Genomic DNA, 54,438 nt, shown 5'->3' with positions numbered 1-54,438 from the left:
CACGGGTTTCACGACCCGCACTGGACATCAGTGGGCCAAGTGGCTACACTGACCCTTTGCGCTGCCTGTTAGCTGTCCCCTGCCCGTCACCAGGGGTCTGCCCTCGCCCGAGCATCGACGACAAGATCCGTTGACCTGGCCTCATCGCCGGACCGACGCAGCTTGTCTCCGTGTACGGGAGAGGGGCCGGTACGCGCGTAGTGAGTCCGAGCCCTCGGAAGGACCCCCTCTTGGCCGCCTCGCGCAACGCCTCGACCGCGAATACGAACAACGCCGCCAGCACTGCCCCGCTGCGCATCTCTTTTGCAAAGATCAAGGAGCCTCTTGAGGTTCCGAACCTGCTCGCGCTGCAGACCGAGAGCTTCGACTGGCTGCTCGGCAACACCGCCTGGCAGAGTCGGGTCGAGGAGGCTCTCGAGAACGGTCAGGACGTCCCCACCAAGTCCGGGCTCGAGGAGATCTTCGAGGAGATCTCCCCGATCGAGGACTTCAGCGGGTCGATGTCGCTGACCTTCCGCGACCACCGCTTCGAGCCGCCGAAGAACTCCATCGACGAGTGCAAGGACCGTGACTTCACGTACGCGGCCCCGCTCTTCGTCACCGCCGAGTTCACGAACAACGAGACCGGCGAGATCAAGTCCCAGACGGTCTTCATGGGCGACTTCCCGCTCATGACGAACAAGGGCACCTTCGTCATCAACGGCACCGAGCGTGTCGTGGTGTCGCAGCTCGTCCGTTCGCCCGGTGTCTACTTCGACTCCTCCATCGACAAGACGTCCGACAAGGACATCTTCTCCGCCAAGATCATCCCGTCCCGGGGTGCCTGGCTGGAGATGGAGATCGACAAGCGCGACATGGTCGGTGTCCGCATCGACCGCAAGCGCAAGCAGTCCGTCACCGTCCTGCTCAAGGCGCTCGGCTGGACCACCGAGCAGATCCTCGAGGAGTTCGGCGAGTACGAGTCGATGCGCGCCACCCTGGAGAAGGACCACACCCAGGGCCAGGACGACGCGCTGCTCGACATCTACCGCAAGCTGCGTCCGGGCGAGCCCCCCACGCGTGAGGCCGCGCAGACGCTGCTCGAGAACCTCTACTTCAACCCCAAGCGCTACGACCTGGCCAAGGTCGGCCGCTACAAGGTCAACAAGAAGCTGGGTGCGGACGCTCCGCTGGACGCGGGCATCCTGACCGTCGAGGACATCATCTCGACGATCAAGTACCTGGTGAAGCTGCACGCGGGCGAGACCGAGACGGTCGGCGACAGCGGTACGAACATCGTCGTCGAGACCGACGACATCGACCACTTCGGCAACCGCCGCCTGCGCAGCGTCGGCGAGCTCATCCAGAACCAGGTCCGTACGGGTCTGGCGCGTATGGAGCGTGTCGTCCGCGAGCGGATGACGACCCAGGACGTCGAGGCGATCACGCCGCAGACCCTGATCAACATCCGGCCGGTCGTCGCCTCCATCAAGGAGTTCTTCGGCACCAGCCAGCTGTCGCAGTTCATGGACCAGAACAACCCGCTGTCGGGTCTCACCCACAAGCGCCGTCTGTCGGCTCTTGGCCCGGGTGGTCTGTCCCGTGAGCGGGCCGGCTTCGAGGTCCGTGACGTGCACCCCTCGCACTACGGCCGCATGTGCCCGATCGAGACGCCCGAAGGCCCGAACATCGGTCTGATCGGCTCGCTCGCCTCCTACGGCCGGGTCAACGCGTTCGGTTTCGTGGAGACCCCGTACCGCAAGGTGTTCGAGGGCCAGGTCACCGACGAGGTCGACTACCTGACCGCCGACGAGGAGGACCGCTTCGTCATCGCGCAGGCCAACGCGCAGCTGACGGACGACCTCCGCTTCGCCGAGGCCCGGGTGCTGGTCCGCCGTAAGGGCGGCGAGGTCGACTACGTCACCGGCGAGGACGTCGACTACATGGACGTCTCGCCGCGCCAGATGGTGTCGGTCGCGACCGCCATGATCCCGTTCCTCGAGCACGACGACGCCAACCGTGCCCTCATGGGCGCGAACATGATGCGTCAGGCCGTGCCGCTGATTAAGTCCGAGTCCCCGCTCGTCGGCACCGGCATGGAGTACCGCTCCGCGGTCGACGCCGGCGACGTGGTCAAGGCCGAGAAGCCCGGTGTGGTCCAGGAGGTCTCCGCGGACTACATCACCACCGCCAACGACGACGGCACGTACATCACGTACCGCCTGGCCAAGTTCGCCCGCTCCAACCAGGGCACCTCGGTCAACCAGAAGGTCATCGTCAACGAGGGCGACCGGATCATCGAGGGCCAGGTCCTGGCCGACGGTCCGGCCACCCAGAACGGCGAGATGGCGCTGGGCAAGAACCTGCTCGTGGCGTTCATGCCGTGGGAGGGTCACAACTACGAGGACGCGATCATCCTGTCGCAGCGCCTCGTGCAGGACGACGTCCTCTCCTCGATCCACATCGAGGAGCACGAGGTCGACGCCCGTGACACCAAGCTCGGCCCCGAGGAGATCACCCGGGACATCCCGAACGTCTCCGAGGAGGTCCTCGCCGACCTCGACGAGCGCGGCATCATCCGTATCGGTGCCGAGGTCGTCGCCGGCGACATCCTCGTCGGCAAGGTCACGCCCAAGGGTGAGACCGAGCTGACGCCCGAGGAGCGCCTGCTCCGCGCGATCTTCGGTGAGAAGGCGCGCGAGGTGCGCGACACCTCGCTGAAGGTGCCGCACGGCGAGATCGGCAAGGTCATCGGCGTCCGCGTCTTCGACCGCGAGGAGGGCGACGAGCTTCCCCCCGGTGTGAACCAGCTGGTGCGCGTCTACGTCGCGCAGAAGCGCAAGATCACCGACGGTGACAAGCTCGCCGGCCGTCACGGCAACAAGGGCGTCATCTCGAAGATCCTGCCGATCGAGGACATGCCGTTCCTGGAGGACGGCACCCCGGTCGACATCATCCTCAACCCGCTCGGTGTGCCGTCCCGAATGAACCCGGGACAGGTCCTGGAGATCCACCTCGGCTGGCTCGCCAGCCGCGGCTGGGACGTCTCCGGTCTCGCGGACGACTGGGCGCAGCGCCTGCAGGCCATCGAGGCCGACCAGGTCGCCCCGGGCACCAACGTCGCCACCCCCGTCTTCGATGGTGCGCGTGAGGACGAGCTGGCCGGTCTGCTGAACCACACCATCCCGAACCGCGACGGCGAGCGCATGGTGCTCCCGACCGGTAAGGCGCCGCTGTTCGACGGCCGCTCCGGCGAGCCGTTCCCGGAGCCGATCTCGGTCGGCTACATGTACATCCTCAAGCTGCACCACCTGGTCGACGACAAGCTGCACGCCCGGTCGACCGGTCCGTACTCGATGATCACCCAGCAGCCGCTGGGTGGTAAGGCCCAGTTCGGTGGCCAGCGCTTCGGTGAGATGGAGGTGTGGGCGCTGGAGGCTTACGGCGCCGCGTACGCCCTCCAGGAGCTGCTGACCATCAAGTCCGACGACGTGACCGGCCGCGTGAAGGTCTACGAGGCCATCGTCAAGGGCGAGAACATCCCCGAGCCCGGCATCCCCGAGTCCTTCAAGGTGCTCATCAAGGAGATGCAGTCCCTGTGCCTCAACGTGGAGGTGCTGTCCTCGGACGGCATGTCCATCGAGATGCGCGACACCGACGAGGACGTCTTCCGCGCTGCGGAGGAGCTTGGCATCGACCTGTCCCGGCGCGAGCCGAGCAGCGTCGAAGAGGTCTGACGGGAGTTTCGGCGGACCTTGAGCGATCAAGGTCCGCCGGCCCCAGGACCCCCGTATCAGACCCCATGACTTACAACCCTGAGAGGGATTGACGCATAGTGCTCGACGTCAACTTCTTCGACGAGCTCCGGATCGGTCTGGCTACCGCTGACGACATCCGTCAGTGGAGCCACGGCGAGGTCAAGAAGCCCGAGACGATCAACTACCGCACGCTCAAGCCCGAAAAGGACGGACTCTTCTGCGAGAAGATCTTCGGTCCGACCCGGGACTGGGAGTGCTACTGCGGCAAGTACAAGCGTGTCCGCTTCAAGGGCATCATCTGTGAGCGGTGTGGCGTCGAGGTCACCCGCGCCAAGGTGCGCCGTGAGCGGATGGGCCACATCGAGCTGGCCGCCCCGGTCACGCACATCTGGTACTTCAAGGGCGTCCCGTCGCGCCTGGGCTACCTGCTCGACCTGGCCCCCAAGGACCTCGAGAAGGTCATCTACTTCGCGGCGTACATGATCACGTACGTCGACGAGGAGCGCCGTACGCGCGACCTGCCCTCGCTGGAGGCCCACGTCTCCGTCGAGCGCCAGCAGATCGAGCAGCGCCGCGACGCCGACCTGGAGGCCCGCGCCAAGAAGCTCGAGACCGACCTGGCCGAGCTGGAGGCCGAGGGCGCCAAGGCCGACGTGCGCCGCAAGGTGCGCGAGGGTGCCGAGCGCGAGATGAAGCAGCTGCGCGACCGTGCGCAGCGCGAGATCGACCGCCTCGACGAGGTGTGGAACCGCTTCAAGAACCTCAAGGTCCAGGACCTCGAGGGCGACGAGCTGCTCTACCGCGAGCTGCGTGACCGCTTCGGCACGTACTTCGACGGCTCGATGGGTGCCGCGGCGCTGCAGAAGCGCCTGGAGTCCTTCGACCTCGACGAGGAGGCCGAGCGCCTCCGCGAGATCATCCGTACCGGCAAGGGCCAGAAGAAGACCCGTGCGCTCAAGCGCCTCAAGGTCGTCTCCGCGTTCCTGCAGACCAGCAACAGCCCCAAGGGCATGGTGCTCGACTGCGTGCCGGTCATCCCGCCGGACCTTCGCCCGATGGTGCAGCTGGACGGTGGCCGCTTCGCGACCTCCGACCTGAACGACCTGTACCGCCGTGTGATCAACCGGAACAACCGCCTGAAGCGCCTTCTCGACCTCGGTGCGCCCGAGATCATCGTGAACAACGAGAAGCGCATGCTCCAGGAGGCCGTCGACGCGCTGTTCGACAACGGCCGCCGTGGCCGTCCGGTCACCGGTCCCGGTAACCGCCCGCTGAAGTCCCTCAGCGACATGCTGAAGGGCAAGCAGGGCCGCTTCCGTCAGAACCTGCTCGGTAAGCGTGTGGACTACTCCGCGCGTTCCGTGATCGTCGTCGGTCCGCAGCTGAAGCTGCACCAGTGCGGTCTGCCGAAGGCGATGGCGCTGGAGCTCTTCAAGCCGTTCGTGATGAAGCGTCTGGTCGACCTGAACCACGCGCAGAACATCAAGAGCGCCAAGCGCATGGTCGAGCGCGGCCGCACGGTCGTGTACGACGTGCTGGAAGAGGTCATCGCGGAGCACCCGGTTCTGCTGAACCGTGCGCCCACGCTGCACCGCCTCGGCATCCAGGCCTTCGAGCCGCAGCTGGTCGAGGGCAAGGCCATCCAGATCCACCCGCTCGTCTGCACCGCGTTCAACGCGGACTTCGACGGTGACCAGATGGCCGTCCACCTGCCGCTCTCCGCGGAGGCGCAGGCCGAGGCCCGCATCCTGATGCTGTCCTCGAACAACATCCTCAAGCCGGCCGACGGCCGCCCGGTGACGATGCCGACCCAGGACATGGTCCTCGGTCTGTTCTTCCTCACCACCGACGGCGAGATGCGCGACCTCAAGGGCGAGGGCCGTTCCTTCGCCTCGGTCGCCGAGGCGATCATGGCCTTCGACGCGGGCGAGCTCTCGCTCCAGTCGAAGATCGACGTCCGCTTCCCGGTCGGCACCATCCCGCCGCGTGGCTGGACCCCGCCGGCGCGCGAGGAGGGCGAGCCCGAGTGGCAGCAGGGTGACAGCTTCCGGCTGAACACCACCCTGGGCCGTGCGCTCTTCAACGAGCTGCTGCCCGAGGACTACCCGTTCGTCGACTACGAGGTCGGCAAGAAGCAGCTCTCCGAGATCGTCAACGACCTCGCCGAGCGCTACCCCAAGGTCATCGTGGCGGCGACGCTCGACAACCTGAAGGCGTCCGGCTTCTTCTGGGCGACCCGCTCCGGCGTGACCGTGGCCATCTCCGACGTCGTCGTTCCCGAGGCGAAGAAGGAGATCGTCAAGGGCTACGAGGCGCAGGACGAGAAGGTCCAGAAGCAGTACGAGCGCGGTCTGATCACCAAGGACGAGCGCACGCAGGAGCTCATCGCGATCTGGACCAAGGCGACCAACGAGGTCGCCGAGGCGATGAACGACAACTTCCCGAAGACCAACCCGATCTTCATGATGGTGAACTCGGGTGCACGAGGCAACATGATGCAGATGCGTCAGATCGCCGGTATGCGTGGTCTGGTGTCGAACGCGAAGAACGAGACGATCCCGCGTCCGATCAAGGCGTCCTTCCGTGAGGGCCTGTCCGTGCTGGAGTACTTCATCTCCACGCACGGTGCCCGTAAGGGTCTGGCGGACACCGCTCTGCGTACCGCCGACTCGGGTTACCTCACGCGTCGTCTGGTCGACGTCTCCCAGGACGTCATCATTCGCGAGGAGGACTGCGGCACCGAGCGCGGTCTGCGTCTGAAGATCGCCGACCGGAACGCCGAGGGCGCGCTGATCAAGACGGAGGACGTCGAGACCTCCGTGTACGCGCGCTGCCTCGCCGAGGACATCGTGGTCGAGGGACAGGTGCTGGCCCCGGCCGGCACCGACCTGGGCGACGTCCTCATCGAGGAGCTCGTGCGGCGCGGCGTCGAGGAGGTCAAGACCCGCTCGGTCCTGACCTGCGAGTCCGCCGTCGGCACCTGCGCGATGTGCTACGGCCGTTCGCTGGCCACCGGCAAGCTGGTCGACATCGGTGAGGCGGTCGGCATCATCGCCGCCCAGTCCATCGGTGAGCCCGGTACCCAGCTGACGATGCGTACCTTCCACACCGGTGGTGTGGCCGGTGACGACATCACCCAGGGTCTGCCGCGTGTCGTCGAGCTCTTCGAGGCCCGTACCCCGAAGGGTGTCGCCCCGATCTCCGAGGCCCAGGGCCGCGTGCGGATCGAGGAGACCGAGAAGACCAAGAAGATCGTCGTCACCCCGGACGACGGCAGCGACGAGACGGCGTTCCCGATCTCGAAGCGTGCCCGTCTCCTGGTCAGCGAGGGCGAGCACGTCGAGGTGGGCCAGAAGCTCACCGTGGGTGCCACCAACCCGCACGACGTGCTGCGCATCCTGGGTCAGCGTGCCGTCCAGGTCCACCTGGTCGGCGAGGTCCAGAAGGTCTACAACTCGCAGGGTGTGTCGATCCACGACAAGCACATCGAGATCATCATCCGGCAGATGCTCCGCCGCGTGACGATCATCGAGTCCGGCGACGCCGAGCTGCTGCCCGGTGAGCTGGTCGAGCGCTCGAAGTTCGAGACCGAGAACCGTCGTGTGGTCCAGGAGGGCGGTCACCCGGCCTCCGGTCGTCCGCAGCTGATGGGTATCACCAAGGCCTCGCTGGCGACGGAATCCTGGCTGTCGGCCGCCTCCTTCCAGGAGACGACCCGAGTCCTGACGGACGCGGCGATCAACGCCAAGTCCGACAGCCTCATCGGCCTCAAGGAGAACGTCATCATCGGTAAGCTCATCCCGGCCGGTACGGGTCTGTCCCGCTACCGCAACATCCGGGTCGAGCCGACCGAGGAGGCCAAGGCCGCGATGTACTCGGCCGTCGGCTACGACGACATCGACTACTCGCCGTTCGGCACGGGCTCCGGCCAGGCCGTTCCGCTGGAGGACTACGACTACGGTCCGTACAACCAGTAAGCGAGTCGCTTGAGCCGAAGGGCGGTCATCCTGCGGGGTGGCCGCCCTTCGGCGTTCCCGGGGCCCGCGTCCCGGGTGGGTCCGGCCCGCACGCCGTTCCGGCGGGCCTTCAGCGCCTCCCGGCGTACGCAGGTGAGGGCCGGTGTGTGTGCCCGCCCCGGAGCGCGTCTGTCGGCTGTCTGGCCGACATGCGACGCCTCGTCGTGGACGCACCGGTGCCGGAACCCTCGCTTCGGCGCATCATGGAAGGACTCCGGCACCCGGGGAGGTGCTCCGTGTCGCAATCGCACTATCCGTCCTGGCAGCCCTGGCAGGGTCCCGGTGCTTCCTCGATGCTCGCGTCGCACGCCGATCGGGAGCGGGCCGTGGACGTGCTCAGAGCCGGGTACGGCGAGGGGCGGATGGAGCGGGACGAGTTCGAGAAGCGGGTCGGGCGGGCGTACGCGGCGCGGACCGTGGGGGAGCTGGCGCTGCTCGTCGCCGATCTGCCGCAGGGGCCGCTGCCGCAGCCGGCCTCGGTCGTGCCCATGCCGACGACGTTCATGCCGGTGCCGCGGGCGCGGACCAACGGGAAGGCCGTCGCGGCCGGGGTGTGCGGGCTGCTGTGCGTGCCGACGATGGGGCTCACCGGAATCCCGGCGGTCGTGCTGGGGCATGTGGCCCGGGCGGAGATCCGCAGCCGGGGCGAGCTGGGGGACGGGCTCGCGCTGACCGGTCTGGTGCTCGGGTGGTTGTCCACGGCCGGCTGGGCACTCGTTCTGGTGTTGCTCACGGTGGTGTCCGTCGTAGCATCGTGAAGGTGTGCATATCGGACACGAGTTGCCGAATCGAAGATCGACAACGGCTCGGGGGCTTGACATGTCCCGCATGGCGATGCGGGCGGTGTCCATTTGTTTTGACCGCAGCGAATGCGATAGGTACGCTCAGACCTTGTGCCTGGGGTGTGCCCTGGCTCGCGTGTGTGCCATGAACCGCACGGCGAGTTGACACCGGCCACCGTAATCTGCGCAGTTTCTGCCTCGCGGCGGGAGTCCGCGGGTTCGACACACCCGACCGCGTGGGTCGGCGACGTTCCAGGTTAGCTTCACCATTCGGCACACAGAAACCGGAGAAGTAGTGCCTACGATCCAGCAGCTGGTCCGGAAGGGCCGGCAGGACAAGGTCGAGAAGAACAAGACGCCCGCACTCGAGGGTTCCCCTCAGCGCCGGGGCGTCTGCACGCGTGTGTTCACGACCACCCCGAAGAAGCCGAACTCGGCCCTGCGTAAGGTCGCGCGTGTGCGTCTGACCAGCGGGATCGAGGTCACCGCTTACATTCCGGGTGAGGGACACAACCTGCAGGAGCACTCCATCGTGCTCGTGCGCGGCGGCCGTGTGAAGGACCTGCCGGGTGTTCGCTACAAGATCATCCGTGGCTCCCTCGACACCCAGGGTGTCAAGAACCGCAAGCAGGCCCGTTCCCGCTACGGCGCCAAGAAGGAGAAGTAAGAATGCCTCGTAAGGGCCCCGCCCCGAAGCGCCCGGTCATCATCGACCCGGTCTACGGTTCTCCTCTGGTGACGTCGCTCATCAACAAGGTGCTGCTGAACGGCAAGCGCTCCACCGCCGAGCGCATCGTCTACGGTGCCATGGAGGGTCTGCGTGAGAAGACGGGCAACGACCCGATCATCACGCTGAAGCGCGCGCTGGAGAACATCAAGCCGACCCTCGAGGTCAAGTCCCGCCGTGTCGGTGGTGCGACGTACCAGGTTCCGATCGAGGTCAAGCCCGGTCGCGCCAACACGCTCGCGCTGCGCTGGCTGGTCGGTTACTCCCGCGCCCGCCGCGAGAAGACCATGACCGAGCGTCTGCTCAACGAACTTCTCGACGCGTCCAACGGCCTCGGCGCCGCTGTGAAGAAGCGCGAGGACACCCACAAGATGGCCGAGTCCAACAAGGCCTTCGCGCACTACCGCTGGTAGTCGCTACCCACATCGAGACCGAGAGAAGACTGAAGCCTTATGGCTACCACTTCACTTGACCTGGCCAAGGTCCGCAACATCGGGATCATGGCCCACATCGACGCGGGCAAGACGACCACCACCGAGCGGATCCTGTTCTACACCGGTGTGTCTTACAAGATCGGTGAGGTCCACGACGGCGCTGCCACCATGGACTGGATGGAGCAGGAGCAGGAGCGTGGCATCACGATCACGTCTGCTGCGACCACCTGTCACTGGCCGCTCGAGGACAACGACTACACCATCAACATCATCGACACCCCGGGTCACGTCGACTTCACCGTCGAGGTGGAGCGCTCCCTGCGTGTGCTCGACGGTGCCGTGACGGTGTTCGACGGTGTCGCCGGTGTCGAGCCGCAGTCCGAGACGGTGTGGCGTCAGGCCGACCGCTACGGCGTGCCGCGTATCTGCTTCGTCAACAAGCTGGACCGCACCGGCGCCGAGTTCCACCGCTGCGTGGACATGATCTCGGACCGCCTGGGCGCTCAGCCGCTGGTCATGCAGCTGCCGATCGGTGCCGAGGCGGACTTCAAGGGCGTCATCGACCTCGTGACGATGAAGGCCCTGGTCTGGTCGGCCGAGGCGACCAAGGGCGAGATGTACGACACCGTCGACATCCCGGACACCCACGCCGAGGCTGCCGAGGAGTACCGCGGCAAGCTGCTCGAGGCCGTCGCCGAGAACGACGAAGAGCTGATGGAGCTGTACCTGGAGGGCACCGAGCCCACCGTGGAGCAGCTCTACGCCGCGATCCGTCGTATCACCATCGCGTCCGGCAAGAGCGGCGGCACCACCGTCACTCCCGTGTTCTGCGGCACCGCGTTCAAGAACAAGGGCGTTCAGCCCCTGCTCGACGCGGTCGTGCGCTACCTGCCCACCCCGCTCGACGTCGAGGCCATCGAGGGCCACGACGTCAAGGACCCGGAGCAGGTCATCGCGCGCAAGCCGTCTGAGGACGAGCCCCTCGCGGCGCTGGCGTTCAAGATCATGAGCGACCCGCACCTCGGCAAGCTCACCTTCGTCCGCGTGTACTCCGGCCGCCTCCTGTCCGGCACCGCCGTGCTGAACTCGGTGAAGGGCAAGAAGGAGCGCATCGGCAAGATCTACCGCATGCACGCGAACAAGCGTGAGGAGATCGAGTCGGTGGGCGCCGGTGACATCGTCGCCGTGATGGGTCTGAAGCAGACCACCACCGGTGAGACGCTGTCCGACGACAAGAACCCGGTCATCCTGGAGTCCATGGACTTCCCGGCGCCGGTCATCCAGGTCGCCATCGAGCCCAAGTCGAAGGGCGACCAGGAGAAGCTGGGCGTCGCGATCCAGCGCCTGGCCGAGGAGGACCCGTCGTTCCAGGTCCACTCGGACGAGGAGACGGGCCAGACCATCATCGGTGGTATGGGCGAGCTGCACCTCGAGGTGCTGGTCGACCGTATGCGCCGTGAGTTCAAGGTCGAGGCCAACGTCGGTAAGCCGCAGGTCGCCTACCGTGAGACGATCCGCAAGGCCGTCGAGCGCGTGGACTACACCCACAAGAAGCAGACCGGTGGTACCGGTCAGTTCGCCAAGGTGCAGATCGCGATCGAGCCGATCGAGGGCGGCGACGCCTCGTACGAGTTCGTGAACAAGGTGACCGGTGGTCGTATCCCGAAGGAGTACATCCCTTCGGTCGACGCCGGTGCGCAGGAGGCCATGCAGTTCGGCATCCTCGCCGGCTACGAGATGACCGGCGTGCGCGTCACCCTGATCGACGGTGGCTACCACGAGGTCGACTCCTCCGAGCTGGCGTTCAAGATCGCCGGTTCGCAGGCCTTCAAGGAGGCCGCGCGCAAGGCCAGCCCCGTGCTGCTCGAGCCGATGATGGCCGTCGAGGTCACCACGCCCGAGGACTACATGGGTGAGGTCATCGGCGACATCAACTCCCGCCGTGGTCAGATCCAGGCCATGGAGGAGCGGGCCGGTGCTCGCGTCGTGAAGGGCCTCGTGCCCCTCTCGGAGATGTTCGGCTACGTCGGAGACCTCCGCAGCAAGACGTCGGGTCGCGCAAGCTACTCGATGCAGTTCGACTCCTACGCCGAGGTTCCCCGGAACGTCGCCGAGGAGATCATCGCGAAGGCCAAGGGCGAGTAACGCACCGCGTCTACACGCCGTAGGCTTGACTCCGGTGCTCGAGGGGCATTCCGCCGCAATCGTGGTGAGAATGCCCCGAGGCCCGGGCTTTCCAGCAAAGATCACCTGGCGCCGATGAAGTAAGGCGTACCAGAACCACTCCCAGGAGGACCCCAGTGGCGAAGGCGAAGTTCGAGCGGACTAAGCCGCACGTCAACATCGGCACCATCGGTCACATCGACCACGGTAAGACGACCCTCACGGCCGCCATTACCAAGGTGCTGCACGACGCGTACCCGGACCTGAACGAGGCCTCGGCCTTCGACCAGATCGACAAGGCTCCTGAGGAGCGCCAGCGCGGTATCACCATCTCGATCGCGCACGTCGAGTACCAGACCGAGACGCGTCACTACGCCCACGTCGACTGCCCCGGTCACGCGGACTACATCAAGAACATGATCACGGGTGCGGCGCAGATGGACGGCGCCATCCTCGTGGTCGCCGCCACCGACGGCCCGATGCCGCAGACCAAGGAGCACGTGCTCCTGGCCCGCCAGGTCGGCGTTCCGTACATCGTCGTCGCCCTGAACAAGGCCGACATGGTGGACGACGAGGAGATCCTGGAGCTCGTCGAGCTCGAGGTCCGTGAGCTCCTCTCCGAGTACGAGTTCCCGGGCGACGACCTGCCGGTCGTCAAGGTCTCGGCGCTCAAGGCCCTCGAGGGCGACAAGGAGTGGGGCAACTCCGTCCTCGAGCTCATGAAGGCCGTGGACGAGAACATCCCGCAGCCCGAGCGTGACGTCGACAAGCCGTTCCTGATGCCGATCGAGGACGTCTTCACGATCACCGGTCGTGGCACCGTCGTCACCGGTCGTATCGAGCGTGGTGTCCTCAAGGTCAACGAGACCGTTGACATCGTGGGCATCAAGCAGGAGAAGACCACCACCACGGTCACCGGCATCGAGATGTTCCGCAAGCTGCTCGACGAGGGCCAGGCCGGTGAGAACGTCGGTCTGCTCCTCCGTGGCATCAAGCGCGAGGACGTCGAGCGCGGCCAGGTCATCATCAAGCCGGGCTCGGTCACCCCGCACACCGAGTTCGAGGCGCAGGCCTACATCCTGTCCAAGGACGAGGGTGGCCGCCACACGCCGTTCTTCAACAACTACCGCCCGCAGTTCTACTTCCGTACGACGGACGTGACCGGCGTGGTGACCCTCCCCGAGGGCACCGAGATGGTCATGCCGGGTGACAACACCGAGATGAAGGTGGAGCTCATCCAGCCCGTCGCCATGGAGGAGGGCCTGAAGTTCGCCATCCGTGAGGGTGGCCGGACCGTGGGCGCCGGCCAGGTCACCAAGATCAACAAGTGAGTCCTCGGACTGGCTTGAGGGTCTGCTGACCTGAGTGGCTCGAAAGGGCCCGTACGACTTCGGTCGTGCGGGCCCTTTTGCTGTTGGTGCACCGGGACATGAGTGTGGGGGACATGAGTGTGGTGGGGGGGCATGAGTAACAAGCACGTGCGAAAGATGCTGAGGCGGATGGCGAGCGGGGGGCCCGTAGAGGTCGCGCCGGCCATGGCGACCATGAAGAAGCTCACCCGGCTTGCCTTCATCGCCCAGCAGTTCGGTTATGCGTACGCCGACGTACGACAGGGCGGGGGACCGCAGGGCGACGGGTACGTGTTGCTGATCGTGCCCGACCCGAGTCCGGAGGCCAGCGCACGGGCCGAGCGGAACCGGGCGGCGTACCCGGACGCTGGCGACGGGGGTGCTCTGCCGCCCCTCGACCCCGCAGCGATCGAGCTTCTCAAGGCCCGTATCACCTTCGACATCACGGCCAAGCACACCGACAGGCAGCGGATTCTGTTGGCGGGCGGAGGCGCCGTTCCGCTGGCGGTCATGGCCGGGTTCGGGCTCGGCTCGGGCGCCACGGCCGTCGTCATCACTGCCGCCGTCTGGGCGGCGGTGATGGCCCTCGTACCGGTCGGGCTCGCCGTCAACCGGCGCTACAGAGCCAAGTACGCCGCCCTTCTGCAGGTCGCCGGGTTCACGCCGGTGACCGATCCGACGGGGCGGTTGCGGTACGTGCCACCGGGTGGGCAGTTGCCTGGGCACGGCAACCCGTTCGCCGGGGGAAGTCCGTCGTGAAGGATCGCCTGGCCCGCTCCCGGTGAGAGGAGCTCCCGGCTGCACGCCGTCCGAGGCGACGGTCATGGCCGCTTCTGCATGGGCGGCAGGACGATGGGCGCTTCTCCGGCGTCAGGCGGTCTCCAGGAGACGTGATCGACAGTCGCGGCAATGGCCGGGCGTCGATGCGCGGAATGCGCGGTCGCAGCCGTCGCAGGTCTGGAGGGGGTGCCGGGCGGGCCGTGGTGGCGCCTGGGGTGGGGCGAAGGGCGGTGGGGGTGGCAGCTGGGCTGTGAGGCGGTGGGCCAGGAGGGCGGCCGGGCGGTGCAGGGGCTCCGGTGGGAGATCCGTCGCTCGCGGGTGCGGCGCAGGTGGCCGTGCGTCTCCAGCTCGCGCAGGGCCGCGGCGATGCGGGTCGTGCCCTCCGGGAAGCGGGCGGCAAGGGACTTGATGTCGATGCGGGCGCCAGCCGGGAGCGACTGGATGTGCACCGACAGCCCGATCGCGAGCAGGGACAGCTCCGCGTGCTGGGCCAGGTGGTTGCCGATCACCGTGAAGCGGGTGGTGTGGCGGGCATCGTCGTGCACCAGGCCGGAGTGGGGGTGCCGCCGGTTCGGGTGTCGGCAGGCGAGGGCCCCTGAATCCAGCTGAGTTGGTGATGTTCACCCGCGAGGGTGAGGCAGCCCTGTGGCTGGGAGGAGGGGTGGGGTTCGGTCGGGTTCTTTCACCTGCTTCTTGCGAGGAGGCCCCGGCGTTCACGCCGGGGAGGAAGCGCATCCGGGTGTCGCGACGCGGAGTGTCGCCGTATCCGGTTCAGGCGCGGAGCGCCGGTCCTTGCTGTCGGTATCGCCGGGGTGATGCGAACGCGTGTGCTTGTGGTCGCTGGTCGGGGTGGTGGGTGTGAGATCGGGGGACGTGTGTGCGGCGGTCGTACGTATGGTCTTTCGGAGGGTTCGGGACGGCATGTCGCCCCGGCCGGGAGCCGTGAGGGGGCGAGATGGCGCAGGCTGGTGTGGCTGCGGAGGGTGGGCATGCCAGGTACACGTACCGGTTGCGCGTGTCGTCCACCGCTCGCACCGCCCTGGCGGCGGAGTGGGACCGATGCCGCTGGGTGTGGAACGAATGCGTCGCCAAGTCCAAGGCCGTGTACCTGCGCAACAAGGCGGCCGGAGAGAAACAGACGTGTGGCCCGGCGCAGTTCGACAAAATGCTGACCGAAGCCCGGAAGGCAACGCCGTGGTTACGCGAGGGCTCGTCGGTCCCTCAGCAGCAGATCATCCGTGACTTCGGCCGCTCACGTGCCAAGGCGTACAAAGACATCCGCGAGCGCCTGCCCATGTCGCGCCGGGCGGGGATGCCGAAGTGGAAATCCAAGCGCGAGGCGCTGCCGTCCCTCAACTACACCAAGCGTGGGTTCCGGTTGAAGGACGGCCGGCTGCACCTGGCCGGGGGCATCGTGGTGACGGTGGTGTGGTCGCGGGACCTGCCGGGGGAGCCGTCCTCGGTGCGCGTGTATCAGGACAGCCTCGGGCACTGGTACGCCTCGTTCGTCGTTCCCGCCGAGGTGCACCTCCTGCCTCAGACCGGTCGGGTACTGGGGGTCGACTGGGGTGTGAAGGAGACGGCGACCACGACGTCCGACGCGCACGACCTGCCGCACGCCGGGCACGGCCAGAAGGCCCGGGCGAAGCTGACCCGGTACGACCGGATGATGGCCCGCCGCAGGCCGAAGAAGGGCAAGCCGGGATCGAAGGGCTATCGCGAGGCGAGGAAGCTGCGGGCGAAGGCGCACAAGAAGGTCGCCCGACAGCGTGAGGACACCGGCCGCAAGTGGGCCAAGAAGGTCGTCCGCGACCACGACGCCGTCGCTGTGGAGGACTTCCGTCCGAAGTTTTTGGCCCAGACCACCCTGGCCCGTAAGGCCACTGACGCCGCCATCGGCGCCACCAAGACCGCTCTGCTGGAGATGGGTCGCAAGCACGGGCGGGACATCCGCCTGGTACACCCTGCGCACACCACGATGGACTGCGCGCACTGCGATGCGAGAGCCAAGCATCGTCTGCCGCTGGGTGAGCGCACCTACACCTGCACCGCGTGCGGAGCCGTGTCCCCGCGGGACAAGAACTCCGCACGCGTGATGCTCGTCCGGGCTGGTCTCAACCCGGCTGGTGCTGATGGCGGAAGACCTCCTGGAGCGCTGCTCAAGAAGGCGGCCTGAACCAGGAATCACCTCCCTTCAGGGAGGTGAGGATTCAACCTTGTGGTCCTTGGAGGAGGGCGCCTGTATCGCCGGAGCACGCACTCTCGGGTTTTGGTGCGAGGCCGAGTTCGGCCCAGACGGTCTTGCGGGGCGGCAGCCCCTGGGTGACGCCCCAGCGATCGGCGAGCGCGTCGACCAGGAGGAGCCCCAGGCCGGGTCGCGCCGTCGTCAGCCGATCGGCGCGGGTGTCCGTCACCTCGATGCGGAGGGTCCCGGCGACGACGTAGAGGAGCAGGCGGAAGTCGCGGCCGGGGGTTCGGCCGTGTGTCGCCGCGTTGGCCGACAGCTCCGCGATGACCTGCCGTGCCGGGTCCAGCGGCAGTCCCCAGGAGCGCAGTTGTTCGGCGGCGAGGAGCCGGGCCAGCCGGGCGCCGCGCGGGGTGGCGGAGAGCTGGAGGCTGAAGTTGCGGAGAGAGGTGCGGAGTTCGGGGGAGTTCTGCTTCACGTCACTCAGCGTGGCTGTCCGCGCTTACCGTGAACAGTGACTCAGCGGGTGCGTACGGTGACTGTCCGGAGCTTGTCCGGCGTTGTCCGGGCTGTCGGGGCCGGGCGTGCGGGTAGGGCGCCGGGCACGGTCGTGCGACGGCGGAAGGGTGCGGGATGACGACGGTCGAGGCGGACTCGGGGCGGCTCAAGAGCGAGGCGGACGAGCCGGGTTGGGAGGTCGATCCCGACGATGAGTGGGGTGTCGCGGTCATCACCACGGTGGGACGGCAGCTGAAGCTGCGGCGTGAGGCGGTGGGGATGCGGGCCGCCGAGTTCGGGACGGCCGTGGGCTACGGCGAGGACATGGTCTACAAGATCGAGGGCGGGAAGCGGATTCCTCGGCAGGACTATCTGGTCAGGGCGGATGAGGTGCTGGGGGCGGGTGGGCTGATCGCGGCGGCTTGGGAGGACGTGAAGAGGGTTCGGTACCCCAAGAAGGTGCGCGAGCTTGCCAAGTTGGAGGGGCAGGCGGTGGAGATCGGGGTGTATGAGTGCAACAGCGTTCATGGGCTGTTGCAGACCCCCGAGCACGCGCGGGCGCTGTTCGAGTCGTGGCAACCCGCGTACTCGCCGGACGAAGTGGAACGTCTGGTGGCTGCACGCATGGCTCGGCAGTCGGTGTTCGAGCGGTCGCCGGCACCTTCGCTGAGCTTCGTCCAGGAGGAGGCGACGCTGCTCCGTCCGGTCGGAGGCACAATGGTGTGGCGTCAGCAGCTTGAGCGTCTGCTGGAGGTGGGGCGGTTGCGTAACGTCAGGCTTCAGCTCATGCCGACGAGCAGCGAGGCGCACCCCGGTCTGAACGGGAGGATCGAGGTGCTGAAATTCGGTGACGGCACCGCGGTGGGCCGGTCCGACGGCGCTTTCACCGGCCGGCCGACCACTGATCCGAAGCACATCCGGATCCTCGAACTGCGCTACGGCACCATCCGAGCTCAGGCCCTTCCCCCGCGGGAGTCGCTGGCCTTCATCGAGCAACTGCTGGGAGAGACATGATCCGCAACGCTGAACCGGCGTGGTTCAAGAGCAGCTACAGCAGTGGCCCCGACGGAGACTCCTGCGTCGAGATCGCCATAGCCCCCCACACCGTCCATGTCCGAGATTCCAAGCACACCGAAGGCCCCCGGCTCGCGCTCACGCCGGAGGCTTGGTCGGAGTTCCTGGCCTCTGTCTAGCCGTCGTTCCGAAGGACGCGCACCGCGCGGTCGAACGCCGAGTCGCGCTTCTCGGCGAACTCCTCCTTCGTGAAGACCGGTTCGGTCAGGTGGGGCGGGATGCCCGTGCCGTCGTAGGTCCGGCCCGACCGGTTCAAGAACTCCTCGTTCGGGAGGATCGCCGTCATGCCGTTGGGAAGGCTGCGTTGCATGACGTCGGAGAAGACCCCCTGGGTCGGCTGCCCAATACGAACCGTGCCGCCCGGACGGTCGATCAGGGCCTGCGTGAAGGTCTCACCGGCGCTGACGGTCGTGCCCGAGGTCAGTACGGCGATGGGGCCGGTGTATCGGGGCCCGGACGCCGGTACGACCAGGATGGGCTCGGGGCGGGTGTGCCGGTCGGGGTCGGTCGGGTGGTTCCGGGCGCGCTTGGCGTAGGCGACGTAGGGCGTGTCCGTGAGCCGCTCGGCGATGTGGATGCCGAGGGCGTCGGAGCCGCCGCCGTTGATGCGCAGGTCGATGATCAGGCCCTTGAGCCGCTGGGTGCGCTCGGTGGTGAGGATGGCGTCGAGGGCCTTGTCCAACTCGGCGAGATGGGCGGGGTAGGGGGCGTCCTCGGCGGTGTAGCCGGCGAAGCCGGATATGCGGAGGTAGCCCTGAGCCGCACGGCCGGGGAGGTCGGCGTAGGTGATGCGGCCGTTGGCGAAGTCCTGGCGGTACGGGGCGTTCCCGAGGTCGCGTTCGGTGATGAACTTCTTGACTCTGGCGTCGAGTTCGGGGGAGGGCGGCTCGGTCCCGGGCCGCACTTGGGCGAAGACCTGGTCCTCGTCCAGGACGGCGACATGGGCGTCGTAGAGAGGCCGCACCATGTCGCTGAAGATGCCGAAGAGCTCCTTGCGGGTGGTGTCCTGGTGCACCTTCGGCCGGTGGCGGTCCCTCATGGCCTGCCAGTCGACGCCCTTCGCGGCGAAGAAGGGGTAGTTCTCGGCGAAGGAGTGCCAGAAGACGTCGAAGGCGGCGCGGGCGTCCTTGGGGGTGGGGCGGGTGCAGTCGGCCGGCAGTTTCTGGATCCGCCGCAGCGAGCGGTGGCCGACCGAGGTGTCGTAGCCCAGGGTGGCGCGGTTGGCGCCGGGGCCGGGCCGGACGGTCAGTGTGGTGCCGTCGGAGGTCGCGTACGTGCCGGGGCCGGTCCGCCGGGCACTGTCACCCTTGAGGCAGCCGACGGATGTCGTCTGGAACTCCTGGAGGGTGTCGCCGTCGAGCGAGAGGACGGTGCCGTAGCCGTCCATGCGCCAGAGGCCGTCGGTGCCCGGCTTGCCGGGGGTGGAGGCGGCCGTGGCGGGCGCCGTGGCGGCTGCGGCGAGGGCCAGGGTGAGGGCGGTGGCGGTGGCGGTGCGCAACGGTGGGTCCCCCTGCTGTGTGGTCGGTGCCCTTACGGTGCCTGGGGGAGCGGGGGCGAGCCATCCGGTGGGCCGGAGGGCGGAGGTGGGGACAGCCCCCGGCAGGTTCGCCCCTGCCGGGCCGTGACACTGGCGCACGACTTCAGACGCGGCGCGCGATGAACTCGACCTGCACCCTGCACCCGGCGTCCGACGCACCCGAGTGGGGGAAGGCCGGCTGTCGGGTCTGCGACGCAGAGCTGGAGCGGCTCCTGCGAGGGGAGGGGCCCGGGGCCGTCCGGGCTTGTGTTTGACCTGCGTCACCCCCGGGGTATTCTCCTCGGCTCGATTGGCGTCGGCCCTGCCCCATATGGCAGACTGTCCGAGTTGCTCGGTCGAGTGTTGATGCTGCGCGCCTCCCGCCGGGGGGACCGGAAGCGAGTCCCACAGTACTCGTCGCCCTAACTGCCACACGGCAGCGCTGGGGCGGACGTACGGGAATCTTCCGGGAAGTGTCAGCGCGGCACCGACCAGGCACCCGGTGGGCCTTCGCCCCCGACCTGCGGTTCCGGAAGGGCCGTGTGCATTCCCAGCAGGGATGTTCGAACAAGGGACATCTGTGTCAGCGGCAGTGCGACACGCCCGACCGCGTGGGTCGGAGGAACGAAGGCAGCAGAAGGAATCCACCGGGTTCCAGAGCGTTAGAGAGACAGGACTACTGAGTAGCCATGGCGGGACAGAAGATCCGCATCCGGCTCAAGGCCTACGACCACGAGGTCATCGACTCTTCGGCGAAGAAGATCGTCGAGACGGTGACTCGGACTGGTGCGTCGGTCGCGGGCCCGGTGCCGCTGCCCACTGAGAAGAACGTGTACTGCGTCATCAAGTCGCCGCACAAGTACAAGGACTCGCGCGAGCACTTCGAGATGCGCACGCACAAGCGCCTGATCGACATCCTCGACCCGACCCCCAAGACCGTTGACTCTCTGATGCGACTCGACCTCCCGGCCGGTGTCGACATCGAGATCAAGCTCTGAAGGCCGGTGATCTGAGAATGGCTAAGCAGATCAAGGGCATCCTGGGCGAGAAGCTCGGCATGACGCAGGTGTGGGACGCGAACAACCGTGTTGTTCCGGTCACCGTCGTCAAGGCCGGCCCCAACGTCGTCACCCAGGTCCGCACGAACGACGTCGACGGCTACGAGTCCGTCCAGATCGCGTTCGGCGAGATCGACCCGCGCAAGGTGAACAAGCCCCTCAAGGGCCACTTCGCCAAGGCCGACGTCACTCCCCGCCGCCACCTCGTCGAGATCCGTACCGCTGACGCCAGCGAGTACACCCTCGGCCAGGAGATCACCGCCGAGGTGTTCGAGGCCGGCCTCAAGGTCGACGTGACCGGCAAGAGCAAGGGCAAGGGCTTCGCCGGTGTCATGAAGCGTCACAACTTCAAGGGCCTCGGCGCCGGACACGGCACCCAGCGCAAGCACCGCTCGCCCGGTTCCATCGGTGGCTGCGCCACCCCGGGCCGCGTGTTCAAGGGCCTCCGCATGGCGGGTCGCATGGGCAACGAGCGAGTCACCACCCAGAACCTGACCGTCCACGCCGTTGACGCGGAGAAGGGTCTGCTGCTCATCAAGGGCGCGGTTCCCGGTCCGAACGGCGGCCTCGTCCTGGTCCGCACCGCGGCCAAGGGGGCCTGAGGTACCGATGAGCACTGTTGACATCCTTTCGCCTGCAGGCGAGAAGACCGGAAGCGTCGAGCTCCCCGCGGAGATCTTCGGCGTGGAGAAGATCAGCATCCCGCTGATCCACCAGGTCGTCGTCGCGCAGAACGCCGCTGCCCGCCAGGGCACGCACAAGACCAAGCGTCGCGGTGAAGTCCGCGGTGGCGGCAAGAAGCCGTACCGCCAGAAGGGCACCGGCCGCGCCCGCCAGGGTTCGACCCGTGCGCCGCAGTTCGCCGGCGGTGGCGTCGTCCACGGCCCGCAGCCGCGTGACTACTCGCAGCGGACCCCGAAGAAGATGAAGGCCGCGGCCCTGCGCCACGCCCTCACCGACCGGGCCCGCCACAACCGCATCCACGTCGTCTCCGGCGTGGTCGAGGGCGAGACCCCCTCCACGAAGGCCGCCAAGACGCTGTTCGGCAAGATCTCGGAGCGCAAGAACCTGCTCCTGGTCATCGACCGCGCCGACGAGGCCGCGTGGCTGTCCGCCCGCAACCTGCCCCAGATCCACATCCTGGAGCCGGGCCAGCTGAACACGTACGACGTTCTCGTCTCGGACGACGTGGTCTTCACCAAGGCCGCCTTCGAGTCCTTCGTGTCCGGCCCGAAGGCCAATGACACCGAAGGGAGCGAGGTCTGATGGCTATCCGTCACCCCGCTATCGCCTCCAAGGCGGCGAAGAAGGCCAAGGCCGCGCGCGTCGCCAAGGCGCGCCGCCACGCCGCCGAGGGCAAGAACACCGTCGAGACCCCGCTGAGCAAGTCCTTCACGGACCCCCGTGACGTGCTGCTCAAGCCGGTCGTCTCCGAGAAGAGCTACGCGCTCCTCGACGAGGGCAAGTACACGTTCGTCGTGGACCCGAGCGCCAACAAGACCCAGATCAAGCAGGCCGTCCAGGCGGTCTTCTCGGTCAAGGTCACCGGGGTCAACACGATCAACCGCCAGGGCAAGCGCAAGCGGACCCGCACCGGCTTCGGCCAGCGCGCGTCCACCAAGCGCGCGATCGTGACCCTCGCTGAGGGCGACCGTATCGACATCTTCGGCGGTCCGACCGCGTAAGCGGGTCGGATCGTCCGATATCGGACGAGGACTGAGAAATGGGAATCCGCAAGTACAAGCCGACTACGCCGGGCCGTCGTGGCTCCAGCGTCGCCGACTTCGTCGAGGTCACGCGGTCCACGCCGGAGAAGTCGTTGGTCCGCCCCCTGCACAGCAAGGGTGGCCGTAACAACTCCGGTCGTGTGACCGTCCGCCACCAGGGTGGTGGCCACAAGCGCGCCTACCGCGTGATCGACTTCCGTCGTCACGACAAGGACGGCGTGCCGGCGAAGGTCGCGCACATCGAGTACGACCCCAACCGCACCGCGCGCATCGCGCTGCTGCACTACGCCGACGGCGAGAAGCGCTACATCCTCGCCCCGCGCAACCTGCAGCAGGGTGACCGCGTCGAGAACGGTCCCGGGGCCGACATCAAGCCGGGCAACAACCTTGCCCTGCGTAACATCCCGGTCGGTACCACGCTGCACGCCATCGAGCTGCGTCCGGGCGGCGGTGCGAAGTTCGCCCGCTCCGCCGGCGCCTCGGTGCAGCTGCTCGCGAAGGAGGGCTCGATGGCCCACCTCCGCATGCCGTCCGGTGAGATCCGCCTGGTCGACCAGCGCTGCCGCGCCACGGTCGGCGAGGTGGGCAACGCCGAGCAGAGCAACATCAACTGGGGTAAGGCGGGCCGTAAGCGCTGGCTGGGCGTTCGCCCGACCGTGCGTGGTGTGGTCATGAACCCGGTGGACCACCCGCACGGTGGTGGCGAAGGCCGTACCTCGGGTGGTCGTCACCCGGTGTCCCCTTGGGGCAAGAAGGAAGGCCGTACTCGTTCGCCCAAGAAGGCGTCGAACAAGTACATCGTCCGCCGCCGCAAGACGAACAAGAAGCGCTAAGGACGGGTTGAGATGCCTCGTAGCTTGAAGAAGGGGCCCTTCGTCGACGACCACCTGATCAAGAAGGTGGACGCCCAGAACGAAGCCGGCACCAAGAACGTCATCAAGACCTGGTCCCGTCGCTCCATGATCGTGCCGGCCATGCTCGGCCACACGCTCGCGGTGCACAACGGCAAGACCCACATTCCGGTGTTCGTCACCGAGTCGATGGTCGGCCACAAGCTCGGCGAGTTCTCGCCGACGCGCACCTTCCGGGGTCACGTCAAGGACGACCGGAAGTCGAAGCGCCGCTAAGCGCGGGGTGGAATGACCATGACAGACACTGGAAGGACAACCATGGAAGCCAGGGCCCAGGCGCGGTACATCCGCGTCACGCCCATGAAGGCCCGCCGCGTGGTGGACCTCATCCGTGGCCTCAACGCCACGGAGGCTCAGGCGGTCCTGCGTTTCGCCCCGCAGGCCGCGAGCCAGCCGGTCGGCAAGGTGCTCGACAGCGCCATCGCCAACGCCGCGCACAACTACGACCACACCGATGTCGACAGCCTCTTCGTCTCCGAGGCCTACGTCGATGAGGGCCCGACCCTGAAGCGGTTCCGTCCGCGTGCCCAGGGCCGTGCCTACCGGATCCGCAAGCGGACCAGCCACATCACCGTGGTCGTCAGCAGCAAGGAAGGAACCCGGTAATGGGCCAGAAGGTAAACCCGCACGGGTTCCGGCTCGGTGTCACGACCGACTTCAAGTCGCGTTGGTACGCCGACAAGCTGTACAAGGACTACGTCAAGGAAGACGTCGCCATCCGTCGGATGATGACGTCCGGCATGGAGCGCGCCGGCATCTCCAAGGTCGAGATCGAGCGCACCCGTGACCGCGTGCGTGTGGACATCCACACCGCTCGTCCGGGCATCGTCATCGGCCGCCGCGGCGCCGAGGCCGACCGCATCCGCGGTGACCTCGAGAAGCTCACCGGCAAGCAGGTCCAGCTGAACATCCTCGAGGTCAAGAACCCCGAGACCGACGCTCAGCTGGTTGCCCAGGCCGTCGCCGAGCAGCTCTCCTCCCGCGTCTCCTTCCGTCGCGCCATGCGTAAGAGCATGCAGTCGGCGATGAAGGCCGGCGCCAAGGGCATCAAGATCCAGTGCGGTGGCCGCCTCGGTGGCGCCGAGATGTCCCGCTCGGAGTTCTACCGCGAGGGCCGTGTGCCCCTGCACACGCTCCGCGCGAACGTGGACTACGGCTTCTTCGAGGCCAAGACGACCTTCGGCCGCATCGGCGTGAAGGTCTGGATCTACAAGGGCGACGTCAAGAACATCGCCGAGGTCCGCGCCGAGAACGCCGCGGCCCGTGCGGGTAACCGCCCGGCCCGTGGTGGCGCCGACCGCCCGGCCCGTGGTGGCCGCGGTGGCGAGCGTGGCGGGCGCGGTCGTAAGCCGCAGCAGGCTGCCGGTGCCGAGGCCCCCAAGGCCGAGGCTCCCGCCGCCGCTCCGGCTGAGAGCACCGGAACGGAGGCCTGACCGTCATGCTGATCCCCCGTAGGGTCAAGCACCGCAAGCAGCACCACCCCAAGCGCAACGGCATGTCCAAGGGTGGCACGCAGGTTGCGTTCGGCGAGTACGGCATCCAGGCGCTGACCCCGGCCTACGTGACGAACCGCCAGATCGAGGCGGCTCGTATCGCGATGACCCGCCACATCAAGCGTGGCGGCAAGGTCTGGATCAACATCTACCCGGACCGCCCCCTCACCAAGAAGCCCGCCGAGACCCGCATGGGTTCCGGTAAGGGTTCTCCTGAGTGGTGGATCGCCAACGTCAAGCCCGGACGTGTGATGTTCGAGCTGTCGTACCCCAACGAGAAGATCGCGCGCGAGGCCCTGACCCGTGCGGCTCACAAGCTGCCGATGAAGTGCAAGATCGTCAAGCGCGAGGCAGGTGAAGCGTGATGTCGGCCGGTACCAAGGCGTCTGAGCTGCGCGAACTGGGCAACGAGGAGCTTCTCGCGAAGCTCCGCGAGGCCAAGGAAGAGCTGTTCAACCTCCGCTTCCAGGCGGCGACGGGTCAGCTCGAGAACCACGGGCGGCTCAAGGCCGTCCGCAAGGACATCGCGCGGATCTACACCCTGATGCGTGAGCGCGAGCTGGGCATCGAGACGGTGGAGAGCGCCTGATGAGCGAGAGCAACGTGACTGAAGAGACCAAGACGGACCGCGGTTTCCGCAAGACCCGCGAAGGCCTGGTCGTCAGCGACAAGATGGACAAGACCGTCGTCGTCGCCGTCGAGGACCGCGTGAAGCACGCGCTGTACGGCAAGGTCATCCGCCGTACGAGCAAGCTCAAGGCCCACGACGAGCAGAACGCCGCGGGTGTCGGCGACCGTGTCCTCCTCATGGAGACCCGGCCGCTGTCCGCGACCAAGCGCTGGCGCGTCGTCGAGATCCTCGAGAAGGCCAAGTAATCCCTCCTAGGGGGACCCCCTAGGCATCGTTCCGCCAGGCTCGGGGCGGGTGTGCGAGTTTCGCAGCCCGCCCCGGGAACCGGCAGACAATCAGGAGATAGACGTGATCCAGCAGGAGTCGCGACTGCGTGTCGCCGACAACACTGGTGCGAAGGAGATCCTTTGCATCCGTGTGCTCGGCGGCTCCGGTCGCCGCTACGCGGGTATCGGTGACGTCATCGTCGCCACCGTCAAGGACGCGATCCCCGGCGGCAACGTGAAGAAGGGTGACGTCATCAAGGCGGTCATCGTTCGCACCGTCAAGGAGCGCCGCCGTCCGGACGGCTCGTACATCCGCTTCGACGAGAACGCCGCCGTCATTCTCAAGAACGACGGCGACCCTCGTGGCACCCGTATCTTCGGCCCGGTCGGCCGGGAGCTGCGCGAGAAGAAGTTCATGAAGATCATCTCCCTCGCGCCGGAGGTGCTGTGAGCATGAAGATCAAGAAGGGCGACCTGGTTCAGGTCATCACCGGTAAGGACAAGGGCAAGCAGGGCAAGGTCATCGCGGCCTTCCCCCGCGAGGACCGCGTCCTGGTCGAGGGTGTCAACCGGGTCAAGAAGCACACCAAGGCCGGTCCGACGGCTCGCGGTTCGCAGGCCGGCGGCATCGTCACCACCGAGGCGCCGATCCACGTCTCCAACGTCCAGCTGGTCGTGGAGAAGGACGGCAACAAGGTCGTGACCCGCGTCGGTTACCGCTTCGACGACGAAGGCAACAAGATCCGCGTTGCCAAGCGGACGGGTGAGGACATCTGATGACGACCACCACCAGCCCGCGTCTGAAGCAGAAGTACCGTGAGGAGATCACGGGCAAGCTGCGTGACGAGTTCAAGTACGAGAACGTCATGCAGATCCCCGGTCTCGTCAAGATCGTGGTCAACATGGGTGTGGGCGACGCCGCCCGCGACTCCAAGCTGATCGAGGGCGCCATCCGCGACCTCACCACGATCACCGGTCAGAAGCCGGCCGTCACCAAGGCCCGCAAGTCCATCGCGCAGTTCAAGCTGCGTGAGGGCCAGCCGATCGGTGCCCACGTCACGCTTCGTGGCGACCGCATGTGGGAGTTCCTGGACCGCACCCTGTCGCTCGCGCTGCCGCGCATCCGCGACTTCCGCGGCCTGTCCCCCAAGCAGTTCGACGGCCGTGGCAACTACACCTTCGGTCTCACGGAGCAGGTCATGTTCCACGAGATCGACCAGGACAAGATCGACCGCACCCGGGGTATGGACATCACCGTGGTGACCACGGCGACCAACGACGCTGAGGGCCGTGCGCTCCTTCGTCACCTCGGCTTCCCCTTCAAGGAGGCGTGAGCGAGATGGCGAAGAAGGCTCTGATCGCTAAGGCTGCTCGCAAGCCCAAGTTCGGTGTGCGTGGCTACACCCGCTGCCAGCGCTGCGGCCGCCCGCACTCCGTGTACCGCAAGTTCGGCCTGTGCCGCGTGTGCCTTCGTGAGATGGCTCACCGTGGCGAGCTGCCGGGCGTGACCAAGAGCTCCTGGTAATCCCCCAAATAGGGGATTTGCAGGGCTCTCGGTAAGCATCTGGGGCGGCAGGACGCCCAGCCCACATGCCTTAGGCTTGTGGGGTTGGGCGTCTGCCGCCGCCCTTACGACTTACTACGCCGTAGGTCCACCGCGCCGCACCCGTCCCGTCTCGGATCGGGGAGAGGGATGGCGCACCAGGAAACCCCGGCGAGAGAGGCCACAGGCCAATTCATGACCATGACTGATCCGATCGCAGACATGCTGACGCGTCTGCGGAACGCGAACTCGGCGTACCACGACTCCGTGACGATGCCGGCGTCCAAGATCAAGTCGCACATCGCGGAGATCCTCCAGCAGGAGGGCTTCATCACGGGCTGGAAGGTCGAGGACGCCGAGGTCGGCAAGAACCTCGTCCTGGAGCTGAAGTTCGGCCCCAACCGTGAGCGCTCCATCGCGGGCATCAAGCGGATCTCCAAGCCCGGTCTCCGGGTGTACGCGAAGTCCACCAACCTGCCGAAGGTTCTGGGCGGCCTGGGCGTGGCCATCATCTCCACGTCGCACGGGCTCCTGACCGACAAGCAGGCGCAGAAGAAGGGCGTGGGTGGGGAAGTCCTCGCCTACGTCTGGTAACTCGGGAACGGAGGAGAGACAGCAATGTCGCGTATCGGCAAGCTCCCCATCCCGGTTCCCGCCGGCGTGGACGTCACCATCGACGGCCGTACGGTCGCGGTCAAGGGCCCCAAGGGCGAACTGACCCACACCGTCATCGCGCCGATCGACATCGCCAAGGCCGAGGACGGCACCCTTCAGGTGCTGCGGCCCAACGACGAGCGGCAGAGCAAGGCCCTGCACGGCCTGTCCCGCACGCTGGTGGCGAACATGATCACCGGTGTGACCACGGGATACGTCAAGAAGCTCGAAATCAGCGGTGTCGGTTACCGTGTCGTGGCCAAGGGCTCCAACCTGGAGTTCTCCCTGGGCTACAGCCACCCGATCCTGGTCGAGGCCCCTGAGGGCATCACCTTCAAGGTGGAGTCCCCGACCCGTTTCTCGGTCGAGGGCATCGACAAGCAGAAGGTCGGCGAGGTTGCGGCCAACATCCGCAAGCTGCGCAAGCCCGACCCGTACAAGGCCAAGGGCGTCAAGTACGAGGGCGAAGTCATCCGCCGCAAGGTCGGAAAGGCGGGTAAGTAAGCCATGGCATACGGACAGAAGATCCTTAAGGGCGACGCCTACAAGCGCGCCGCGATCAAGCGCCGCCACATCCGGATCCGTAAGCACATCAACGGTACGGCGGAGCGTCCGCGTCTGGTCGTTACCCGCTCGAACCGCCACATCGTGGCCCAGGTGATCGACGACATCAAGGGTCACACCCTGGCGTCGGCGTCCACCCTGGACACGTCGATCCGCGGTGGCGAGGGCGACAAGTCCGCGCAGGCCAAGCAGGTCGGCGCCCTGGTCGCCGAGCGCGCCAAGGCCGCCGGTGTCGAGGCCGTCGTGTTCGACCGTGGTGGTAACCAGTACGCGGGGCGCATCGCCGCCCTGGCGGACGCCGCCCGCGAGGCCGGACTCAAGTTCTGAGTCGGTTCCGTAGCTAGCGGAAACAGAGAGAGGTAATTCCAATGGCTGGACCCCAGCGCCGCGGTGGCGGTGCCGGTGGCGGCGAGCGGCGGGACCGGAAGGGCCGTGACGGCGGCGCTGCTGCCGCCGAGAAGACCGCGTACGTTGAGCGCGTCGTCGCGATCAACCGCGTCGCCAAGGTTGTGAAGGGTGGTCGTCGCTTCAGCTTCACCGCGCTGGTCGTGGTGGGCGACGGTGACGGCACCGTGGGTGTCGGATACGGCAAGGCCAAGGAGGTGCCGGCCGCCATCGCCAAGGGCGTTGAGGAGGCCAAGAAGCACTTCTTCAAGGTCCCCCGCATCCAGGGCACCATCCCGCACCCGATCACGGGTGAGAAGGCTGCCGGCGTCGTGCTGCTCAAGCCCGCGTCCCCCGGTACCGGTGTTATCGCCGGTGGCCCGGTGCGTGCCGTGCTCGAGTGCGCCGGTATCCACGACGTGCTGTCGAAGTCGCTCGGTTCGTCGAACGCGATCAACATCGTGCACGCGACCGTGGAGGCCCTGAAGGGCCTGCAGCGTCCCGAGGAGATCGCGGCCCGCCGTGGTCTGCCGCTCGAGGACGTCGCTCCCGCGGCTCTGCTGCGTGCGCGTGCCGGGGCTGGTGCTGCGTAATGGCTCAGCTCAAGATCACGCAGACGAAGTCGTACATCGGCAGCAAGCAGAACCACCGTGACACCCTGCGCTCCCTTGGTCTCAAGGGCATCAACACGCAGGTCGTCAAGGAGGATCGTCCCGAGTTCCGCGGCATGGTGCACACCGTCCGCCACCTCGTGACGGTCGAGGAGGTCGACTGATCATGGCGGAGCAGAACCCGCTCAAGATCCACAACCTCCGTCCCGCCCCGGGCGCCAAGACCGCCAAGACCCGTGTGGGTCGTGGTGAGGCGTCGAAGGGTAAGACGGCCGGTCGTGGTACCAAGGGCACGAAGGCCCGTTACCAGGTTCCGGAGCGCTTCGAGGGTGGCCAGATGCCCCTCCACATGCGTCTCCCGAAGCTGAAGGGCTTCAAGAACCCGTTCAAGACCGAGTTCCAGGTCGTGAACCTCGACAAGCTGGCCGCGCTCTACCCCGAGGGTGGCGAGGTCACCGTCGAGGGTCTGGTGGCCAAGGGGGCCGTTCGCAAGAACAGCCTCGTCAAGGTCCTCGGCCAGGGCGAGATCTCCGTGGCGCTGCAGGTGACGGTCGACGCCGTCTCCGGCTCCGCCAAGGAGAAGATCACCGCCGCCGGCGGTTCTGTCACCGAGCTCGTCTGAACACCACAGGCGTCTCGATGACCTGAGCGATCCCGACCGGGGATACCCCACAAATGGGGTATCCCCGGTTGGTCGTTCCTAGGGCGGCAGTCTCGCCGGTAAGGTGGCTTGCACTGCCCTCTTTTCACAGGGTGCTTCACTTCGGGCACTCTGAGCGGCAGTTGACCGTTACCTATTCGTCGAACCTCAAGACCGTCACCCTTGACGCAGTTGCGCGGGGGTCGCAGGAGGCACCGTGCTCACCGCGTTCGCCCGGGCGTTCAAGACGCCCGACCTGCGCAAGAAGCTGCTCTTCACGCTCGCCATCATCGTGGTCTATCGGGTCGGTACACATATCCCGATCCCTGGTGTCGATTACCGGAACGTCCAGACCTGTATCGACAACGCCCAGGCCAACCAGGGTCTCTTCGGTCTGGTCAACATGTTCAGTGGCGGCGCGCTGCTGCAGATCACGATCTTCGCGCTGGGCATCATGCCGTACATCACGGCGAGCATCATTCTGCAGCTGCTGACCGTGGTGATCCCGCGTCTGGAAGCCCTGAAGAAGGAGGGCCAGGCCGGTACGGCGAAGATCACGCAGTACACCCGTTACCTGACGATCGCCCTCGCGATTCTCCAGGGCACCGGTCTCGTCGCCACCGCCCGTAGCGGCGCTCTGTTCACCGGCTGCCCGGTGGCCAGCCAGATCGTCCCCGACCAGTCGATCTTCGTCACCATCACCATGGTCATCACGATGACCGCCGGTACGGCCGCCGTGATGTGGCTCGGTGAGCTCATCACCGACCGCGGCATCGGCAACGGCATGTCGATCCTGATGTTCATCTCGATCGCCGCCACCTTCCCGTCCGCTCTGTGGGCCATCAAGAAGCAGGGCTCCCTGGCCGGCGGCTGGATCGAGTTCGGCACGGTCATCCTGGTCGGCCTCGTCATGGTCGGCCTGGTGGTCTTCGTCGAGCAGGCCCAGCGCCGTATCCCGGTCCAGTACGCCAAGCGCATGATCGGCCGTCGTTCCTACGGCGGTACGTCCACCTACATCCCGCTCAAGGTGAACCAGGCGGGTGTGATCCCCGTCATCTTCGCTTCTTCGCTGCTCTACATCCCGGCGCTGATCGCTCAGTTCGCCGGAGGCAAGTCGGAGTGGAAGACCTGGATCGAGCAACACTTCGTCAAGGGCGACCACCCGTACTACATCATTTCGTACTTCCTGCTGATCGTTTTCTTCGCGTTCTTCTATGTGGCGATCTCCTTCAACCCCGAAGAAGTCGCCGACAACATGAAGAAGTATGGTGGCTTCATCCCGGGCATCCGGGCTGGCCGACCGACCGCTGAGTACCTGAGCTACGTACTCAACCGGATCACCTGGCCGGGTTCGCTGTATCTGGGTCTGATCGCTCTCGTACCGACGATGGCGTTGGTTGGTTTCGGGGCAAACCAGAACTTCCCGTTCGGCGGGACCAGCATCCTGATCATCGTGGGTGTGGGTCTCGAGACCGTGAAGCAGATCGAAAGCCAGCTCCAGCAGCGCAATTACGAAGGGTTCCTCCGCTGATGCGTATCGTCCTCGTCGGGCCGCCGGGCGCCGGTAAGGGAACGCAGGCCGCGTTCCTGGCCAAGAACCTGTCGATCCCGCACATCTCCACGGGCGACCTGTTCCGGGCCAACATCAGCCGGCAGACGGAACTCGGCAAACTGGCGAAGTCCTACATGGACGCGGGCAACCTCGTGCCCGACGAGGTCACCATCGCGATGGCGAAGGACCGCATGGAGCAGCCGGACGCCGAGAACGGTTTCCTGCTGGACGGCTTCCCTCGCAATGTCTCGCAGGCCGAGGCGCTCGACGAGCTGCTCGAGACCGAGAGCATGCAGCTCGACGCGGTGCTGGACCTGGAGGTCCCCGAGGACGAGGTGGTCAAGCGCATCGCCGGCCGCCGCATCTGCCGCAACGACTCCTCGCACGTCTTCCACGTGACGTACAAGCAGCCGGCCAAGGAAGGCGTCTGCGACGTCTGCGGCGGCGAGCTGTACCAGCGGGACGACGACTCCGAGGAGACGGTCCGTACGCGGCTGGAGGTCTACCACACCCAGACCGAGCCGATCATCGACTACTACAAGGCCCAGGGCCTGGTGGTCACGATCTCCGCGCTCGGCAAGGTGGAGGACGTCACGACGCGCGCCATGGAGGCGCTGAAGCGTGGCGAGGACGACAAGTAGTCGTCCGTGCACAGCTACGGCCGCGGTTCCCCTCGGGGGACCGCGGCTGCTGTGTGGGCGGGGTCCGGCGCGCGGCCCCGTATCGTTGAAGGCGTTCGTCGTCCCCGAAGGTCCAGAAAGGCCGTAGCTCCCATGGTGCAGATCAAGAGCCCCGAGCAGATCGCCAAGATGCGTGAGGCGGGGCTGGTCGTCGCGGCCATCCACGCGGCGACCGGTGAGGCCGCGGTGCCCGGGGCGACGACGAGGGATCTGGACCAAGTGGCCCGCAAGGTCCTCGCCGAGCACAACGCCAAGCCGAACTTCCTCGGCTACGGCGGCTTCCCGGCGACGATCTGCACGTCCGTGAACGAGGTCGTCGTCCACGGCATCCCGTCCGACGACGTCGTCCTCAAGGACGGCGACGTCATCTCCATCGACTGCGGCGCGATCATCGACGGCTGGCATGGCGACGCGGCCTTCACGGCCTTCGTGGGCTCCGGCCACTCCCCGGAGCTGATCGAGCTCTCCCGGGTGACCGAGGAGTCGATGTGGGCCGGCATCGCCGCCATGAAGCAGGGCAACCGCCTGGTCGACGTCTCCCGGGCCATCGAGACGTACATCCGCCGCCAGCCCAAGCCCGGCGGCGGCAAGTACGGGATCATCGAGGACTACGGCGGCCACGGCATCGGCACCGAGATGCACATGGACCCGCACCTGCTGAACTACGTCGACCGGCGGCGTGGCAAGGGCCCGAAGCTGGTGCCCGGCTTCTGCCTCGCGATCGAGCCGATGGTGTCCCTGGGGACGCCGAAGACGGAGGTCCTCCAGGACGACTGGACCGTCATCACGACGGACGGTACGTGGTCATCGCACTGGGAGCACTCTGTCGCTCTGACGGAGGAGGGGCCGCTCGTGCTGACGGCTCCCGACGGGGGCAAGGCGAAGCTCGCCGAGCTGGGGATCGTTGCTGCTCCGGATCCGTTGGGCTGAGCGCCGACGCCCTCCGGGGCGCGCGGTCACGCCGGGGGGCGGCTGCGGGCGCGTTGTGGCTTGTCGCGCAGTTCCCCGCGCCCCTTGGGCGCGCGCTTAAAGCTGTTCGTGCCGGGGCAGACTCTCTCGATTCGTGTTTCCGAGGGCCCTGACGTAGACTGACTCGTCGGCTCTTGTGTACCCGCATGTCTGCATGCGGCTCGCACGGAGTCGATCAAGGTAGTCGATTCGAAGGGCGAAGCGTGGCCAAGAAGCAAGGTGCCATCGAGATCGAGGGCACTGTCGTCGAGTCTCTTCCGAACGCCATGTTCAAGGTCGAGCTCCAGAACGGCCACCAGGTCCTGGCACACATCAGCGGCAAGATGCGCATGCACTACATCCGCATCCTCCCTGACGACCGGGTCGTGGTGGAGCTGTCTCCGTACGACCTGACGCGTGGCCGGATCGTCTACCGCTACAAGTAGATCTTGCCTGCGCCCCGGCTTCCGGGGTGGTGGCACTGACCCGGAGAACCTCACCCATGAAGGTCAAGCCGAGCGTCAAGAAGATCTGCGACAAGTGCAGGGTGATCCGCCGTCACGGTCGGGTCATGGTCATCTGCGACAACCCGCGCCACAAGCAGCGCCAGGGCTGACGCACGACCGATCCCTCTGCATTCCTCGCAGGGATTCGCGCGACGCAAGCTGAATATGTTCATACGCAGGACCCAGACCTCCGGGTCTGATACCCCCGGTCGGAGGCCGGGGACCCAGTTCGTACCTGGTACGGCGACTGGGAGTCGGTTCTGTGGAAGACCTCCGTCAAGCAACTGGAGCCATTGAATGGCACGCGTTTCCGGTGTTGACATCCCGCGCGAAAAGCGCGTGGAGATCGCCCTCACCTACGTGTTCGGCATCGGCCGGACCCTCTCGCAGCAGACGCTGGCCGCCACCGGCGTCGACCCGAACACCCGCGTTCGCGACCTCTCCGAGGAGCAGCTCGTCGCGATCCGCGAGTACGTCGACAACAACATCAAGACCGAGGGTGACCTCCGTCGCGAGGTTCAGGCCGACATCCGCCGCAAGGTCGAGATCGGTACCTACCAGGGTCTGCGTCACCGTCGCGGCCTGCCCGTCCGCGGTCAGCGCACCAGCACGAACGCGCGTACCCGCAAGGGCCCGCGTCGCGCCATCGCCGGTAAGAAGAAGCCGGGCAAGAAGTAGTCCTCAGCGGACGCTTATCAGCGGTCTTCGCTGTAGGACCGACCACCTCCCGTAGGAGTTATAGATGCCCCCCAAGGGTCGTCAGGGCGCTGCCAAGAAGGTGCGCCGCAAGGAAAAGAAGAACGTCGCTCACGGCCACGCGCACATCAAGAGCACGTTCAACAACACGATCGTCTCGATCACGGACCCCTCGGGCAACGTGATCTCCTGGGCCTCCGCCGGCCACGTCGGCTTCAAGGGCTCGCGCAAGTCGACCCCCTTCGCCGCGCAGATGGCCGCCGAGTCGGCCGCCCGCCGCGCGCAGGAGCACGGCATGCGCAAGGTGGACGTGTTCGTCAAGGGTCCCGGCTCGGGCCGTGAGACCGCGATCCGCTCCCTCCAGGCCACCGGCCTCGAGGTCGGTTCGATCCAGGACGTCACGCCGACCCCGCACAACGGCTGCCGTCCGCCCAAGCGCCGTCGCGTCTGACGCACGACCGTTTGGTCTGAGGTTTCCGGGCGGTACGGCTCTCGCAAAGGGCTGTGCCGCCCGTACCCTTGCAGTACTAGTCGGGCATCAAATAGTGGGTGCCCATGACTGAAGGAATCGCAACATGCTGATCGCTCAGCGTCCCTCGTTGACCGAAGAGGTCGTCGACGAATTCCGCTCCCGGTTCGTGATCGAGCCGCTGGAGCCGGGCTTCGGTTACACCCTCGGCAACTCCCTGCGCCGGACCCTCCTCTCCTCGATCCCGGGTGCGGCGGTCACGTCCATCCGCATCGACGGCGTGCTGCACGAGTTCACCACCGTGCCGGGCGTCAAGGAGGACGTCACCGACCTGATCCTCAACATCAAGCAGCTGGTCGTCTCCTCGGAGCACGACGAGCCGGTCGTGATGTACCTGCGCAAGCAGGGCCCGGGTCTGGTCACCGCCGCCGACATCGCGCCCCCGGCCGGTGTCGAGGTGCACAACCCGGACCTGGTCCTCGCCACGCTCAACGGCAAGGGCAAGCTGGAGATGGAGCTCACGGTCGAGCGTGGCCGCGGTTACGTCTCCGCCGTGCAGAACAAGCAGGTCGGTCAGGAGATCGGGCGCATCCCGGTCGACTCGATCTACTCGCCGGTTCTCAAGGTCACCTACAAGGTCGAGGCCACGCGTGTCGAGCAGCGGACCGACTTCGACAAGCTGATCGTCGACGTCGAGACCAAGCAGGCCATGCGCCCGCGTGACGCCATGGCGTCCGCCGGCAAGACCCTGGTCGAGCTGTTCGGTCTCGCCCGCGAGCTGAACATCGACGCCGAGGGCATCGACATGGGCCCGTCCCCCACGGATGCCGCCCTGGCCGCCGATCTGGCGCTGCCGATCGAGGAGCTGGAGCTCACCGTTCGGTCGTACAACTGCCTCAAGCGCGAGGGCATCCACTCCGTGGGTGAGCTCGTCGCGCGTTCCGAGGCCGACCTGCTCGACATCCGCAACTTCGGTGCGAAGTCGATCGACGAGGTCAAGGCGAAGCTGGCGGGCATGGGCCTCGCGCTCAAGGACTCGCCTCCCGGGTTCGACCCGACCGCTGCCGCCGACGCCTTCGGTGCGGACGACGACGCGGACGCCGGGTTCGTGGAGACCGAGCAGTACTGAGAGCTCGGGCCTTCCGGTCCGTACTCGGGTGCGGATGCGCTGTGCTTGATCGCGCAGTTCCCCGCGCCCCTTCCAGGCCCCCTGCGGGGGGCCTGGATCTCCGACGGGCAAACCCGCTCGCTCGGATACTGACCCCGGTACCTGATACGGCCGGGGCAGACACCTAGGAGAAGTTCCATGCCGAAGCCCACCAAGGGTGCCCGTATGGGCGGCAGCGCCGCGCACGAGAAGCTGCTCCTCGCGAACCTCGCGAAGGCGCTCTTCGAGCACGGCCGCATCACCACCACCGAGGCGAAGGCGCGCAAGCTGCGTCCGTACGCCGAGCGTCTGGTCACCAAGGCGAAGAAGGGCGACCTTCACAACCGCCGTCAGGTGCTCCAGGTCATCACGGACAAGAGCATCGTGCACACGCTCTTCACCGAGATCGGCCCGCGCTACGAGAACCGTCCGGGTGGCTACACCCGCATCACCAAGATCGGTAACCGCCGTGGCGACAACGCGCCCATGGCTGTCATCGAGCTGGTCGAGGCGCTGACGGTGGCGCAGGAGGCGACCGGCGAGGCCGAGGCCGCGACCAAGCGCGCCGCGAAGGACAACGAGGCTGCCGAGGCTCAGGTCGACACGACCAAGGCCGAGGACGCCGAGGAGTCCAAGGACGCGTAAGCGTCTGCCGGGGGCTGTGCGTCGGCGGCTGCGGCATCGTCGTGGTTGTTCGCGCAGTTCTCCGCGCGCCTCAAGGGCGTTGTTGGCGGGTCCGTTCCCTCTTGGAGGGGGCGGGCCCGCCTTCGTGTGGGTGAGAGGATCCTGGGGTGAGTGACGAAGTGGAGACCGGGCACGTCCGGGTCCGGCTCGATCTGTCGTACGACGGGAGCGAGTTCTCCGGGTGGGCCAAGCAGGCCGGGGGACGGCGGACCGTGCAGGGGGAGATCGAGGACGCCCTGCGGACCGTGACGCGGTCGCGGGAGACGTACGAGCTGACCGTCGCGGGGCGTACCGACGCCGGTGTGCACGCGCGGGGGCAGGTCGCCCATGTCGATCTGCCGCGCGAGGTGTGGGCCGAGCACCACCAGAAGCTGCTCAAGCGGCTCGCGGGCCGGCTGCCCCGGGACGTACGCGTCTGGGCCCTCAGGGAGGCGCCCAGCGGCTTCAACGCCCGCTTCTCGGCGGTCTGGAGGCGCTACGCGTACCGGGTGACCGACAACCCCGGGGGGGTGGACCCGCTGCTGCGCAGTCATGTGCTGTGGCACGACTGGCCCCTCGACGTGGCGGCCATGAACGAGGCCGCCCGGGGGCTGCTGGGCGAACACGACTTCGCCGCCTACTGCAAGAAGCGGGAGGGGGCGACCACCATCCGCACGCTCCAGGAACTCAGCCTGGTGCGGGGTGAGGACGGGATCATCACCGCCACCGTGCGGGCCGACGCCTTCTGCCACAACATGGTGCGCTCGCTCATCGGGGCGCTGCTGTTCGTCGGGGACGGCCACCGGCCCGCCGACTGGCCGGGGAAGGTGCTGGCGGCGGGGGTGCGGGACTCGGCCGTGCACGTCGTACGGCCGCACGGGCTGACGCTGGAGGAGGTCGGCTACCCGGCCGACGAACTGCTCGCCGCGCGCAGCAAGGAGGCGCGGAACAAGCGGTCGTTGCCGTCGGCCGGCTGCTGCTGACGTCCGGTCACTCGTCGGCCGCGGCCGAGGCCTGGGCTTCGCCGCGGCGGCGGATCTGGTTGAACGTGAACTGGCCCAGGTCGTCCCCGGTCTTGTAGACCGCGGTGTCCTTGGGTGTCACGTCCTTGCCGTTGGTGAAGCCGGCGTTGGTGAAGTAGGCGTAGCGGCCGTAGGAGTTGCTCGTCGTGCGGCAGAAGCCGGACTCGCAGAAGGGCTTGACGCCACCGCCGGAGAGCGACTTGATGAAGCTCTTCTTGGTGCTCTGGCCCTTGGCCTTGGCGGCCTGGGCCTCGGTGTCGAAGACGGCCACGCCGACCGTCACCGCCATGTCGTCCTTGACGTAGGTCACGCGTATCAGGCGGGTGCAGTCGTTCCCGGTGAGGATCTTGGGGAGGGTGCCGCCGGCCGCCGAGCCGCAGCTCCTGGTGTCGGCCGTGGGGCCCTTCTTGTAGACCGTCTCGCCCATGGTGAGCTGGGTGCCCGGGAAGAGGGTGGCCGGGCTGAGCGGGGCCTTGTCCTTCTTCGCGCTGGCGATGAAGTCCTTCGGGTCCAGAGGGGGAGGGGCGCTCGTGGGGGCGAACGACGGGGCCGAGGCGGTCTGGCTCGGGATGTCGGCCGACGGCAGGGAGGTCGGGTTCCCCTTGTTGTCGCCGCCCGCCGAGACGACGGCCACGGCGACGGCGGTGCCGATCGCGACCGTGGCCAGCGCGCCACCGCCGATCAGCAGCACCCGGCGTCGCTTGTTGCGGGCCTCGGACGCTTCAGCGAGCGCCGCCCAGTCCGGCCCCTGGCCGCCCCCGCTGTTCCAGGGCTGCTGCGACTGCGGTTTCCAGGGATCCCACTGGGACTGAGGTCCCCCCTGCTGCCCATAGCTCATGGGCCGCATCTTAGACGGGACAAGGGGTGTGCTGGTCCGCCCGGATCGGCCCTCAAACCCCTAGCGTTCCTTCCATGCGCACGGGCAAAGCTGACATCTCCGGGTGGTTGGGGCGACTGCTGACGGCCGTGCTCCTGCTGGGGTGCCTGCTGTCGTGGCCGGGCCTCACGGCCGGGGTGTGGCCGTCGGTCGTGGTGGGGGTGCTGGGGGCGTCCCGTCGTCCGCGCGGTGGTGGATCCTCGGTGCGCTGGTGTGCCGCGGTCGCCGTCGACGTGGCGCTCTCGTCGGTGTTTCCGTTCGCGAGGCCGGTGCGGCGCCGGACGCTGCGCAGGGTCGTCACGCTCTGTGCCGTCCTGTACGCCTCGGTGACCGGACGGCTGCGGTGATACCGCGTTTTGACCCTTGTGGTGTACCCCGGTATTCTGCTTGTTCGTTGTGTATTGGCTTGCTCATTCTCACGGGACGGGCCCTTACACCGGTCCACCGGGCCGATGACCAGCGACCCCACGTACGCGGTATGCGTCGCCGCAGTGCGGTCCAGGCTGTCGTGATCGTTTCGGTGACCAGTTATGGACCATTCACTCGAAGCGAAGGCTACGAACCGTGCGTACGTACAGCCCCAAGCCCGGCGATGTGACGCGCCAGTGGCACGTCATCGACGCCCAGGACGTTGTCCTGGGTCGTCTCGCCACCACTGCCGCGACGCTCCTCCGGGGCAAGCACAAGCCGATCTACGCCCCCCACGTCGACGCTGGTGACTTCGTCATCATCATCAACGCGGACAAGGTGCACCTGTCCGGCAACAAGCGGACCCAGAAGATGGCGTACCGCCACTCCGGCTACCCGGGTGGTCTGCGCTCCGTCCGTTACGACGAGCTCCTCGACAAGAACCCCGAGAAGGCCATCGAGAAGGCCGTCAAGGGCATGCTCCCCAAGAACACGCTGGGCCGTCAGATGCTCTCGAAGCTGAAGGTCTACAAGGGTGACCAGCACCCGCACGGCGCGCAGCAGCCGCAGCCGTACGAGATCACCCAGGTCGCGCAGTAAGTCCGGCCGCCCCCAAGACTGAACAGAATCTGAGGAGAATCGTGGCCGAGACCACTGCCGAGCAGCCGCTCGAAGAGCTTGACATCGACAGCTACACCACCGAGTCCGAGGTCCCCGTCGAGGGTGAGTACACCTCGGAGTCCATGGCCTCCCGCTTCGGTGAGCCCCAGCCGGCCGCCGGCCTGGGCCGTCGTAAGAACGCCATCGCCCGCGTCCGGATCGTCCCGGGCACCGGCAAGTGGAAGATCAACGGTCGCACCCTCGAGGACTACTTCCCGAACAAGGTGCACCAGCAGGAAGTCAACGAGCCCTTCAAGGTGCTCGAGCTCGACGACCGTTACGACGTTGTCGCCCGCATCTCCGGTGGCGGCGTCTCCGGCCAGGCCGGTGCGCTCCGTCTCGGTGTCGCCCGTGCGCTGAACGAGGCCGACGTCGACAACAACCGCGGCCCGCTGAAGAAGGCCGGCTTCCTCAAGCGCGACGACCGTGCGGTCGAGCGCAAGAAGGCCGGTCTCAAGAAGGCCCGCAAGGCTCCGCAGTACAGCAAGCGCTAATCGCGACGCCCGGTCCTTGCGACTGGCTTCGCAACGATCGCCTCGGCGGCACGGTTGTGCTGCCGGGGCGGTTTCGTTTACACAACCCCTACAGCCCCCGGACAGTCTCAGGGGGCGTACTCGGGGATGTGAGCCGCATTCTCTTCAGCAATTCGGAGGACACCACTGTGGGACGACTCTTCGGCACGGACGGCGTGCGCGGTGTCGCCAACGCGGATCTGACGGCGGAGATGGCCCTGGGCCTCTCCGTGGCCGCGGCACACGTACTGGCCGAGGCGGGCACGTTCGAGGGACACCGGCCGAAGGCCGTGGTCGGGCGTGACCCCCGTGCGTCCGGGGAGTTCCTGGAGGCGGCCGTGGTCGCGGGCCTCGCCAGCGCCGGAGTGGACGTCCTGCGGGTCGGCGTGCTGCCGACGCCCGCCGTGGCCCACCTGACCGGGGAGCTCGGCGCCGACCTCGGTGTGATGCTCTCCGCGAGTCACAACGCCATGCCCGACAACGGCGTCAAGTTCTTCGCCCGCGGTGGGCACAAGCTCGCCGACGAGCTGGAGGACCGGATCGAGTCCGTCTACGAGGAGCACCGCACCGGCGCCCCGTGGGACCGGCCGACCGGGTCCGGGGTGGGTCGCGTCCGCGACTACGACGAGGGCTCCGACCGGTACGTCGCGCATCTGCTGAGCGTCCTGCCGAACCGGCTCGACGGGCTGAAGGTCGTCCTCGACGAGGCGCACGGCGCCGCCGCCCGGGTGTCGCCGGAGGTGTTCCAGCGGGCCGGTGCCGAGGTCGTGACGATCGGTGCCGAGCCGGACGGGCTCAACATCAACGACGGGTGCGGTTCGACGCACCTGGACAAGATCAAGGCCGCCGTCGTCGAGCACGGGGCCGATCTCGGCATCGCGCACGACGGTGACGCCGACCGGTGCCTCGCCGTCGACCACACCGGCACGGAGGTGGACGGGGACCAGATCCTCGCCGTGCTCGCGCTGGCGATGCGGGAGCGGTCCGAGCTGCGGTCCGACACGGTCGTGGCCACGGTGATGTCCAACCTCGGGTTCAAGCTCGCCATGGAGCGGGAGGGCATCCGGCTGGTGCAGACCGCCGTGGGTGACCGGTACGTGCTGGAGGAGATGAAGGAGCACGGGTTCGCCCTCGGGGGAGAGCAGTCCGGGCACGTCATCATCCTCGACCACGCGACGACCGGCGACGGGACGCTGACCGGGATGCTGCTGGCGGCGCGGGTGGCGCAGAGCGGGCGCACGCTGGCGGATCTCGCCGGTGTCATGAAGCGGCTGCCGCAGGTGCTGATCAATGTGCCGGATGTCGACAGGACGCGCGTGCGGACGTCCGCGGAGCTGTCGGCGGCGGTCTCGGACGCGGAGCGGGAACTCGGGGAGACCGGGCGGGTGCTGCTCCGTCCGTCCGGGACCGAGCCGTTGGTCCGGGTGATGGTCGAGGCGGCCGATATCGAGCAGGCTCGGTCTGTTGCGGGGCGGTTGGCCGATGCGGTGAAGTCGGCGCTCGGTTAGTGAACCGGGAAGGGCGCTGGGGGCTTCTGTCGGGGCCGGGCTGCGGGTTCGTCGTGGCTTGTCGCGCAGTTCCCCGCGCCCCTTGGGGCATTGGTCCCCAGGCCCCTTCTAGATGCGTCGGCGTTGTTTCGCCCAGAACCACTTCTGCGTCAGCAGCGTCAGCGTGCCCGCCACGATGATGCCCAGCAGGTTCAGCAGGAGTTGCTCGGTGGAGCCCCAGGTCTGCTTCGTGTCGCCGTAGCTCAGGGCCACGGCCGCGTTCGCCGCCGCCGGGATCGTGGTGACCGAGATGGCCACACCGACCAGGGCGCCCGACTTGGCCGAGGTCAGGGAGAGGGTGCCGGCGATGCCGGCCAGGACCGCCACGACGAAGGAGAACCAGTCCGGGGCGTAGATGAAGCCCGTATTGGGGCGGTCGGCCCTGAGCTGGTGCTCGCTGAACAGGTCGACGGCGTCCATGAAGAGGCTGAAGCCGACCGTCACCGCCATCGCCGCCACGAAGCCCACCAGCAGTGCGATCAGCGAGCGAAGGGCCAGGCGAGGTCGGCGCCGGACGATGGCGGTGCAGATGCCGGTGAGGGGACCGAACTCGGGGCCCACCGCCATGGCGCCCACGATCAGGATCGCGTTGTCCAGCACCACACCGCAGGCGGCGATCATCGTGGCGAGCGTGATGAAGGCGAGGTAGGTGACGGAGAGGGTCGACTCCTCGTGCGTCGCCTCGGTCAGCTGCTCCCACAGGACCGCGTCCGCGCCCTCGCCCGGTGCGTCGGCCTCCGCCTTGTCGGCCCGCTCCGACAGGGACAGGTCTATGGACTCGACGGCGATGGAGCCGGTGGTGTCGATGCCCAGGTCCCGCAGCCCGGCGAGCAGTTCGTCGCCAGCCTCCCGCGCCACGTCGCACATGACGACATCGCCCCCCGGGTCGCGGGCGACGCCCGGCAGTACGACCAGGTGGGTGGTGCCGACCGTCTTCTCGATCAGCCGGACCACCTCGTCGGTCCGGTCGGGCGGTGTGATCAGACGCAGATGGAGCATGGCGCCCATCTAACCCGCCTTTCCACCGGTGTCACAGCTTGCGCAGGCTGAGGCGCTGCACCTTGTGGTCCGGGCCCTTGCGCAGGACGAGGGTGGCGCGGCCGCGGGTCGGGGCGATGTTCTCGACCAGGTTGGGCCGGTTGATCGTGCGCCACATGGTGCGGGCGTAGTCGAGGGCCTCCTCCTCCGAGACCTGGGTGTACTTGCGGAAGTACGAGGAGGGGTTCTGGAAGGCGGTCGCGCGCAGCTTGCGGAAGCGGTTGAGGTACCAGGTCTCGACGTCCTCGACGCGGGCGTCGACGTACACGCTGAAGTCGAAGTAGTCGGCGAGACCGACCCGGGTGCGGCCGTCCTTGCCGGGCAGGGCCGGCTGCAGGACGTTCAGTCCCTCGACGATCAGGATGTCCGGACGGCGGACCGTGAGCCGCTTGTCGGGGACGATGTCGTAGATGAGGTGGGAGTAGACGGGCGCGGTGACCTCGTCCTTGCCGGCCTTGATGTCGGCGACGAAGCGGGTCAGGGCGCGGCGGTCGTAGGACTCCGGGAAGCCCTTGCGGGACATCAGGCCGCGGGCCTTGAGCTCCTGGGTGGGGAGCAGGAAGCCGTCGGTGGTGACCAGCTCGACGCGCGGGTGCTCGGGCCAGCGGGAGAGCAGGGCCTGGAGGAGGCGGGCGACCGTCGACTTCCCCACGGCGACCGAACCGGCCACCCCTATGACGAACGGGGTGCCCGACTGGGAGCCCTTCTCGCCCAGGAACGTGTTCAGCGCCCCTCTGAGGCCGTCGGTGGCACCGACGTACAGATTGAGCAGGCGGGACAGCGGGAGATAGATGTCCCGCACCTCGTCGAGGTCGATCACGTCGCCGAGACCGCGCAGCTTCTCGACCTCCTCGGCCGTGAGCGGCAGCGGCGTCTTGTCACGCAGCGCGCTCCACTCGGCTCGGGTGAGGTCGAGGTAGGGAGTCGCCTCCGGGCGGGGCCGGTGGGCGCTCCGGGGTATCGAGGAGACCGGAGAGATCACAGTCCATTGTTACGGGCGTACGAACGGATGGTGAGGTGGGATCCGTCACGCGGGTTCTTTCAGCGCGGCCGTAGGGGAAAACCGGCCAAGCACCTCGTGTGCTCCGGGGTTCGTACCCCGGCGGGAATTTCCGATTTCGGGCACGCTGCGGCCGGTTCGGCGCGGGAATCGACCCTAAGCTGCCGCCCATGTGTGGAATCGTGGGATACGTGGGGCCGCAGTCCGCGCTCGAGGTCGTGATGGCCGGGCTGAAACGGCTGGAGTACCGGGGGTACGACTCGGCGGGTGTCGCCGTCCTGGCCGACGGCGGGCTGGCGACGGCCAAGAAGGCCGGGAAGCTGCTCAACCTGGAGAAGGAGCTGGACGGCAGACCGCTGCCGGCCGGCGCGACGGGCATCGGGCACACCCGGTGGGCCACGCACGGCGGACCGACGGACACCAACGCCCACCCGCACATCGACAACGCGGGCCGGGTCGCGGTGGTGCACAACGGCATCATCGAGAACTTCGCCCTGCTGCGCGCCGAGCTCGCGGAGCGCGGCCACGACCTGGCCTCCGAGACGGACACCGAGGTCGTCGCCCATCTGCTCGCCGAGGAGTTCTCCTCCTGCGCGGATCTCGCCGAGGCGATGCGGCTGGTGTGCCGGCGGCTGGAGGGCGCGTTCACGCTGGTCGCGGTGCATGCCGACGAGCCGGACGTGGTGGTGGGCGCGCGGCGGAACTCGCCGCTGGTGGTCGGTGTCGGGGACGGCGAGGCCTTTCTCGCCTCGGACGTCGCCGCGTTCATCGCCCACACGCGCTCGGCGATCGAGCTCGGCCAGGACCAGGTGGTGGAGCTGCGCCGGGACGGCGTGACGGTGACGGGCTTCGACGGCAGCCCGGCCGACGTACGGTCCTACCACGTCGACTGGGACGCCTCGGCGGCCGAGAAGGGCGGCTACGACTACTTCATGCTCAAGGAGATCGCCGAGCAGCCCAAGGCGGTCGCCGACACGCTCCTGGGCCGGATCGACGGTTCCGGTTCGCTGACGCTCGACGAGGTGCGGATCCCCCCAGGGGTGCTGCGGGAGATCGACAAGGTCGTCATCGTCGCCTGCGGTACGGCCTTCCACGCCGGGATGATCGCCAAGTACGCGATCGAGCACTGGACGCGGCTGCCCTGCGAGGTGGAGCTGGCCAGCGAGTTCCGCTACCGGGACCCGATCCTGGACGCGCAGACGCTCGTCATCGCCATCTCCCAGTCCGGCGAGACCATGGACACGCTGATGGCGCTGCGGCACGCCCGTGAGCAGGGCTCCAAGGTGCTGGCGATCTGCAACACCAACGGATCCACGATTCCCCGCGAGTCGGACGCGGTGCTGTACACGCACGCCGGGCCGGAGGTGGCCGTCGCCTCGACCAAGGCGTTCCTGACGCAGCTCGTGGCGTGCTACCTGGTCGCCCTGTACCTGGGCCAGGTGCGCGGCACGAAGTGGGGCGACGAGATCCGGGCGGTGATCCGCGACCTGTCGTCGATCGCCGGTGCGGTGGATCAGGTGCTGGGCACGATGGAGCCGGTGCGGGAGCTGGCGCGCACGCTGGCCTCGAAGAAGACGGTGCTGTTCCTCGGCCGGCACGTGGGGTATCCGGTGGCGCTCGAAGGCGCGCTGAAGCTCAAGGAACTCGCCTACATGCACGCGGAGGGGTTCGCGGCCGGGGAGCTGAAGCACGGGCCGATCGCCCTGATCGAGGAGGACCTGCCGGTGGTCGTGGTGGTGCCGTCGCCGCGCGGGCGATCGGTGCTGCACGACAAGATCGTGTCCAACATCCAGGAGATCCGGGCCAGGGGTGCGCGGACGATCGTCATCGCCGAGGAGGGTGACGAGGCGGTCGTGCCGTACGCGGACCATCTGGTCCGGATCCCCGCCACGCCGACCCTGCTGCAGCCGCTCGTCGCGACGGTGCCGCTCCAGGTGTTCGCGTGTGAACTGGCGACGGCCCGGGGCAACGAGGTGGACCAGCCCCGGAACCTGGCCAAGTCGGTGACGGTGGAGTGAGCGGGAAGCCGGGGTGAGCGGAAGGGGCGAACGGCCGGATGGCGCCTTCGCCCCTTCCTTCAGCCGGTCAGGCCGTCAGCTGCTCAGATGGGCAGGCAGGTCGCGGGGACCCATCCCTCCACGCTGGTGCTGTTGGGGCCGCCGAAGTACCACTTGTTGCTCGTCTTGCCGCAGGCCGTGTAGCTGCCGCCGGTGACGGGCTTGCTGCCGCCGAAGCAGATGCCGCCCTTCTGGCCCTTGCCCCAGGTGCCGAGAGCGGTCGAGCTCGTCTTGGGCTGGCTGCGGAGGTTGACGGTCGCCTTCGGCTTCACGTTGGTCAGCGCGCTGCTGCAGTCGGGCTGCGTCGCCGCGGCGGCGGTGCCGGCGGTGGCGACGGTGCCGGTGAGGGCCGTGGCGAGGAGAGCTATGGCACTGGCCGCGGTCCCCAGCGACGTGAACTTCATGGACGGTGTCCTCCCGTTTGGTGCGATGCCGTTTGCACATCGCGGTCAGCGCGAACTCTATAGCGGCGAGGGAGAGTTGAGGATCATGGGGTCGACCGGCCGGTGCCCGGGAGCCGTTCGCGCCGGATCCGGCCCGCCACCGTAGGGTGCTGCCCATGAGCATCATCGGGGTCGGCATCGACGTTGCCGAGATCGAGCGGTTCGCGGCTTCACTGGAGCGCACGCCCGCGTTGGCCGCGCGGCTGTTCGTGGAGCGGGAGCTGCTGCTGCCCAGCGGGGAGCGGCGGGGCGTCGCCTCCCTCGCCGCGCGGTTCGCGGCCAAGGAGGCGCTGGCCAAGGCGCTCGGCGCTCCGCCCGGGCTGCTCTGGACCGACGCCGAGGTGTGTGTCGAGGGCAGCGGGCGGCCCTGGCTGCGGGTGAGCGGGACGGTGGCCGCCCGGGCCGCCGAACTCGGCGTGCGGTCCTGGCACGTGTCCCTGAGCCATGACGCGGGGGTGGCCTCCGCCGTGGTGATCGCGGAGGGGTGAGGCGGCGTGTGAGCAACCCGGCGGGTCAGTACATCTAGGCCAGGGACCAGATCAGCGTGATCGTGCCGATGAGGCCGATCGCGCCCAGGGTCGTGCCGGCCGCCGCCGGCCACAGCCGGCCCGTGCCCTTGCGGGCGTAGTGGAGGCCCATCGTCCCGAACGTCACCGCGAGGGCTCCGGCCAGCACCGTCCACGGGATCAGGAACGCCCAGGTGCCCGCCGCCGAGAAGGCGCCGAGGATCAGGGCCGTCGGGCCGAGGGCGGTGGCGGGGCTGTCTGTCTCGCCGGGCGCTGTCGAGCTGGTCATGTCTCGTCGATCCCCCTTTTGAACGAGTTCAAAACGTGGCTCGATCATACGCCCGGGGTGTCGTCCGCGAGCGGGGACCCCCGAAGTCCCCGCCGGACGTGGCGGCGGGGGCTTCGGAGCATGGGGGTCCCGGTCAGCAGATCGACTGGCTGCTGTTCACCCGCGTGATGTTGCGGAACGTGGTGTTCTCGCCGCACGGGCTCTCCCTGATGGCCGAGTTGGTGACCGTCAGGTTCTGGATGGTGATGTCCTTGTTGTTGGGGAACTCCGAGCGGGCCGCCAGGCGCAGTTCGCCGCCGCCCGTGATGGTGCCGCTCTGCGCCGCGAGGCTGACGTTGTAGCAGTTCTCGATCAGGACCGAGTTGTTGCCGGTGTTGGACAGCGTCACCTTGTCGATGACGGCCCCGCCGCTCTCCGAGACGCAGAACACGCCGCGTCCGCCACCGCGTGCGACGACCTCGCCGACGCGGATGTTGGTGGGGTAGCCGCTGCCGACCCGGCCGTTGCGGTTGGCCATGCGGAAGGCGGCGTAGCCGGTGCCCGTGCCGGCGTTCTCCGCGTCCACCTTGGTGACCTTGGCGTTGATGGTCTGGTTGAGCAGCAGGCCCGACTCGCCGACGTTACGGGCCGTCACCGTGCCGATGGTGATGCCGTCGACGCCGTAGGTCTCGACCGCGTGGCTGGACGCGCCGGAGACGTAGACGTTGTCGATGCGGACGTTGCGCGTCCACTGGCTGGTGTCGCCGCGGTTGTCGATGCGGACGCCCAGCCCGCGGGAGAGGCGCATGTCGATCTGGCCGAGCACCACGTTCTGGACGTTGCGCAGGAAGATGCCGTACAGCGGGGTGCCGGTGAGCTTGAGGTTCTGGATCTCGACGTCACGGGTGCCGCGCGAGTAGACCGGCGCCTGGTCGCCCGAGCCGCTGCCGGTCACGTTGATCGTGCCGCAGACGTCGAGGACGGTGTAGCTCGGCAGCGAGATGCGGGAGCCCGCCGAGACGGAACCCGAGCCGCGGACCACGACCCGTTCCTTGGCGCTGCGCCCGGAGGTGAGGCTGTTGACGGCGGCCTGGACGGCCGCGCGCATGTCGGTGCCGGTGTGGACGGTGCTGCCCCCGCGCCGGGCGGTCCAGCTGCCGCCGCTCTGCACGGCCTCGGCCTGGTAGGAGCCGTCTCCGCAGGCCAATGCGCGTGTGGGGGCGGCCGTGGCGGGGGCGGTCAGGGTGCCGGCGGCGGTGAGGAGGGCGGTGGCACCGGCGGCGGCCAGTAATGCGGCTCTGCGTCCCATGGGGGCCTCGGTTTCGTCGAACGAGGGGGAGTTGGCAAGCGCTTTCTGTGCGGCGGGAGTCTGGCAAAGGGGCGGCAAAGCGTCAATGGATGCGACAGGGTTCGCCGGTGCGGGGGATGCGTGTGAGGGGGAGTGGGGCGGCGGTCCTGCGGGAAACTCGACCGCATGCGTACTGCGTACAGCGTGGAGACGGTCCGGAACGCCGAACGGGAGCTGATGGCGCGGCTGCCGGAGGGGGCGCTGATGCAACGCGCCGCCGCCGGGCTCGCCGCGGCCTGCGCCGACCTGCTGGGGCGGGTGTACGGCAGCAGGGTCGTGCTGCTGGTCGGCAGTGGCGACAACGGGGGCGACGCCCTGTACGCCGGAGCCCGGCTGGCCCGCCGGGGAGCCGGGGTCACGGCGGTGCTGCTCGCGCCGGAGCGGGCGCACGCGGCGGGGCTCGCGGCGTTGCGGAGGGCCGGGGGACGGGTCGCGGGGGCCGCTGACGGGGAGGCGCTCGTCGAGGGCGCGGACCTCGTCGTCGACGGGATCGTCGGGATCGGGGGCAAGGGCGGGCTGCGGCCGGAGGCGGTGCCGTTGGCCGCAGCCGCCGGGCGCTCGCGCGGAGCCGTGGTCGCGGTCGATCTGCCGAGCGGTGTCGACGCCGACACCGGGGAGGTGCACGGGCATGCCGTGCGGGCCGATCTGACCGTGACGTTCGGGACGCACAAGCCGGGGCTCCTGATCGATCCCGCACGGGAGTACGCGGGGTCGGTGCGGCTGGTCGACATCGGGCTGGAGCTGCCGGCCGAGCCGGAGCTGGAGGCGTTGCAGCACGAGGACGTGGCGCGACTGCTGCCGGTGCCGGGGGCGGAGAGCGACAAGTACCGGCGGGGCGTGGTCGGGATCGCCGCTGGGTCGGCGCGGTACCCGGGGGCCGCCGTGCTCGCCGTCTCGGGCGCGCTGCGGGGCGGGGCAGGGGCCGTGCGGTACGTCGGACCGGCCGCGGACGCCGTCATCGCGCGGTTTCCCGAGACGCTCGTGTCGGATCAGGGGCCGAAGCACGCCGGGCGGGTCCAGGCGTGGGTCGTCGGGCCCGGGGCCGGGGACGACGCGGCGACGGTGGCGGAGGTGCTGGCGGCGGACGTGCCGGTGCTGATCGACGCGGACGGGCTGCGGCTGGCGGACGCGCAGGTCGTGCGGGGGCGGCGGGCGCCGACGCTGATGACGCCGCACGCGGGGGAGGCGGCGGCCCTGCTGGGGGTGGAGCGGGCGGAGGTCGAGGGCGGACGGCTGGTGGCGGTTCGGGAGCTGGCGCGGCGGTACGGGGCGACCGTGCTGCTGAAGGGGTCCACGACGCTGGTGGCCGACTCGGGGGGCGGGGCGGTGCGGGTGAATCCGACGGGGACGGGGTGGCTGGCCACGGCCGGGAGCGGGGACGTGCTGTCGGGGCTGGGCGGGTCGTTGCTGGCGGCGGGGTTGTCGGCGGTGGATGCGGCCGGTGCGGGGGCGTATCTGCACGGGCTGGCCGGGCGGCTGGCGGCGGACGGTGCGCCGGTGGGGGCGCATGACGTGGCGGATGCGGTTCCGGAGGCCTGGCGGAACGTTCTCGGCTGAGTGACGTGGGGTGTGTGCGAGTGGGTGGGGGTTGCTGTGGGGGCCGGGTCGCCCCCTCCGCCCCTTCCCTTCCCGACTCCGGGGGCTGCCGCCCCCGGGCCCCCGCTTCGGCCTGAACGGCCTCGTCCTCAAGCGCCGGACGGGCTGGAAGGCTTGGGTCTGGAAGGCGCCGGGCGGGCTGGAAGGCTTCGGTCTGGAGGGCGCCGGGCGGGCTGGCAGGCTTCGGTCTGGAGGGCGCCGGGCGGGCTGGAAGGCTTCGGTCTGGAGGGCGCCGGGCGGGCTGGCAGGCTTCGGTCTGGAAGGCGCCGGACGGGCTGGAAGGCTTCGACCTGGAAGGCACCGGGCGGTCTGCGATCGGCTCCGCACGGAGGCAGGAGCCGACGCGGCGGCGGGCCTGCCGCCGCAGAGGCGTCCGGACCCTCTGAGACACTGGGCGCGATGAGCGAGAGAACAGCCCCGACCGCGCCCCTGCGGGCCCGTGCCGAGATCGACCTGGCCGCGCTGCGGGCCAATGTGCGGGCCCTGCGTGCCCATGCGCCGGGGGCGGCCGTGATGGCCGTGGTGAAGTCCGAGGCGTACGGGCACGGGGCCGTGCCGTGCGCCCGGGCGGCCGTCGCCGCCGGGGCGAGCTGGCTGGGTACGGCCACGCCCGAGGAGGCCCTCGCCCTGCGGGCCGCCGGGCTGCCGGGCCGCATCATGTGCTGGCTGTGGACGCCCGGCGGACCGTGGCGCGAGGCGATCGAGGCCGAGCTGGACGTGTCCGTCAGCGGGATGTGGGCCCTGGAGGAGGTCGTCGAGGCGGCCAGGGGTGCCGACCGGCCCGCCCGCGTGCAGCTCAAGGCGGACACGGGACTGGGGCGCAACGGGTGCCAGCCCGGGGACGACTGGGCCGCGCTCGTCGGCGCGGCGCTGCGGGCCGAGGCCGAGGGGCTGCTGCGGGTCACGGGGCTGTGGTCGCACTTCGCCTGCGCCGACGAGCCCGGGCATCCCTCCATCGCCGCCCAGCTGGGCGTGTTCCGCGAGATGGTCGCGTACGCCGAGAGACAGGGCGTACGGCCCGAGGTCCGGCACATCGCCAACTCGCCGGCCACGCTCACGCTCCCCGGGAGCCACTTCGACCTGGTCCGCACCGGCATCGCCACCTACGGCATCTCGCCCAGCCCCGAGCTGGGCACCCCGGCCGACTTCGGGCTGCGCCCCGTGATGACGCTGTCCGCCTCGCTGGCCCTGGTCAAGCACGTACCGGGCGGGCACGGCGTCAGCTACGGCCATCGCTATGTGACACCCGGCGCGACCACCCTCGGCCTGGTGCCGCTGGGCTACGCGGACGGCATCCCGCGGCACGCCTCCTCGGCCGGGCCGGTCCTGGTCGAGGGCAAATGGCGCACGATCGCCGGGCGGGTCGCCATGGACCAGTTCGTGGTGGACCTGGGGGGCGACGAGCCCGCGGCGGGGGCCGAGGCGGTCCTCTTCGGGCCCGGCGACCGGGGCGAGCCCACCGCGGAGGACTGGGCCCAGGCGGCCGGAACCATCGCCTACGAGATCGTGACCCGGATCGGAACGCGTGTTCCTCGCGTCTATGTGAATGAGGAACAGGACGGGTAACTCGGACGGGGAACCCCTCACACGAGGAACACCAGGCGCCCTGACAACATCAGCACCATCTGCCTCACCGGGCCCACCGGTTCACCGGGCCCGGTGAGGCACCCGACAGCACCCCGGCGAAGAGGAGCGGTACGTGAGCGAGAGCAGTGCGGAGGTCGTCGCGGACGTCGCCTCCGCGGCCGTCGCGGCCTCCGCCGCGGGGGCCGCGGGAGGCTGGCGCCGGGCGACCGGCATCGCCGGCGTGGCGATAGGCGTGGTGGCCGCGGGCGCGGCCGCCGGCGTCGCCCTGGAGCGGATGACCGTCGGCCGCGGCATGCGCCAGAAGGCCCGGCTCGCCCTGGACTCGGCCGGGCCGTACGGCTCGCTGCGCGGCATGCCCGGCAAGGCGTTCGCCGACGACGGCACCGAGCTGTACTACGAGGTCGACGACCTCGACCCGGAGGCCGCCCCCGCCGCCATCGGCCCGCGCCGCCGACGGCTCTTCGGCCGCAAGTCGCCCGCCCCCGTCACCGTCGTCTTCAGCCACGGCTACTGCCTCAGCCAGGACTCCTGGCACTTCCAGCGGGCGGCCCTGCGAGGCGTCGTGCGGACCGTGCACTGGGACCAGCGCAGCCATGGCCGGTCCGGGCGGGGCCTGGCCCAGACGCGGGACGACGAGCCGATCACCATCGAGCAGCTCGGCCGCGACCTCAAGGCCGTCATCGACGCGGCGGCCCCCGAGGGCCCGCTCGTGCTCGTCGGGCACTCCATGGGCGGCATGACGGTCATGGCACTGGCCGACCAGTACCCCGAGCTGATCCGCGAGCGGGTCGTCGGGGTCGCCTTCGTGGGGACGTCCTCGGGGCGGCTCGGCGAGGTCAACTACGGCCTGCCGGTCGCCGGGGTCAACGCGGTGCGGCGGGTGCTGCCCGGGGTGCTGAAGGCGCTGGGGCAGCGGGCCGAGCTGGTGGAGAAGGGACGCCGGGCGACCGCGGACCTGTTCGCCGGGATCATCAAGCGGTACTCGTTCGCGTCCCGGGACGTCGACCCGGCCGTCGCCCGGTTCGCCGAGCGGATGATCGAGAGCACGCCGATCGACGTGGTCGCCGAGTATTACCCGGCGTTCAACGACCACGACAAGACCGAGGCGCTCGCCCACTTCGCGGACCTGCCCGTGCTCGTCCTGGCCGGGGTGCAGGACCTGGTCACGCCGAGTGAGCACAGCGAGGCCATCGCCGATCTGCTGCCGGACGCCGAGCTGGTGCTGGTGCCGGACGCCGGACACCTGGTGATGCTGGAACACCCGGAAGTGGTCACCGACCGCCTCGCCGACCTGCTCACCCGCACGGGTGCCGTGCCCGCAGGGGCTACCGTGAAGGGCTATGGAAGCACCAGCACCGCACAGCCCGGCTGAGTCCGGATCCGTCCAGATCGTCGTCACGTCCCCCGAGCAGATGCGGGAGCTGGGCCGCCGGCTCGCGAAACTGCTGCGCGCCGGTGACCTGGTGATGCTCAGCGGGGAGCTCGGCGCGGGCAAGACGACGCTGACCCGTGGCCTGGGCGAGGGACTGGGCGTGCGCGGGGCCGTCACCTCGCCGACGTTCGTGATCGCCCGGGTGCACCCCTCGCTGGGCGAGGGGCCGCCGCTGGTCCATGTCGACGCCTACCGGCTCTCCGGCGGTCTCGACGAGATGGAGGACCTCGACCTCGACGTCTCGCTGCCCGACTCCGTGGTGGTCGTGGAGTGGGGTGAGGGCAAGGTCGAGGAGCTGACCGAGGACCGGCTCCAGGTCGTGATCCACCGGGCGGTGGGCGACACGACCGACGAGGTCCGGCAGATGACGGTCACCGGTCTGGGGGAACGCTGGGCGGAGGCGGACCTGAGCGTGCTCGCCGCCTGAGTTCCCGCCGTCCCGGGTCCCGGTGTGCGGTCTTTTGATGAACGTTCCGACAAGACGTCGGCAAGATGTTGCGTTCGGCGTCTTGTGCGTGGTCACATGGTATCCAGTTCGTAGTTAGGTGTACCTAACTTCGTTTGTCCCGGCCTTTCGGGAGGCGTCCATGTCGGCTACAGAGAGCAAGGGGCAGCCGCAGCGGTTCGCGGTCACCGGGGTGTCCATGCGCGACCTGCTGGCGGCCGGCGAGGCGGCGGCGCTGATCTCCACGCCCCCGCGCGCTCCCCAGCCGGAGTTCTCCGAGCGGGTCCCCGAGCACCGCGAGGCGGCCTAGGTCCGGCCCGGCCCGGACGGCCGGTCCTAGTGCACGACCACGACCGTGCGGCCGATCGTCGCGAACGTCCACATCGCGTCGCCGTCCGCGCGGGACTCGCGGATGCCGCCCGTGCGGACCTTCGGGTCGGGGGCGGGCGCGGTCGAGCCCTCCACGGCCGCGCTGAAGCCGATGACCACGCCGTCCACGGTCGCGAAGCGCACCACGTGCTCGACCGGGACGCCGTCGGACCCGGTGACCGAGTTCGAGCGGGACGTCACCGAGTAGCTGCCCGGCGCCGGGTCCACCGCGCTCGGGTCGACCCGGAACGTACGGCTGACCGCCTCGTCCCCGGCGACCAGCCACACCCGGTCCCCGCGCAGCGAGTACACGACCCTGGCGCCCTTGCCCGAGTCGCCGGGCAGTGCGGTGGGGTTCTTCTTCACCGGGGGCGCCTTCGATGTGCCGGCCGCCGGTGCGGCGCCCGCGTGCGCCGCTCTGCCCAGGCCGGCGGGGAGGGACTCGGCCGCCTGGTGGGCGAGGTAGCCGACCGTCGCGAGGGCCGCGGCGGTGAGCCCGGCCACGATTCCCGAGCTGCTGGCTGACACCGGAGTCCACCTCACGTCGTATCGCTGTCGTGACGGTAGGTGACGGTAGCAGCACGTGACGACCCGACAGGTGCGGCCGTGCCGGGCCCCGGAGAGCCGTAGGCTGTTTGCGTGCTCTTGCTCGCTCTGGATACCGCCACGCCCGCCGTCACCGTCGCGCTGCACGACGGACGCGATGTCATCGCCTCCTCGAGTCAGGTGGACGCGCGGCGGCACGGGGAACTGCTGCTGCCGGCGATCGACCGGATCCTCGCCGAGGCCGGTCTGCGGCTCGACGCCGTCACGGGGGTCGTCGCCGGGATCGGTCCGGGACCGTACACCGGGCTGCGCGTCGGCCTGATGACCGCGGACACCTTCGGGCTCGCGCTCGGCGTCCCCGTGCACGGCGTGT

General features: G+C 68.4%; 63 protein-coding genes and 1 pseudogene (1 of these 64 running past the window's edge). 54 read left to right on the top strand and 10 right to left on the bottom strand.

Annotation, left to right across the window (positions count from 1 at the left end):
• The first annotated feature begins 230 nt into the window (after positions 1–230).
• From rpoB to BJ965_RS15450, 8 genes are all read left to right on the top strand, one after another.
• Complete coding sequence (rpoB, locus tag BJ965_RS15485; protein ID WP_030839719.1) at positions 231–3,716, top strand: DNA-directed RNA polymerase subunit beta; 3,486 nt, start codon at positions 231–233, stop codon at positions 3,714–3,716.
• 98 nt (positions 3,717–3,814) lie between these two features.
• Positions 3,815–7,714 carry a DNA-directed RNA polymerase subunit beta' gene (locus BJ965_RS15480; RefSeq protein WP_184909153.1) on the top strand — a complete coding sequence of 1,300 codons (3,900 nt, stop codon included), beginning with the start codon at positions 3,815–3,817 and terminating at the stop codon, positions 7,712–7,714.
• Positions 7,715–7,989: 275 nt separating this feature from the next.
• Positions 7,990–8,511, top strand: a complete 522-nt coding sequence (locus BJ965_RS15475) for a DUF1707 and DUF4190 domain-containing protein (protein WP_376777920.1) — start codon at positions 7,990–7,992, stop codon at positions 8,509–8,511.
• Between the two features lie 319 nt (positions 8,512–8,830).
• Positions 8,831–9,202: a 30S ribosomal protein S12 gene (gene rpsL / locus BJ965_RS15470; RefSeq protein ID WP_003948652.1), complete on the top strand. Its 372-nt coding sequence runs from the start codon at positions 8,831–8,833 to the stop codon at positions 9,200–9,202.
• A gap of 2 nt (positions 9,203–9,204) precedes the next feature.
• Complete coding sequence (gene rpsG, locus BJ965_RS15465; protein WP_003992340.1) at positions 9,205–9,675, top strand: 30S ribosomal protein S7; 471 nt, start codon at positions 9,205–9,207, stop codon at positions 9,673–9,675.
• A gap of 39 nt (positions 9,676–9,714) precedes the next feature.
• The gene (fusA, locus tag BJ965_RS15460) at positions 9,715–11,841 is read left to right on the top strand and encodes an elongation factor G (RefSeq protein ID WP_030839709.1); all 2,127 of its coding nucleotides are present in this window, start codon (positions 9,715–9,717) and stop codon (positions 11,839–11,841) included.
• 155 nt (positions 11,842–11,996) lie between these two features.
• Entirely contained in the window at positions 11,997–13,190 is a 1,194-nt protein-coding gene (tuf, locus tag BJ965_RS15455; RefSeq protein ID WP_030839706.1) for an elongation factor Tu, read from the top strand.
• A gap of 132 nt (positions 13,191–13,322) precedes the next feature.
• Entirely contained in the window at positions 13,323–13,967 is a 645-nt protein-coding gene (locus BJ965_RS15450; protein ID WP_184909151.1) for a hypothetical protein, read from the top strand.
• 111 nt (positions 13,968–14,078) lie between these two features.
• Here BJ965_RS15450 and BJ965_RS15445 read toward each other — a convergent pair.
• A pseudogene (locus tag BJ965_RS15445) lies at positions 14,079–14,593 on the bottom strand (hypothetical protein).
• 350 nt (positions 14,594–14,943) lie between these two features.
• Between BJ965_RS15445 and BJ965_RS15440 the strand changes: the two are divergent.
• Positions 14,944–16,164 (top strand): RNA-guided endonuclease InsQ/TnpB family protein, encoded by a 1,221-nt coding sequence (locus tag BJ965_RS15440; protein WP_184909150.1) that lies wholly within the window; start codon positions 14,944–14,946, stop codon positions 16,162–16,164.
• Positions 16,165–16,198: 34 nt separating this feature from the next.
• Here BJ965_RS15440 and BJ965_RS15435 read toward each other — a convergent pair whose 3' ends face one another.
• Positions 16,199–16,651 carry an ATP-binding protein gene (locus tag BJ965_RS15435; RefSeq protein ID WP_184909149.1) on the bottom strand — a complete coding sequence of 151 codons (453 nt, stop codon included), beginning with the start codon at positions 16,649–16,651 and terminating at the stop codon, positions 16,199–16,201.
• A gap of 155 nt (positions 16,652–16,806) precedes the next feature.
• Between BJ965_RS15435 and BJ965_RS15430 the strand changes: the two genes are divergently transcribed.
• Positions 16,807–17,685, top strand: a complete 879-nt coding sequence (locus BJ965_RS15430) for a helix-turn-helix domain-containing protein (RefSeq protein WP_184909148.1) — start codon at positions 16,807–16,809, stop codon at positions 17,683–17,685.
• Entirely contained in the window at positions 17,682–17,864 is a 183-nt protein-coding gene (locus tag BJ965_RS15425) for a DUF397 domain-containing protein (RefSeq protein ID WP_184909147.1), read from the top strand. The genes BJ965_RS15430 and BJ965_RS15425 overlap by 4 nt, the downstream gene beginning before the upstream one ends.
• Here the strand turns inward: BJ965_RS15425 and BJ965_RS15420 are convergent.
• On the bottom strand, positions 17,861–19,243 hold the full coding sequence (locus tag BJ965_RS15420) for a S41 family peptidase (protein WP_184909146.1): 1,383 nt from the start codon (positions 19,241–19,243) through the stop codon (positions 17,861–17,863). The genes BJ965_RS15425 and BJ965_RS15420 overlap by 4 nt on opposite strands.
• A 707-nt stretch (positions 19,244–19,950) precedes the next feature.
• Between BJ965_RS15420 and rpsJ the strand changes: the two genes are divergently transcribed.
• The 31 genes from rpsJ to truA all read left to right on the top strand — a co-directional run bounded on the left by rpsJ (position 19,951) and on the right by truA (position 37,387).
• Positions 19,951–20,259 carry a 30S ribosomal protein S10 gene (gene rpsJ, locus BJ965_RS15415; protein WP_003948644.1) on the top strand — a complete coding sequence of 103 codons (309 nt, stop codon included), beginning with the start codon at positions 19,951–19,953 and terminating at the stop codon, positions 20,257–20,259.
• 17 nt (positions 20,260–20,276) lie between these two features.
• Positions 20,277–20,921 carry a 50S ribosomal protein L3 gene (rplC, locus tag BJ965_RS15410; RefSeq protein WP_030839681.1) on the top strand — a complete coding sequence of 215 codons (645 nt, stop codon included), beginning with the start codon at positions 20,277–20,279 and terminating at the stop codon, positions 20,919–20,921.
• A gap of 7 nt (positions 20,922–20,928) precedes the next feature.
• Complete coding sequence (gene rplD, locus BJ965_RS15405) at positions 20,929–21,585, top strand: 50S ribosomal protein L4 (protein ID WP_097219261.1); 657 nt, start codon at positions 20,929–20,931, stop codon at positions 21,583–21,585.
• The gene (gene rplW / locus BJ965_RS15400; protein WP_031105224.1) at positions 21,585–22,004 is read left to right on the top strand and encodes a 50S ribosomal protein L23; all 420 of its coding nucleotides are present in this window, start codon (positions 21,585–21,587) and stop codon (positions 22,002–22,004) included. Before rplD ends, rplW begins: the two co-directional genes overlap by 1 nt.
• 38 nt (positions 22,005–22,042) lie before the next feature.
• A complete protein-coding gene (gene rplB, locus BJ965_RS15395) occupies positions 22,043–22,879 on the top strand; it encodes a 50S ribosomal protein L2 (RefSeq protein WP_030839671.1) in 837 nt (278 codons plus the stop codon).
• A 12-nt stretch (positions 22,880–22,891) separates the two neighbouring features.
• A complete protein-coding gene (rpsS, locus tag BJ965_RS15390; RefSeq protein ID WP_003992359.1) occupies positions 22,892–23,173 on the top strand; it encodes a 30S ribosomal protein S19 in 282 nt (93 codons plus the stop codon).
• A 42-nt stretch (positions 23,174–23,215) separates the two neighbouring features.
• Positions 23,216–23,563 (top strand): 50S ribosomal protein L22, encoded by a 348-nt coding sequence (gene rplV / locus BJ965_RS15385; RefSeq protein WP_030839668.1) that lies wholly within the window; start codon positions 23,216–23,218, stop codon positions 23,561–23,563.
• Positions 23,563–24,390, top strand: coding sequence for a 30S ribosomal protein S3 (rpsC, locus tag BJ965_RS15380; RefSeq protein WP_030839666.1), 828 nt, complete (start codon positions 23,563–23,565; stop codon positions 24,388–24,390). Before rplV ends, rpsC begins: the two co-directional genes overlap by 1 nt.
• A gap of 5 nt (positions 24,391–24,395) precedes the next feature.
• Positions 24,396–24,815 carry a 50S ribosomal protein L16 gene (gene rplP, locus BJ965_RS15375; RefSeq protein WP_003992362.1) on the top strand — a complete coding sequence of 140 codons (420 nt, stop codon included), beginning with the start codon at positions 24,396–24,398 and terminating at the stop codon, positions 24,813–24,815.
• Positions 24,815–25,039, top strand: coding sequence for a 50S ribosomal protein L29 (rpmC, locus tag BJ965_RS15370; protein ID WP_003974259.1), 225 nt, complete (start codon positions 24,815–24,817; stop codon positions 25,037–25,039). The genes rplP and rpmC overlap by 1 nt, the downstream gene beginning before the upstream one ends.
• Positions 25,039–25,326, top strand: a complete 288-nt coding sequence (gene rpsQ / locus BJ965_RS15365) for a 30S ribosomal protein S17 (protein ID WP_030839660.1) — start codon at positions 25,039–25,041, stop codon at positions 25,324–25,326. The genes rpmC and rpsQ overlap by 1 nt, the downstream gene beginning before the upstream one ends.
• A 103-nt stretch (positions 25,327–25,429) precedes the next feature.
• The gene (gene rplN, locus BJ965_RS15360) at positions 25,430–25,798 is read left to right on the top strand and encodes a 50S ribosomal protein L14 (protein WP_003992364.1); all 369 of its coding nucleotides are present in this window, start codon (positions 25,430–25,432) and stop codon (positions 25,796–25,798) included.
• Between the two features lie 2 nt (positions 25,799–25,800).
• Complete coding sequence (gene rplX, locus BJ965_RS15355) at positions 25,801–26,124, top strand: 50S ribosomal protein L24 (protein WP_003992365.1); 324 nt, start codon at positions 25,801–25,803, stop codon at positions 26,122–26,124.
• On the top strand, positions 26,124–26,681 hold the full coding sequence (rplE, locus tag BJ965_RS15350; RefSeq protein WP_030839657.1) for a 50S ribosomal protein L5: 558 nt from the start codon (positions 26,124–26,126) through the stop codon (positions 26,679–26,681). Before rplX ends, rplE begins: the two co-directional genes overlap by 1 nt.
• 5 nt (positions 26,682–26,686) lie before the next feature.
• A complete protein-coding gene (locus BJ965_RS15345; RefSeq protein WP_003948630.1) occupies positions 26,687–26,872 on the top strand; it encodes a type Z 30S ribosomal protein S14 in 186 nt (61 codons plus the stop codon).
• Between the two features lie 213 nt (positions 26,873–27,085).
• Complete coding sequence (gene rpsH / locus BJ965_RS15340; RefSeq protein ID WP_030839654.1) at positions 27,086–27,484, top strand: 30S ribosomal protein S8; 399 nt, start codon at positions 27,086–27,088, stop codon at positions 27,482–27,484.
• A gap of 24 nt (positions 27,485–27,508) precedes the next feature.
• Positions 27,509–28,048, top strand: a complete 540-nt coding sequence (rplF, locus tag BJ965_RS15335) for a 50S ribosomal protein L6 (protein ID WP_030839651.1) — start codon at positions 27,509–27,511, stop codon at positions 28,046–28,048.
• Between the two features lie 3 nt (positions 28,049–28,051).
• Positions 28,052–28,435 carry a 50S ribosomal protein L18 gene (gene rplR / locus BJ965_RS15330; protein WP_007494754.1) on the top strand — a complete coding sequence of 128 codons (384 nt, stop codon included), beginning with the start codon at positions 28,052–28,054 and terminating at the stop codon, positions 28,433–28,435.
• 41 nt (positions 28,436–28,476) lie between these two features.
• A complete protein-coding gene (rpsE, locus tag BJ965_RS15325; protein ID WP_030671799.1) occupies positions 28,477–29,085 on the top strand; it encodes a 30S ribosomal protein S5 in 609 nt (202 codons plus the stop codon).
• Positions 29,085–29,267: a 50S ribosomal protein L30 gene (rpmD, locus tag BJ965_RS15320; protein ID WP_005481207.1), complete on the top strand. Its 183-nt coding sequence runs from the start codon at positions 29,085–29,087 to the stop codon at positions 29,265–29,267. Before rpsE ends, rpmD begins: the two co-directional genes overlap by 1 nt.
• Positions 29,268–29,269: 2 nt before the next feature.
• Positions 29,270–29,725 (top strand): 50S ribosomal protein L15, encoded by a 456-nt coding sequence (gene rplO / locus BJ965_RS15315; RefSeq protein WP_030839644.1) that lies wholly within the window; start codon positions 29,270–29,272, stop codon positions 29,723–29,725.
• A 235-nt stretch (positions 29,726–29,960) separates the two neighbouring features.
• Entirely contained in the window at positions 29,961–31,274 is a 1,314-nt protein-coding gene (gene secY / locus BJ965_RS15310; protein WP_031105226.1) for a preprotein translocase subunit SecY, read from the top strand.
• Entirely contained in the window at positions 31,274–31,936 is a 663-nt protein-coding gene (locus BJ965_RS15305; protein WP_184909145.1) for an adenylate kinase, read from the top strand. The genes secY and BJ965_RS15305 overlap by 1 nt, the downstream gene beginning before the upstream one ends.
• A 132-nt stretch (positions 31,937–32,068) precedes the next feature.
• The gene (gene map, locus BJ965_RS15300) at positions 32,069–32,905 is read left to right on the top strand and encodes a type I methionyl aminopeptidase (protein WP_184909144.1); all 837 of its coding nucleotides are present in this window, start codon (positions 32,069–32,071) and stop codon (positions 32,903–32,905) included.
• Positions 32,906–33,147: 242 nt separating this feature from the next.
• Positions 33,148–33,369: a translation initiation factor IF-1 gene (gene infA / locus BJ965_RS15295; RefSeq protein ID WP_003948620.1), complete on the top strand. Its 222-nt coding sequence runs from the start codon at positions 33,148–33,150 to the stop codon at positions 33,367–33,369.
• A gap of 56 nt (positions 33,370–33,425) precedes the next feature.
• Positions 33,426–33,539 (top strand): 50S ribosomal protein L36, encoded by a 114-nt coding sequence (gene rpmJ / locus BJ965_RS15290; RefSeq protein ID WP_003974245.1) that lies wholly within the window; start codon positions 33,426–33,428, stop codon positions 33,537–33,539.
• A 187-nt stretch (positions 33,540–33,726) separates the two neighbouring features.
• Positions 33,727–34,107 carry a 30S ribosomal protein S13 gene (gene rpsM, locus BJ965_RS15285; RefSeq protein WP_003974244.1) on the top strand — a complete coding sequence of 127 codons (381 nt, stop codon included), beginning with the start codon at positions 33,727–33,729 and terminating at the stop codon, positions 34,105–34,107.
• 64 nt (positions 34,108–34,171) lie between these two features.
• Complete coding sequence (rpsK, locus tag BJ965_RS15280; protein WP_003956432.1) at positions 34,172–34,576, top strand: 30S ribosomal protein S11; 405 nt, start codon at positions 34,172–34,174, stop codon at positions 34,574–34,576.
• 124 nt (positions 34,577–34,700) lie between these two features.
• Complete coding sequence (locus BJ965_RS15275; protein WP_003966937.1) at positions 34,701–35,723, top strand: DNA-directed RNA polymerase subunit alpha; 1,023 nt, start codon at positions 34,701–34,703, stop codon at positions 35,721–35,723.
• Between the two features lie 177 nt (positions 35,724–35,900).
• Complete coding sequence (gene rplQ / locus BJ965_RS15270; RefSeq protein WP_031105230.1) at positions 35,901–36,386, top strand: 50S ribosomal protein L17; 486 nt, start codon at positions 35,901–35,903, stop codon at positions 36,384–36,386.
• Positions 36,387–36,532: 146 nt separating this feature from the next.
• On the top strand, positions 36,533–37,387 hold the full coding sequence (gene truA / locus BJ965_RS15265) for a tRNA pseudouridine(38-40) synthase TruA (protein ID WP_184909143.1): 855 nt from the start codon (positions 36,533–36,535) through the stop codon (positions 37,385–37,387).
• Between the two features lie 7 nt (positions 37,388–37,394).
• On the opposite strand, the gene BJ965_RS15260 is transcribed toward truA, so the two are convergent.
• Positions 37,395–38,264 (bottom strand): hypothetical protein, encoded by an 870-nt coding sequence (locus BJ965_RS15260; protein WP_184909142.1) that lies wholly within the window; start codon positions 38,262–38,264, stop codon positions 37,395–37,397.
• A gap of 74 nt (positions 38,265–38,338) precedes the next feature.
• Between BJ965_RS15260 and BJ965_RS15255 the strand changes: the two genes are divergently transcribed.
• The 4 genes from BJ965_RS15255 to glmM all read left to right on the top strand — a co-directional run bounded on the left by BJ965_RS15255 (position 38,339) and on the right by glmM (position 41,391).
• Positions 38,339–38,650 (top strand): hypothetical protein, encoded by a 312-nt coding sequence (locus tag BJ965_RS15255; protein WP_184909141.1) that lies wholly within the window; start codon positions 38,339–38,341, stop codon positions 38,648–38,650.
• A 217-nt stretch (positions 38,651–38,867) separates the two neighbouring features.
• The gene (rplM, locus tag BJ965_RS15250) at positions 38,868–39,311 is read left to right on the top strand and encodes a 50S ribosomal protein L13 (protein ID WP_010036634.1); all 444 of its coding nucleotides are present in this window, start codon (positions 38,868–38,870) and stop codon (positions 39,309–39,311) included.
• 41 nt (positions 39,312–39,352) lie between these two features.
• Positions 39,353–39,865, top strand: a complete 513-nt coding sequence (rpsI, locus tag BJ965_RS15245; RefSeq protein ID WP_030854572.1) for a 30S ribosomal protein S9 — start codon at positions 39,353–39,355, stop codon at positions 39,863–39,865.
• Between the two features lie 167 nt (positions 39,866–40,032).
• On the top strand, positions 40,033–41,391 hold the full coding sequence (glmM, locus tag BJ965_RS15240) for a phosphoglucosamine mutase (RefSeq protein WP_184909140.1): 1,359 nt from the start codon (positions 40,033–40,035) through the stop codon (positions 41,389–41,391).
• Positions 41,392–41,499: 108 nt separating this feature from the next.
• Here glmM and BJ965_RS15235 read toward each other — a convergent pair whose 3' ends face one another.
• Both BJ965_RS15235 and coaA read right to left on the bottom strand, forming a co-directional pair.
• A complete protein-coding gene (locus BJ965_RS15235) occupies positions 41,500–42,429 on the bottom strand; it encodes a DUF389 domain-containing protein (protein WP_184917185.1) in 930 nt (309 codons plus the stop codon).
• A 31-nt stretch (positions 42,430–42,460) separates the two neighbouring features.
• A complete protein-coding gene (gene coaA, locus BJ965_RS15230) occupies positions 42,461–43,450 on the bottom strand; it encodes a type I pantothenate kinase (protein ID WP_184909139.1) in 990 nt (329 codons plus the stop codon).
• A 188-nt stretch (positions 43,451–43,638) separates the two neighbouring features.
• Here coaA and glmS point away from each other — a divergent pair, with 188 nt between their 5' ends.
• Positions 43,639–45,486 (top strand): glutamine--fructose-6-phosphate transaminase (isomerizing), encoded by a 1,848-nt coding sequence (gene glmS, locus BJ965_RS15225; protein ID WP_184909138.1) that lies wholly within the window; start codon positions 43,639–43,641, stop codon positions 45,484–45,486.
• 83 nt (positions 45,487–45,569) lie between these two features.
• Here glmS and BJ965_RS15220 read toward each other — a convergent pair whose 3' ends face one another.
• The gene (locus BJ965_RS15220; RefSeq protein ID WP_030854585.1) at positions 45,570–45,929 is read right to left on the bottom strand and encodes a hypothetical protein; all 360 of its coding nucleotides are present in this window, start codon (positions 45,927–45,929) and stop codon (positions 45,570–45,572) included.
• Positions 45,930–46,084: 155 nt separating this feature from the next.
• Here BJ965_RS15220 and BJ965_RS15215 point away from each other — a divergent pair, with 155 nt between their 5' ends.
• Positions 46,085–46,456: a holo-ACP synthase gene (locus BJ965_RS15215; RefSeq protein WP_030854589.1), complete on the top strand. Its 372-nt coding sequence runs from the start codon at positions 46,085–46,087 to the stop codon at positions 46,454–46,456.
• Between the two features lie 34 nt (positions 46,457–46,490).
• On the opposite strand, the gene BJ965_RS15210 is transcribed toward BJ965_RS15215, so the two are convergent.
• Together BJ965_RS15210 and BJ965_RS15205 are read right to left on the bottom strand one after the other, a co-directional pair.
• Positions 46,491–46,763 (bottom strand): hypothetical protein, encoded by a 273-nt coding sequence (locus tag BJ965_RS15210; protein WP_184909137.1) that lies wholly within the window; start codon positions 46,761–46,763, stop codon positions 46,491–46,493.
• A 133-nt stretch (positions 46,764–46,896) separates the two neighbouring features.
• The gene (locus tag BJ965_RS15205; protein ID WP_184909136.1) at positions 46,897–48,051 is read right to left on the bottom strand and encodes a right-handed parallel beta-helix repeat-containing protein; all 1,155 of its coding nucleotides are present in this window, start codon (positions 48,049–48,051) and stop codon (positions 46,897–46,899) included.
• Between the two features lie 165 nt (positions 48,052–48,216).
• Here BJ965_RS15205 and BJ965_RS15200 point away from each other — a divergent pair, with 165 nt between their 5' ends.
• The 5 genes from BJ965_RS15200 (at position 48,217) to BJ965_RS15180 (ending at position 53,460) form a co-directional block, all read left to right on the top strand.
• Entirely contained in the window at positions 48,217–49,647 is a 1,431-nt protein-coding gene (locus BJ965_RS15200) for an NAD(P)H-hydrate dehydratase (protein WP_184909135.1), read from the top strand.
• 438 nt (positions 49,648–50,085) lie between these two features.
• Positions 50,086–51,252 (top strand): alanine racemase, encoded by a 1,167-nt coding sequence (alr, locus tag BJ965_RS15195; protein WP_184909134.1) that lies wholly within the window; start codon positions 50,086–50,088, stop codon positions 51,250–51,252.
• Between the two features lie 133 nt (positions 51,253–51,385).
• Positions 51,386–52,645, top strand: a complete 1,260-nt coding sequence (locus BJ965_RS15190; protein WP_184909133.1) for an alpha/beta fold hydrolase — start codon at positions 51,386–51,388, stop codon at positions 52,643–52,645.
• Complete coding sequence (gene tsaE / locus BJ965_RS15185) at positions 52,614–53,132, top strand: tRNA (adenosine(37)-N6)-threonylcarbamoyltransferase complex ATPase subunit type 1 TsaE (protein ID WP_030854610.1); 519 nt, start codon at positions 52,614–52,616, stop codon at positions 53,130–53,132. The genes BJ965_RS15190 and tsaE overlap by 32 nt, the downstream gene beginning before the upstream one ends.
• Before the next feature lie 160 nt (positions 53,133–53,292).
• On the top strand, positions 53,293–53,460 hold the full coding sequence (locus BJ965_RS15180) for a hypothetical protein (RefSeq protein ID WP_184909132.1): 168 nt from the start codon (positions 53,293–53,295) through the stop codon (positions 53,458–53,460).
• A gap of 26 nt (positions 53,461–53,486) precedes the next feature.
• Here the strand turns inward: BJ965_RS15180 and BJ965_RS15175 are convergent, their stop codons facing one another.
• Complete coding sequence (locus BJ965_RS15175) at positions 53,487–54,047, bottom strand: hypothetical protein (protein WP_184909131.1); 561 nt, start codon at positions 54,045–54,047, stop codon at positions 53,487–53,489.
• 111 nt (positions 54,048–54,158) lie between these two features.
• Between BJ965_RS15175 and tsaB the strand changes: the two genes are divergently transcribed.
• A protein-coding gene (gene tsaB, locus BJ965_RS15170) for a tRNA (adenosine(37)-N6)-threonylcarbamoyltransferase complex dimerization subunit type 1 TsaB (RefSeq protein ID WP_184909130.1) crosses the window boundary here: on the top strand, positions 54,159–54,438 show its start. Its footprint extends 374 nt past the window's final position; 280 of the gene's 654 nt are visible here — the first part of the coding sequence; it begins with the start codon at positions 54,159–54,161; the stop codon falls past the right edge of the window.

This window comes from Streptomyces luteogriseus, assembly GCF_014205055.1.
GTDB lineage: Bacteria > Actinomycetota > Actinomycetes > Streptomycetales > Streptomycetaceae > Streptomyces > Streptomyces luteogriseus.
The sequence above is the reverse complement of the archived record's forward strand: the minus strand, read 5'-3'. Positions and strand labels throughout refer to the sequence as shown.

What these genes read in the sequence shown, in the direction of transcription:
- rpsG (WP_003992340.1), top strand. Translation starts at nt 9,205, where the DNA reads ATGCCTCGTAAGGGCCCCGCCCCGAAGCGCCCGGTCATCATCGACCCG.
- fusA (WP_030839709.1), top strand. Translation starts at nt 9,715, where the DNA reads ATGGCTACCACTTCACTTGACCTGGCCAAGGTCCGCAACATCGGGATC.
- BJ965_RS15450 (WP_184909151.1), top strand. Translation starts at nt 13,323, where the DNA reads ATGAGTAACAAGCACGTGCGAAAGATGCTGAGGCGGATGGCGAGCGGG.
- BJ965_RS15440 (WP_184909150.1), top strand. Translation starts at nt 14,944, where the DNA reads ATGGCGCAGGCTGGTGTGGCTGCGGAGGGTGGGCATGCCAGGTACACG.
- BJ965_RS15430 (WP_184909148.1), top strand. Translation starts at nt 16,807, where the DNA reads ATGACGACGGTCGAGGCGGACTCGGGGCGGCTCAAGAGCGAGGCGGAC.
- BJ965_RS15425 (WP_184909147.1), top strand. Translation starts at nt 17,682, where the DNA reads ATGATCCGCAACGCTGAACCGGCGTGGTTCAAGAGCAGCTACAGCAGT.
- rpsJ (WP_003948644.1), top strand. Translation starts at nt 19,951, where the DNA reads ATGGCGGGACAGAAGATCCGCATCCGGCTCAAGGCCTACGACCACGAG.
- rplC (WP_030839681.1), top strand. Translation starts at nt 20,277, where the DNA reads ATGGCTAAGCAGATCAAGGGCATCCTGGGCGAGAAGCTCGGCATGACG.
- rplD (WP_097219261.1), top strand. Translation starts at nt 20,929, where the DNA reads ATGAGCACTGTTGACATCCTTTCGCCTGCAGGCGAGAAGACCGGAAGC.
- rplW (WP_031105224.1), top strand. Translation starts at nt 21,585, where the DNA reads ATGGCTATCCGTCACCCCGCTATCGCCTCCAAGGCGGCGAAGAAGGCC.
- rplB (WP_030839671.1), top strand. Translation starts at nt 22,043, where the DNA reads ATGGGAATCCGCAAGTACAAGCCGACTACGCCGGGCCGTCGTGGCTCC.
- rpsS (WP_003992359.1), top strand. Translation starts at nt 22,892, where the DNA reads ATGCCTCGTAGCTTGAAGAAGGGGCCCTTCGTCGACGACCACCTGATC.
- rplV (WP_030839668.1), top strand. Translation starts at nt 23,216, where the DNA reads ATGGAAGCCAGGGCCCAGGCGCGGTACATCCGCGTCACGCCCATGAAG.
- rpsC (WP_030839666.1), top strand. Translation starts at nt 23,563, where the DNA reads ATGGGCCAGAAGGTAAACCCGCACGGGTTCCGGCTCGGTGTCACGACC.
- rplP (WP_003992362.1), top strand. Translation starts at nt 24,396, where the DNA reads ATGCTGATCCCCCGTAGGGTCAAGCACCGCAAGCAGCACCACCCCAAG.
- rpmC (WP_003974259.1), top strand. Translation starts at nt 24,815, where the DNA reads ATGTCGGCCGGTACCAAGGCGTCTGAGCTGCGCGAACTGGGCAACGAG.
- rpsQ (WP_030839660.1), top strand. Translation starts at nt 25,039, where the DNA reads ATGAGCGAGAGCAACGTGACTGAAGAGACCAAGACGGACCGCGGTTTC.
- rplX (WP_003992365.1), top strand. Translation starts at nt 25,801, where the DNA reads ATGAAGATCAAGAAGGGCGACCTGGTTCAGGTCATCACCGGTAAGGAC.
- rplE (WP_030839657.1), top strand. Translation starts at nt 26,124, where the DNA reads ATGACGACCACCACCAGCCCGCGTCTGAAGCAGAAGTACCGTGAGGAG.
- BJ965_RS15345 (WP_003948630.1), top strand. Translation starts at nt 26,687, where the DNA reads ATGGCGAAGAAGGCTCTGATCGCTAAGGCTGCTCGCAAGCCCAAGTTC.
- rpsH (WP_030839654.1), top strand. Translation starts at nt 27,086, where the DNA reads ATGACCATGACTGATCCGATCGCAGACATGCTGACGCGTCTGCGGAAC.
- rplF (WP_030839651.1), top strand. Translation starts at nt 27,509, where the DNA reads ATGTCGCGTATCGGCAAGCTCCCCATCCCGGTTCCCGCCGGCGTGGAC.
- rplR (WP_007494754.1), top strand. Translation starts at nt 28,052, where the DNA reads ATGGCATACGGACAGAAGATCCTTAAGGGCGACGCCTACAAGCGCGCC.
- rpsE (WP_030671799.1), top strand. Translation starts at nt 28,477, where the DNA reads ATGGCTGGACCCCAGCGCCGCGGTGGCGGTGCCGGTGGCGGCGAGCGG.
- rpmD (WP_005481207.1), top strand. Translation starts at nt 29,085, where the DNA reads ATGGCTCAGCTCAAGATCACGCAGACGAAGTCGTACATCGGCAGCAAG.
- rplO (WP_030839644.1), top strand. Translation starts at nt 29,270, where the DNA reads ATGGCGGAGCAGAACCCGCTCAAGATCCACAACCTCCGTCCCGCCCCG.
- BJ965_RS15305 (WP_184909145.1), top strand. Translation starts at nt 31,274, where the DNA reads ATGCGTATCGTCCTCGTCGGGCCGCCGGGCGCCGGTAAGGGAACGCAG.
- map (WP_184909144.1), top strand. Translation starts at nt 32,069, where the DNA reads ATGGTGCAGATCAAGAGCCCCGAGCAGATCGCCAAGATGCGTGAGGCG.
- rpmJ (WP_003974245.1), top strand. Translation starts at nt 33,426, where the DNA reads ATGAAGGTCAAGCCGAGCGTCAAGAAGATCTGCGACAAGTGCAGGGTG.
- rpsM (WP_003974244.1), top strand. Translation starts at nt 33,727, where the DNA reads ATGGCACGCGTTTCCGGTGTTGACATCCCGCGCGAAAAGCGCGTGGAG.
- rpsK (WP_003956432.1), top strand. Translation starts at nt 34,172, where the DNA reads ATGCCCCCCAAGGGTCGTCAGGGCGCTGCCAAGAAGGTGCGCCGCAAG.
- BJ965_RS15275 (WP_003966937.1), top strand. Translation starts at nt 34,701, where the DNA reads ATGCTGATCGCTCAGCGTCCCTCGTTGACCGAAGAGGTCGTCGACGAA.
- rplQ (WP_031105230.1), top strand. Translation starts at nt 35,901, where the DNA reads ATGCCGAAGCCCACCAAGGGTGCCCGTATGGGCGGCAGCGCCGCGCAC.
- BJ965_RS15260 (WP_184909142.1), bottom strand. Translation starts at nt 38,264, where the DNA reads ATGAGCTATGGGCAGCAGGGGGGACCTCAGTCCCAGTGGGATCCCTGG.
- BJ965_RS15255 (WP_184909141.1), top strand. Translation starts at nt 38,339, where the DNA reads ATGCGCACGGGCAAAGCTGACATCTCCGGGTGGTTGGGGCGACTGCTG.
- BJ965_RS15235 (WP_184917185.1), bottom strand. Translation starts at nt 42,429, where the DNA reads ATGCTCCATCTGCGTCTGATCACACCGCCCGACCGGACCGACGAGGTG.
- glmS (WP_184909138.1), top strand. Translation starts at nt 43,639, where the DNA reads ATGTGTGGAATCGTGGGATACGTGGGGCCGCAGTCCGCGCTCGAGGTC.
- BJ965_RS15220 (WP_030854585.1), bottom strand. Translation starts at nt 45,929, where the DNA reads ATGAAGTTCACGTCGCTGGGGACCGCGGCCAGTGCCATAGCTCTCCTC.
- BJ965_RS15215 (WP_030854589.1), top strand. Translation starts at nt 46,085, where the DNA reads ATGAGCATCATCGGGGTCGGCATCGACGTTGCCGAGATCGAGCGGTTC.
- BJ965_RS15210 (WP_184909137.1), bottom strand. Translation starts at nt 46,763, where the DNA reads ATGACCAGCTCGACAGCGCCCGGCGAGACAGACAGCCCCGCCACCGCC.
- BJ965_RS15205 (WP_184909136.1), bottom strand. Translation starts at nt 48,051, where the DNA reads ATGGGACGCAGAGCCGCATTACTGGCCGCCGCCGGTGCCACCGCCCTC.
- BJ965_RS15200 (WP_184909135.1), top strand. Translation starts at nt 48,217, where the DNA reads ATGCGTACTGCGTACAGCGTGGAGACGGTCCGGAACGCCGAACGGGAG.
- alr (WP_184909134.1), top strand. Translation starts at nt 50,086, where the DNA reads ATGAGCGAGAGAACAGCCCCGACCGCGCCCCTGCGGGCCCGTGCCGAG.
- tsaE (WP_030854610.1), top strand. Translation starts at nt 52,614, where the DNA reads ATGGAAGCACCAGCACCGCACAGCCCGGCTGAGTCCGGATCCGTCCAG.
- BJ965_RS15180 (WP_184909132.1), top strand. Translation starts at nt 53,293, where the DNA reads ATGTCGGCTACAGAGAGCAAGGGGCAGCCGCAGCGGTTCGCGGTCACC.